Origin of the sequence: Parasphingorhabdus sp. (assembly GCF_048269865.1) — a bacterium.
Classification (GTDB): Bacteria; Pseudomonadota; Alphaproteobacteria; order Sphingomonadales; family Sphingomonadaceae; genus Parasphingorhabdus.
Window position 1 is genome coordinate 341,308 of record NZ_JBLWUA010000003.1, and the last position, 46,675, is coordinate 387,982.

A 46,675-nucleotide genomic window follows, 5' to 3' on the forward strand; every position below is an offset into this window, starting at 1 on the left:
TGCGTTTTTCGGGGTGAGGAGAGGGGATAATCCTTCTCCCTCACGGGAGAAGAAGCAACTCATCGCAGTCTTTTCACAAACAGCTGCTCGTTACCATCGCGCTTGGTCTGGAAATTGGGCACCGCCTCGAACATTTCCGACAATCGCGAAAAACCATAGTTGCGGACGTCGAAGCTGGAGCGGTTGCCGGCGATCTTGCCGACTTCGCTCAAGCTCGCATAGCCCTCGGCGTCGCGTTTGCTCGCCTGATAGGCATCGATCAGCAGATTGAGCAGTTCGTCGTCGACCTTGCCATTGCTATCGCCGTTGCTGTTGCTCGAGCTGTCGGACTTGCTCGCCGTCTTGGCGTCACTTTTGCTGTTGCCACCGCCGCGATTGCGCTGGTCCGCCTTGATCAGCGCATCGACATCGATAAAGCGGCTGCACGCCTGCCGAAAGCCTTCGGGCGTCTTGGCGCTGCCGAACCCGTAGACCGGATAGCCTTCCTGCCGGATCCGCATTGCCAGCGGCATGAAGTCGCTGTCGCTCGACATGATGCCGAAGCCGCTGACATTGCCGCGAAACAGCAGATCCATCGCATCGATCGTCATCTTCATGTCCGTGGCATTCTTGCCCTTGGTCAGGTCAAACTGCTGCTGCGGCTCAATCCCGTATTTGTGCAGGATATCCACCCAGCCTTTTAGTGACTGCTTGCGCCAGTTGCCATAGGCACGGCGGATGTTGACTGTGCCGAGCTCTGCCAGCGCCGTCAGCACCGGGTCGATCCCGTGATGGCTGGCATTGTCGGAATCGATCAGGAGGGCGATATTGTCATAATGTTGATTCATGGCCCTGTGATGGACTGCGGGGGGAGGGCGTTCAAGAGGAAAAATGCTGTCCTACAGGCCGCCCGGTCGATTATGAAGGATGCGGCTGTTTGACAGACATTCATCAGAAAAGGGGCGACTTCCGGTCGCGCGACCAGTCATATCAGGCACGATCAAGCGGGAAGGTTTTTTGAATCGATAACATTGTAAAGTTTGTCAAGATAAGCCCGCAATGGCCTCAGCATTCAGGGCACCAGCCAAGTGCTGTTCCATTCATGCGCCGCCTCGTTCCAGTCGAACCTTGCGCGCCGATGGCCAGTGTGCGCCAGATAAAGCCACTCGATCGTCTGCACATCGACCAGCAGGATCGCAAAATTCGCGCGGGCAGGGCGCACCTGTTCCGGCGTAGGCTTTACTCCCTCGATATCGGGATCCAGGCCAGATGTAGGGCTGCCTGCGGGGGTGCCAGGCCCAGGATCGGCGAGATAGCAGCGCTGGCCGTAAAGTGTCGCCTGTTGCCAGGCCGCGTCCGCGACCGGTCCTTCGGACTGCACGACAGCTGTGCCGGACAGGCGCAGCTGCACTTTGGCTTCCGGATGATAGCCCAATATCGAAACAGTGCCGTTACGGCGAATATCGGCGACCTTGGATCCGCGAACATCGGTGTTGAACCGCAATTGGCGTTTGGCTTGATCGACCGAGCGCAGCACCATGATCCGCTGACTTGCTATGCCATCACCGGTCACGGTTGCTACGGCAGGAGTGTGCAGCGGGCTATGACGGTCTCCGGCACCGCTCTGCAACAGGTGCCATGCTTCGTGAAGAGACAGACTCAAGTCATTGAGAAAAGATTCTTCTGTCATTTGGGTCATTCGACCGCGGAAAACTCGCCGCTGGCTTCATCCAGCGTGAACAGGGTCGCTTCACCGATCGCGTACCATGCGCCGTGCAGCTTGAGTTCTCCCCGTTTTTCCCGCTCCGCGATGAACGGAAAGGTACGCAGATTGCTCAGGCTGATTTTGACCGACTCCAGTTCCAGCGCGCGCTGTGGATCGTCGCAATTGCTGGCAACCACCTCGTTCCGGACATCGGTTATGATCGACATCCAGTCGTCGATAAAACTGTGACCGGAAACGCCAAGATCGCCGCCTTTAAGCGCCGCGCTGATGCCGCCGCACTGACCGTGTCCCATGACCACGACATGTTTCACGTTCAGCCCGGTAACCCCGAACTCGATTGCTGCGGATGCCCCGTGGATACCGCCGCTGCTGTCAAAAGGGGGCACGAGATTGGCAACGTTGCGCAGCGCGAACATTTGCCCCGGTCCGGTATCGAAAATGGTAGCCGGATCGACTCTGCTGTCACAGCACGAGATAACCATGACCGGCGGGTTTTGACCGTGCTGGGACAGTTCATCGAACCGTGCCTTTTGCCGCGGGTAATTATATTCACGAAATCTCTTATACCCGTCCAGCATCGCTTTGAATTCAGGCATGAAAATACTCCCTCCTCGAGACCATCCAAGAACGGCCCCGGACGCAAATACCGCGCTTTTGACGCAACTGATGCGGCTCGGCACAAGCGGTAGATGGCGCGATAGCCAAAATCATATCGAAAGGAAAGATAGTAGCGTGCGGCGTCACACGGAGCCGGAAAGCAAAGCCGGAGCTCCCGCAATGCTCACATATCATGGTTGGCAAGTCGCATGTGCATCGCTATCTGGATGACATGAACGAAATCACCAAGATCACACGACCAGAACCGCGTCCCGAACGTCTGCGCAAACCCGACTGGATTCGCGTCAAAGCGCCAATGGGCACCGAATTTGAAAAAACCCGGAATTTGATGCGGGAGCACAAGCTGAACACGGTTTGCGAGGAGGCCGCTTGTCCGAATATTGGCGAATGCTGGACGAAGAAGCACGCGACCGTGATGATATTGGGCGATGTCTGTACGCGGGCCTGTGCCTTCTGCAATGTGAAGACCGGCATGCCGATGGCGGTCGACGCGCTTGAACCGCAGCACACGGCCGACGCCGCAGCCAAGCTGGGCCTCGAACATATCGTGGTGACTTCCGTCGACCGTGACGATCTCCCGGATGGTGGGGCCAGCCAGTTTGTGAAGGTCATTGAGGCGCTGCGCCGGACGACTCCCAAAACAACCATCGAGATCCTGACGCCGGACTTCCGCAACAAGTCGGAGGCAGCGGTCGAGGCGATCGTTGCGGCGCGTCCTGATGTCTACAATCACAATCTTGAGACGGTTCCGCGCCTGTATCCCACGATCCGGCCAGGGGCGCGCTATTACGCCTCGCTGCGGTTGCTCGAGCAGGTTAAACGACTCGATCCGTCCATCTTCACCAAGTCTGGCGTCATGCTTGGTCTCGGCGAGCAGCGGCTCGAAGTGCATCAGGTGATGGATGACATGCGCAGCGCAGACATCGATTTTCTGACAATGGGCCAATATCTGCAACCCACCACCAAGCATGTAAAGGTCAGCGAATTCGTCAAACCGCAGGCGTTTGATGCCTATGCTTCGGTTGCGCGCGCCAAAGGCTTCTTGCTGGTTGCGTCCAGCCCGCTCACCCGTTCCAGCTATCATGCCGGCGAAGATTTTGCCAAAATGCGGCAAGCGCGCGAAGAAAAACTGGCGCGCTCGGGTGCATCGAATGCCGGCTCATAGAGAAACCCGGGACCTGCCTTACAGCGCGGCACAAATGTATGCTCTGGTTGCCGATGTCGGTCGCTATCAGGAATTTTTGCCCTGGGTCGTCGGCACGCGGGTCCGTTCAGACAGTGAAACGGAAATGCTGGCTGATGTGCTGGTAGGGTTCAAGGGGTTGAGGGAGCAGTTTTCATCCCGCGTTATCAAGGTCCGCAATCAATCAATCGACGTCGATTATCTCGACGGCCCGCTCAAACAACTGCACAATGAATGGCGTTTCAGGCCTCGCGACGGCGGTGGCTGTCACGTCGATTTCTACGTCGAGTTTAGCTTCAAAAACCGCATGTTTGAAAAGCTCGCGGGGCAGATGTTTGCCAAAGCGCTCCACAAAATGACCAGCGCTTTTGTCGACCGGGCCAACGAAATTTACGGAAATGGCTATTCGCTGCCGTCGGGAAGCAACAGTTCCAGCGCAACCAGCACCGCCTGATACCGGATATCGGCTCGCGTTTTGTCGTGACCAAAGTTTTTTCGATCAGCAACGACATCTTCGATGTTTTTGCCTTTCTCTGCCTTGGCAAAGACGACCGTACCCACCGGTTTTTTCTCCGAGCCGCCCCCAGGACCAGCAACACCGGTAATCGCTACGGCAACGTCGCAGCCTGAGTTTTCAAGGGCTCCTTTGGCCATTTCCCAGGCCACCGCGATCGAAACGGCTCCGAATGTCTCGAGCAAATCGACGCTAACGCCAAGCATTTCCTGCTTCGCTTCATTCGAATAAGTTGCGAAGCCACGATCGAAAACATCACTGCTGCCCGCAACTTCAGTGAGTGCCGCTGCGACCAGTCCGCCGGTGCAGCTTTCCGCCACGCTTATCCTGCGCCCCGCGGCACGGTTTTCTTCGATGACCCTGTGGGCCAATTGGACGAGCTCGCTGGGCAGCAGATTTTCCATATGGACGCAGGGTTAGCGCATCATGCCGTTGCTTTGCAAATGGCAATACCCCGTTTTTTGCCGTCTTTTGTCGAAGCCTGAACAATGGTGATCGCCAGACTGGCCAGGTTGGCGGCGGGCATTGGTTCAAGGTCGCCGTAGATTTTGTCGATCAGAGCGCAATCTTTGGGCTTGATTTCCTCTCCGATCAACTTGCTGAACATCGCATCAGCAATTGGCCGCAACAGCGCATCGTCCATATCCTGCGGGAGCTTGTCGCCTGCCAATATGGTTACGGCGCTCTTCGCTTTTGGCCAGGCACTTTCCGACGCTGCCCGGTAGTTGGTGAGCCGTTCCGAATTTTCAATCATCAGAGCTGATGAAGCCGACAGGCTCGTGGAACAGGCGGCCCGACTGGCATCTACGGCTTTCGGCAATATATAGGTTACCAATGCCTCGGCCTGATCTACGCTTAGGCATTTAGCGGGCTCGCTGGTTTGAGCGACGGCAGACTGGGCCATGCCGAGCAGTGCCAGAGCAACGGGAACGCGAATTTTCATCAGTTTTTCTCCAGAGAGATGGTAGCAATGGCCTGCGCGGCGATGCCTTCTCGTCGACCGGTAAATCCCAGTCTTTCCGTGGTCGTCGCCTTGACGCTCACCTGATCCATTTCAACCGCCAATATTTTGGCAATATTGCGCCGAATGGCCTCGCGGTGGGGTTTCATTTTCGGGGCTTCGCAAATCAGAGTCATATCCACGTTATGAATGACTCCGCCTTTCTCTGCGATGAGCGATGCCGCATATTCCACAAATCGGCTCGATGCCGCGCCGCGCCACTTGGCATCTGTTGGAGGAAAATGATCGCCAATATCACCTTCCGCGATCGCCCCGAGCAGAGCATCCGTCAACGCATGCAGCAGGACATCCGCATCGCTGTGCCCCGACAGGCCCTTGTCATGGTCGATTTTCAGGCCGCCCAGCCAGAGCTCTTCTCCCGCCACAAGCTGGTGAACATCATATCCCATTCCGGTGCGTATCTGGCGCATATTTTTGGTTATCTCCTCGCCGAAGTCGGCTGGCAAAGTATATTTTTTGAGCGCCTCATCGCCATCGACAACGGCTACCGCATGTCCCGCTGCCTTGAATATCTGGGCATCATCGCTGGCGTCCATACCGCCCGCAAAATCATCATGCGCGGCCAGCAGTTTCGCAAAATCGAAAGCCTGCGGTGTTTGGACCCGCCACAGACTGTTCCGGTCGACGGCCCGCTCGAGCTGGTCGTTCTTTAATTGAATCATGGTGTCCACACTCGGCAAAACGGGAATCGCTGCCGATTGGCTGTTTAGCCGATCGAGCAGCCGATCAATGACCTGATGCGACACAAATGGCCGGGCAGCGTCATGGACGAGAACATGTTTGGCACCGCCTGACTCCCGTATCGCTGTGAGCCCCTGGTAAACAGATTGCTGGCGGGTTGCGCCGCCGACGACAAGTTTATAGCCAGCCACAGGGCCAAGCGCCAATTTCATCTGCTCTTCTTGGCCGGCCGCAACCACAACCCATAGCTGATCAATATCCGGATGTGCTGCCAAACGCTCGGCGCTGTGCCGGACCATCGGCTTTCCGTCTACCGGCTGGAACTGTTTGGGAATATCCAACCCTGCACGCGCGCCAACGCCTGCCGCAACGATCAGTGCATGGTTTTGTTCTGAAACGTGACGCGGTGGGGCCATAGGCCGGGATCTACCCTCAGAATAGCGAGGAAGCAATTCTTGCTTCGCACCGCAATAGGCGATAAGGGCTGCTTAAATTTTAGGCAGTATATATGAAACTAGACCCGATCTTCATTGGTGACTTGAAAATCGAGAGCCCGGTCATTCTGGCTCCGATGACTGGCGTCACCGATCTGCCTTTCCGAAAACTGGTCCGGCGTTTTGGTTCCGGGCTCAATGTGACGGAAATGATTGCCAGTCAGGCAATGATCCGGGAAACCCGGCAGTCGCTGCAAAAATGCGCATGGGACGCAACCGAAGAACCGGTCTCGATGCAACTCGCCGGCTGTGATCCCGTGACAATGGCCGAGGCCGCCAAGCTGAACGAAGATCGCGGCGCACAGATTATCGACATCAACATGGGTTGCCCGGTCAAGAAAGTCGTCAATGGCGACGCCGGTTCGGCGCTTATGCGGGACCTTCCCTTGGCAGCTTCGCTGATCAAGGCGACGGTTGAGGCGGTTAATGTGCCGGTCACCGTGAAGATGCGGATGGGCTGGGATCATCAGAGCCTGAACGCTCCTGAACTGGCGCATATTGCAGAGGATCTCGGCGCGAAAATGATTGTCGTGCACGGCAGAACCCGCTGTCAGATGTATCGCGACAGCGCCGACTGGAATTTTGTCAGCAAAGTGAAACAGGCCGTTTCGTTGCCGGTGATCGTGAATGGCGACATTTGCACCATCGAAGACGGCCAGACCGCACTTGAGCAAAGCGGAGCGGACGGCGTGATGATCGGTCGGGGCGCTTACGGGAAACCTTGGCTGTTAGGGCAGTTCATGCATTGGTTCAAAACCGGAGAACGTCTGCCTGATCCGGATATCGCCACGCAATATGCGATTCTCAACGAACATTATCGGGACATGCTGAAGCTCTATGGTGAAGACGTTGGCGTGAAAGTCGCGCGGAAGCATATCGGCTGGTACACCAAGGGCCTGACCGGTTCGGCGGAATTCCGCAATCGGGCGAACAGCGAGTCCAATCCTCATATTGTGCTGGAAATGCTGGAGGAATTTTACATGCCCTGGCTGAATAAAGCTGCCGCTTGATGGACGCGATTCCTTCGGGAGAGCAAATTCTGGCAGGGCTCAGCCATGCTTTGATCATTTTGGACACAGGGCACCGCATCACCCGCGTCAATCCGTCCGGCGAAGCCCTGTTCGGGACCAGCGCCAAAAATCTGCTCGGCCGGCGGATCGACGATGTCCTGCAATTCTCGGACCCGCGACTGCATGCTGCCCTGACCGAGCCCGATATCAGCCTGACCGCCCGCAGCGTGATGGTTACCAGCGAAGATCGCAAACTGGGCATTGTCGATTTTGACATCCATCCGCTCGCCTCGGACTCCGAATGGCGTCTGATATCGCTCTCGGTACTGCCTCAGGACGGCCCGATCCTGGAAAACGAGAATCCGGAACCCTCCGATCTCGCCATCCGTGCGCCGGACATCCTCAGCCATGAGATAAAAAACCCGCTTGCCGCGATCCGGGGCGCGGCGCAATTGCTGGACCGGAAACTCGACGAATCGCAAAAACCGCTAACCCAGATGATCACGGCCGAAGTCGAACGGGTGGTCAATCTGCTGAACCGGATGCAGACGCTGTCGTCGAATCAGCCGGCCCAGATCAAGGCCGTCAACATCCACTCGCTGATCGACAGCGCCCGCCAGTCGATCGAGGCGGCGACGGGGCAGGCGGTCCGGATCAACGACAAATTCGACCCGTCCTTGCCCGACGCCCTGATTGACCCGGAGGCGATGATGCAGGTGCTCACCAATCTGCTGGCGAACGCGGTCGATGCGACCAAGCATCTGCCGAGCCCGGAAATCCGCATTGTCACCCGCTACAGTTTCGGCGCCTCCCTGTCAGCACAGGGCCAGACCGCCGCTATCCGCCTTCCGATCCAGATCATGGTCTGCGATAACGGCCCTGGCGTCCCGCCGGAACTCGAGCGCGAAATTTTCTCCCCCTTTGTTTCCACCAAAAAAGAAGGGCAGGGGCTCGGCCTCGCCCTCGTCAAAAAGCTGATGCGCGATATGAACGGCCGGATCCGCTACGATCGCGAAAATCACGAAGAGATGAGCCGCTTCACGCTGTTTCTCCCCGTTGCACCAAAAAGCTGACCGCAGGATATAATCATGGCCAATGAAAAAATCATATTAGTCGAAGACGATCTGTCGGTCAGCCATGTCATCATCACCGCGCTGCGGGCGGAGGGCTATGACGTAGAAAATTGCAAGTCGATTGCCGAACGCGACGCGTTGATGGCGAGCAGCGCCTATGATTTGCTGTTGACCGACGTCGGGCTGGGGGAGGGAGAGGGCGACGGCATTTCCTCGCTGGGTACCGTCAAGGAAACCCATCCGGACATCCCGATCATCATCATATCGGCCCAGAACACCCTCAATACCGCGGTTCGCGCGTCGGAAACCGGCGCTTTCGAATATCTGCCAAAGCCCTTTGATCTCGACGAACTGGTGAAGGTGGTCGGCCAGGCCCTGAAGCCGAAAAATAAGCAGCCTACGGAACCGTCGATGGATGAGGAAAGCCTGCCACTGGTCGGCCGAAGCCCTGCGATGCAGGACGTCTACCGGATGATCGCCCGGCTGCTCAAAAATGATCTTTCGGTTCTTGTGCTTGGCGAGTCAGGTACCGGCAAGGAACTGGTCGCAGAGGCCATCCACAGCCTCGGCCACCGCAAGGCCGGCCCGTTCGTCGCGGTCAACATGGCCGCCATTCCCTCGGAGCTGATCGAAGCGGAGTTGTTCGGCCACGAAAAAGGCGCCTTTACCGGGGCCGTTGCCAGTGCGGCCGGCAAATTTGAGCAGGCGCAGGGCGGTACCCTGTTCCTCGACGAGATTGGCGATATGCCCATGCATGCCCAAACCCGCTTGCTGCGCGCGCTCCAGTCCGGAGAGATCAGCAGGGTTGGCGGCAAGGGACTGGTCAAGCTCGACGTCCGGATCATTGCTGCGACCAACCACGACTTTCTTGAGTTGATCGAGGAGGGCAAGTTCCGCGAAGATCTCTATTACCGGATCAATGTCGTGCCGATCGAATTGCCGCCGTTGCGGGAACGCGCCAGCGACATTCCGGCGCTGACCAACCATTTTCTCAAACTGGCGGTCACCGAAGGGCTCCCGCAAAAGCAGATTTCGCCCGAGGGGATGAACCTGCTGTGCCACAATTACTGGCGCGGCAATGTCCGGGAATTGAAAAATGTTATCTACCGCCTCGTCGTGACGGGACGGGAAGATACGCTTTCGGAGGAAGCCATCCGCCAAATCCTGGCCGCAGAGCGCGGCGAGGACCGGGTTGAGTCCACGAACATGGATTTTGAGGGCCATATCAAGTCGATCGTCCTCGGACTGATGGCAGCGCCTGAAAAAGAAAATCTATACGCTCAGGCGCTCGAAAAATTTGAAAAGCCCCTGCTCATCGAAATGATGCACCACGCGCACGGCAACCAGATAAAAGCCGCCAAAATTCTTGGGATTAATCGCAACACGTTGCGCAAGAAGCTCAACGAATATCAAATTGATCCGACTCAATCCAAATAGACGGGCCGGGACGCCCTGCCGCGACGAAATGACTGACTGCATCGCCGAACCGTGATATTTTTGCAATATTAGTGCTATTGTCGCAACGAAACTGTTGTATTGAAAGCACAATGACGGCTTCGACCTCACCTTCGGAACAACGTGTCCCCAACTGGCTGCGGCGCCTTGCGCTTATGGCGGAACAGGAAGCCTTCATGAAGCGGGTTGAGTGGAGCGTCCTGGTGCTGTTCGGCGGGATCATGCTCGGCACCTATTTTCTGCTTAGCAGGCAATCCGACCAAACCGATTTTATTTCTCCTCCGCTGACTGCCGCTCTGTTGGTTGCGAACCTTGTGCCTGCAATCACTTTGCTCGTGCTCTTCGGACGCCGCATTGCAAAGGACCGGGCAGCAAAATCTGCAATCGGCAGCAAAGGCCGGCTGCATGTCCAGCTAGTCGGCCTATTTTCCCTGGTCGCCAGCATTCCAATGTTGCTGGTCGTCATTTTCGCCTCCTTGCTCTTTCAATATGGCGTCGAATTCTGGTTTTCCGACCGGGCACGGGGGATGCTGGAGAACGCCAATGACCTGGCGCGCGGCTATTACGAGCAGAACCAGCGCGAAGTCGGTGAAGAAACGATCACCATGGCCAATGATTTGCGCAATTATTTGCAACAGGCCGGCCTTGAAAGCCCGGAGTTCGCCGAAGGCTATGTCTTCCAGGTCTTGTCGCGTAAGCTCAATGAATCGGCGATTATCGAATATGGCCCCGATGGCGTCGCACGCACGGCCGCCGCAGTCGATCCGGACGACGGGGACAAACAGCCCAAGATAACGAAGGCCGTTTTGCAGCAGTTGGAAAAAGGCCAGAGTTACGTCGTCACCGCTCGGCCGGACAAGATTGAGGCCGTGACCGCACTGGATTTGAAATCGCGTATCTTCCTCTATGCGGCACGCGACTCAGACATGTTGGCCTTAAGCCAGTGGGAACGCGCGCAGTCTGTGCTCGCCGATTATGAGGATCTGTTTTCACGGTCCCGAAGTCTGCAATTGCAATTCAACATTGCCCTTTTTGTCATCTCGCTGCTGATCGTCGGCCTGGTTTTGTGGATAGCACTGCTGGTGGCGGATCGGATGGTCAGACCCGTCAGCGATCTGGTCCACGCTGCAAAGAGAGTGACTCAAGGCGATCTGGCGACGCGGGTCCCGACGACCTTCGAGAATGATGAAATTAGCACTTTGGGCCGCGCTTTTAACCGGATGACCGAGCGGCTGGAAACCCAAACCACGGCCTTGATTACCGCCAACGAACAATTGGGCAGCCGGCGCGCGTTTATCGAGGCGGTGCTGGAGTCGGTGACGGCCGGCATCATCAGCCTGGACGAAAAGGGTGAGATCAAGCTGGTCAATTCACAGGCGCAGTCGCTGCTTTCAAAACCGATCAACGACCTGCTCGATGCGGATATAAAAACGGCCGCGCCGCAATTTGACGAACTGATTCAGGAAGGCGTCGAGAATAGCATTATTGAATTCGCGTCGGATTCCGACATGCGGACCTTGGCGGTCAAAATTGTTGGCGGTCCCAATGGTCATGTCATTACCTTCGAGGATATTACCCAACAGTTGCTCGATCAGCGCCGCGCCGCTTGGTCGGATGTCGCCAGACGCATCGCCCACGAGATCAAGAATCCGCTGACGCCGATTCAGCTGGCCGCAGAACGGTTGCAGAGGCGGTTTGGCTCGCGCCTGACCGAAGATGAGACAGTGTTTGAAAGCCTGACCAACACGATCGTCCGGCAGGTTGGAGATTTGCGAAATATCGTCGATGAATTTTCGTCTTTTGCCAGAATGCCGAAACCCGTTTTCCGAACGGAGAATCTCGATGACATTCTGAAACAGGCGTTGTTCATGCAGGATGTTGGCTGGCCCACGATTACATTCACTTTTGTTTCTGACGATCAGCCGATCTCCCTCGTTTGTGATCGTCGGCAACTCGGCCAGGCGTTGACCAATATCATCAAGAATGCCGCGGAAGCGATCCAGCAGCGCGCCGAAACAAACAGCGATTTTCAAGTCAGTGACGGCGAAATAACGCTGGCACTGCGGACCGAGAATCAGCTTGTTGTTGTAGAGCTTACCGACAACGGCATTGGCCTGCCAATAGAACGGGATCGTATCGTCGAACCCTATATGACAACCCGGGCGAGCGGCACCGGCCTGGGTCTGGCCATCGTCAAAAAGATTGTCGAAGAGCATTTTGGCGAGATGAAATTCAGCGATGCGCCGAACGCAGGTACGCGGGTCACGATTCGGCTGAGCCCGTCGAAATTGGCCAGACTGGCACACGATACTGCGGAAGAGGGCGACGCGCCGCCCGATGGTTCCGATGGCCAGGGCAGCGAAATGGTAAATAGTAGTAAATGAAGGTTAGAGGTATAAAATGGCGTTAGATGTTCTCGTTGTCGACGACGAACCGGATATCCGGGATCTGATATCCGGCGTTTTGGAAGACGAGGGTTACACGACACGTGTCGCCGCTGACAGCGATGCGGCAATTGCTGCGGTCAACGAGCGGCGCCCATCGTTGGTGCTGCTCGATGTCTGGCTGCGAGGGTCCCGTCTGGACGGCCTCGAACTGCTGACGGAAATGAAGCAACTCGATGCAAAAATGCCGATCATCGTCATATCCGGCCACGGCAATATTGATACGGCCGTAGCGGCGATATCACAGGGCGCGGTCGATTTTATTGAGAAGCCTTTTGAGGCGGAACATCTGCTTCACTTGGTGGCCAGAGCGACAGAAACCGAACGACTTCGCAGGGAAAATGAAATCCTGAAAGCGCGCGTCGGCTTTGCAGATGAGTTGACGGGAAATTCGGCCGCGGTGAACAATGTCCGTGCGACCTTGAAGCGTGTAGCCGGAACCGGCAGCCGGCTTCTGATCTCCGGTCCTGCAGGGGTCGGCAAAGAAGTCGCCGCCCGGTTGCTGCACAATTGGAGCAACCGTTCCAACGCAGCCTTCGTCACCATCAGCGCGGCCCGGCTCTCGCCGGAAAGTGTGGAGGAGGAGCTGTTCGGCACCGAGCGGAACGGCAAGGTCGAAAAAACCGGGCTGATGGAAGAGGCCCACGGCGGCACGTTGTTTATCGATGAAGTCGCCGACATGCCCCTCGATACCCAAGGCAAGATATTGCGGGTGCTGACAGAACAGAGCTTCAACCGGCTTGGTGGCTCCCAGAAAGTAAACGTCGATGTGCGGGTTGTCTCTGCGACCTCTCGCGATCTCGACGTCGAGATCCGCGAAAAAAGATTCAGGGAAGATCTGTTTTATCGCCTCAATGTCGTGCCGGTGGTCCTGCCGCCGCTGAATCAACGGCGCGAGGACATACCGGTATTGGTGGATCATTATGCCGCGCGCTTTGCCGCAGAGCAGCGACTGCAACCTCCGGAAATTTCGGATGAAGCGATGGCAGCGCTTCAGGCCTGCGATTGGCCCGGCAATGTCCGGCAGCTGAGAAATGTGGTCGAACGTACGATCATTCTGGCGCCCAAGGACAATTTTACCAAAATTGAGATCGAGATGTTGCCACCAGAGGTGCTAGGCAATGACGACGATCTCGACCAGGGCGTCGCGTCGCTGATGGGGTCCCCTCTGCGAGAAGCGCGAGAAAGCTTTGAACGGGAATATCTGAAAGTCCAGATCCGCCGGTTTTCGGGAAACATCTCAAAAACGGCGAATTTCATAGGGATGGAACGATCAGCCTTGCACCGGAAGCTGAAAATCTTGGGGCTTGCATCACGGAAAAAGGGTGATGTCGAATGACCGAACCGGTTAAGCGGTTGTCGTGAACCGCCAAATCCAATATATGAGCTGTGCAAAGGCAAAATAGTACGAGCTATCGCCGCAAAACCATAAAATGCCATCGCAAAGCTGGCCAATAATAGGAGTCAAACATGACCGATAAAACAAATAACCTGCAAGATTTATTTCTCAATTCCCTGCGAAAATCAAAAACTCCCGTGACGATGTTTCTGGTAAAGGGCGTGAAGCTTCAGGGCATCGTCACCTGGTTCGACAATTTTTCCGTACTGCTTCGCCGGGACGGACAGTCTCAGCTCGTCTATAAACATGCCATTTCAACGATCATGCCTTCGGAAGCACTGGACACGCAGCCTTTTGCCGACCTGATGGACAGAGCGAAGACTAGGGCAGGAGTGCTGCAAGAGGTGTTTCTGACCGCTGTGCGGGATAGCAACGATCCTGTGACGATGTTTCTGGTCAACGGCGTGATGTTGCAGGGCGAAGTTGCGGCCTATGATCTATTCTGCATCTTGCTTGAGAGGGAAGGGCTGTCGCAGCTGGTGTACAAACATGCGATTTCCACTGTCCAGCCTGGTGGCCCCCTTAATTTGGCAGACTACAATAGCCCAGATGATGGTGCGCATTGATACCATTTGAGAAGGAAAATCTGGGCAGCGACAACAAGCGCGCGCTCATTGTCCACCCCGACATGGCTTCCCTTAGCCAGTCTGCCCTCGAACATCGGCTGGAAGAGGCCGTCGGCCTCGCTTTGGCGATCGGCTTGGTGGCGACAGATGCGCGCTATTATTCGGTTCGCAACCCCAAGCCTGCGACACTGTTTGGTTCGGGCCAGGTGGATCAGATTGCGGGCATCATGAAAGAAAATTCAGCGACGATCCTGATCGTTGATGGCAGCCTGACCGCGATCCAGCAACGAAATCTCGAAGAGAAGATCGACGTCAAGGTCATTGACCGGACAGGCCTTATTCTGGAGATTTTCGGGGCACGCGCCGCGACCGCGGAAGGCCGTTTGCAAGTCGAACTGGCGCATCTGGATTATCAGGCGGGGCGACTGGTGCGCAGCTGGACCCACTTGGAACGGCAACGCGGTGGCTTTGGCTTTCTGGGCGGACCCGGCGAAACACAAATCGAGTCCGATCGCCGGATGATTCGCGATCGCATGGCCAAATTGCGCAAGGATCTGGCTCATCTCCGCAAAACCCGTGCGCTCCATCGCGAGCGGCGTCAGCGTGCGCCTTGGCCGGTGGTTGCCTTGGTTGGCTATACCAATGCCGGCAAGTCAACTTTGTTCAACCGGCTGACCGGTGCCGATGTCTTTGCCGAGGATTTGCTCTTTGCAACGCTGGATCCGACCATGCGGGAATTTCCATTGCCCGGCTATGACAAGGCCATCTTGTCGGACACGGTCGGATTTGTGTCGGATCTGCCGACGCAACTGGTAGCCGCATTCCGCGCGACGCTGGAAGAGGTGAGTGCCGCCGATATCGTGGTCCATGTGCGCGATATTTCCCATGAAGCCACCGATGCACAGGCAATGGATGTCAGGCAGATATTGCTCGATCTCGGCGTTTCCGGCGAAGCGGGAGAGGGGCCTCCTGTCATCGAAGCCTGGAACAAGATCGACAAGATTTCTTCTGATGATCCGCAATATGCGCGAATTTCGCCGCCGTTGCCCGAAAATGTTTGCACCATTTCTGCGCAAACCGGTGCCGGTGTCGACACGCTGGTCAATCTGATCGCAAAGACATTGTCCGAAGGCTATAAGTGCGAGGAGGTGACCATAGCGGCGGCCGATGGCAAGCGGATGGCGTGGCTGCACGAAAACGGACGGGTATTGAGCAGTGAACAAAAGTCCGACGACCTAATTCTCGCGGTTGAAATGTCGCCGCGCAATTGGGGCCGCTATCACGCCCTGGATTGAGTGATCAACCGGCCTCCGGAATGGCCTTCGCCTTCTGCCATTCCGCTTCCAGTTCTTCGAGCGACATTTCCTGCATATTTTTGGTTACATTGGCCTCTACGGCATTGAATCGCTTGGTAAATTTTGCAGTCGCGTCTGATAATGCACGCTCGGCATCGACTTGATAATGGCGGGCTAGGTTGACTGCGGAAAAAAGCAAATCGCCGATTTCTTCGTGGACTTCTGAGGCGTCCCGCGCAGCTTCTACCTCGTCCAGCTCCTCGAGCAGCTTTTCCTTCACCGGTGCCTTGTCCGGCCAGTCAAAGCCGACACGCGCTGCCCGTTTCTGGATCTTCTGCGCCCGTAGCAGAGCGGGCAGGGCAATCGCCACGCCGTCCAACGCGCTTGTCTGGCCTGACTGCTCCCGTTCTTCGGCCTTGATTTGCTCCCAGCCCGGGCTCTGGTCTTCTTCGCCGAAAATATGCGGATGGCGGCGGATCATTTTCTCGCAAATTGATGTCACCACGTCATCAAACGCAAAAGCGCCGGCATCTGAAGCAATCTGGCTGTGAAAGACGACCTGCAGCAGCAGGTCGCCAAGCTCGTCTTTGAGTGACACCATATCATCCCGGTTTATGGCGTCGGCAACTTCATAGGCTTCTTCGATCGTATAGGGTGCGATCGTCCGGAACGTCTGCACTTTGTCCCACTCACAACCATCGTCAGGATCGCGCAAACGCCGCATGATTTCTAGCAGGGGATCGATTGACTGCCTGTCCATTTTAACCCGTCTTTAAGGTTGATAATATATATTATGTTAAATTAAAGATCATTCGGAAGGGCCCGTTCCCGGCGGTTCCAACACCATCTCATCCCCCTCCACGCGCCAACTTCGTAACTTTGACAAAAAATTCATCCCGATCACATTAGAATCGCCAAACTCTTCCGCCACAACAACCGGCAAATCTCGAGCGACCATCGGACCAATCGTCAGCGACCGGATCATCCCGCGTTGCGCTTCCAATGATCCATTAGCTGTTGCAAGCACGACGGGAAATGCACTCTCATTAATATCCACATTCGCGCGCCGCGCGGTGCGTAATGTCATCGCCGTTGTCGTTGCTCCGCTGTCGATCAAAAACCGGACAGGCAATTCGTTAACCTTTGCATCAACCCAAAAATGGCCATCGGCCGATTGTCTGATCCTTAACGTGTCACCGACAACGACCTGCTCATTGGCCCCGGTCATTTCGCCGGACACCCTGGTCCAAACCGCTAGCAGTTCCCGTTGGTAGGTAAATCCGAGAATAAAGACCGCGAAAATGGCGACCCAGGCCAAAGCGGATCTGATCATCTCGCCCAGTCCGATACGCCGGGAAAATAAGGCGCTGCCAACAAGCACCAAGGCGCCTATAGCAAAAACCAGATTGATATTTTGGTCTTCGGTCAACGTTCGATTTCTTTCACATATCCATCATAGGCAGGCCGAATATCATTCGGTAATGTGGCAAGAAGATGGTTGTAGTCCATCGACTTGTCCATATGGGTCAACAGACTCAATTGTGGCCTCACATGCTCAATAAGAGCCAGCGTCATGTCCAGATGCGCATGGGTCGGATGGGGTTCGGCGCGCAGCGCATCAACGACGAACAGATCGCAGCTGCGATATAGGTCGAGCATCTCGTCTGTGACTTCGCCAAAATCGGTGGCGTAGACAATCGATTGTCCCCGATGTTCGAAGCGCAGCCCGGCAGACGTTATGCTCCCATGCGGCTGGTCTACATAGCGGACGAGAATATCGCCGATTTTAATATCCCTTTCCAGAGAGATACCTTCACAGATTGACGGATAATATTTGTGACCCTTGAAAATATAGGAGAAACGTTCTTTGAGACTGGCAAGAGCAAAGGGCCGCGCATAGCCAGAGATCGGCTTACGGGTTTGCTGAAATATCGCCCTCAGATCGTCTATACCATGGCAATGATCGGCGTGATCGTGGGTCCAAATTACCGCATCAATCGTATCTGTAGCGTTATCCAGCAGCTGATTCCGCAGATCCGGAGATGTATCAACCAATATCCGGGTGGTCGGGCTTTCGACTAGAATCGACACCCGCGTTCGGCGATTTTTGGGCTCGCTTGGATCGCAATCGCCCCAGTCATTGCCGATCCGCGGGACACCAGAGGAGGTCCCGCATCCCAAAATTGTAAGCTTCAAGCCCAAATTCAGGGCCGTGCCTTGGTGAATAGCTGATAAAAGTTCCGACTGGTCGCTTCGCACAGATCCTCGTAGCTGTCACCGCGTAATCCGGCAAGAAACCGGGCGGTGTCGGCAACAAAGGCGGGCTCTCCGGTTTTCCCCCGATGCGGAACCGGAGCCAGAAATGGCGCATCGGTTTCGACGAGCAGCCGATCAAGCGGCAATTTGGCAGCGGTCTCTTGCAGATCTTTGGCGTTTTTAAAGGTCACAATCCCTGAGATTGAAATATAGAGTCCGAGAGACAGGGCTTTCCGTGCAAAATCTTCACTGGCAGTGAAGCAATGGATAACGCCAGTGTAGGCACCCTGCTCCATCTCCTCCGCCATGATGTCAGCGGTGTCCGCTTCGGCATCCCGGGTATGCACAATGATCGGCAAACCTGTTTCGCGGGCTGCGTGAATATGGGTTCGAAAACTCTGTTTCTGACGCTCACGGTCACTGTGATCATAATAATAATCCAGTCCCGTTTCACCAATAGCGACAACCCGGTCATGACCAGCTTGTTTGACCAGCTTGCCAAGATCTATATCGGGATGAGCATCAGCTTCATGCGGATGGATGCCAATACTTGCCCAGACGTCATTCTCACGGTTCGCCGTGCTGACAATATCCTGCCATTCGTTCTCGCGCGTCGATATGTTGAGCATCGCAGTGACACCGCTCTGACGGGCACGGTCCAGTACCGCACCCTGCTCTTCGACAAGGCCTTTATAGTTCAAATGACAGTGACTATCGATGAGCATGTCAGGCGCCCTCCTCCGTCAACAGCTCAAGGCGCGGAAATATGCCTTGTGGTTGCGGCAATTCAAGGCCGGCGGCTATGGGAACGGCAAGATGTTCAAAATCGCGCGCATCTGGCGACTGCGCCAGCAGATCCAGCATCCGGTCGCAGCTTTCCGGAATCGCCCAGCGCAGCATGATCGCAAGTTTCCGGATAGCTTCGGCCGTATGGTACAATACGCTGTCCGCCCGTGCAGGATCAGTCTTGCGCAAAGCCCAAGGCGCTTGATCGGCAAAATAACTATTGGTGGCGCTCAGCCGTTCGCGGATCACATCGAGAGCGTGATCAATCTTCAACGATCCGCCGGTCATCGCTGCTGTCACTTCGGCAAAACAGTCATCTAACTGCTTTAGCAATTGCTGCTCGGCTTCGGTTGCGACGCCTCGAGGCGGGACCTTGCCATCGCAATTCTTGGCGATCATCGACAGGCTACGCTGTGCGAGATTGCCAAAATTATTGGCGAGATCGGCATTTGTCTTCGTGACAATAGCATCGGCCGAATAGGTTCCGTCTTTCCCGAATACCACGTCTGCCAAGAGAAAATAGCGCAGCTGATCGACGCCAAACCGTTCCGCAAGCTCCATCGGATCGACCACATTGCCGACCGACTTGGACATTTTTTCACCGCGATTGAGAAGAAAACCGTGACCAAAAACCTGCTTGGGAAGCGGCAAGCCGGCGCTCATCAGAAAGGCGGGCCAGTAGACCGCATGGAAGCGAACAATATCTTTGCCGATCAAATGAATGTCTGCTGGCCAATATTTTGCGAACATGCCTTTTTCATCGGGATAGCCAACACCCGTCATATAGGTTGTCAGTGCATCGACCCAAACGTACATCACATGGCCTGGCGAGCCCGGTACGGGCACACCCCAGTCAAAACTTGTTCGCGATACGCTGAGATCTCTCAGACCGCTCTCTACAAAACGCAATACCTCGTTCCTGCGACTTTCCGGCGCGATAAACTCAGGATGATCCTCGTATAACTTGAGTAGCTTATCCTGATATTTTGAAAGTTTGAAAAACCAGGTTTCCTCTGCGGTCCATTCCACCGGCGTGCCTTGCGGCGAAAGCTTTTCGCCCCCCTCGCCTGTCTCGATCTCGTCTTCTGCGTAGAAGGCTTCGTCGCGCACGGAATACCAGCCTTCATAGCGGTCGAGATATAGATCGCCGTTGGCCTCCATCGCTCGCCACAGCGCCTTGCTCGCCTCGTGATGCGCGGCTTCACTGGTGCGACGAAAACCATCATGCCTGATATTAAGCTTGTGGCACATCTCTATGAAATAGGACGACATTTCGTCGGCAAGCTTGATTGTCTCTACGCCAGCGGACCGAGCTGTCTGGACCATTTTCAGTCCGTGCTCATCGGTGCCGGTGATCAACCGGACATCCCGCCCGTTTAATCGATGAAATCGTGCTATGGCATCTGCGGCAATCGCCTCGTAAGCGTGGCCAATATGCGGACGACCATTGGGATAGCTGATCGCGGTGGTAATATAAAAAGGTTCAGACATGCCGATCTCTCTTGATGGATTGGCCCCGCTTGTAAACAGCCAAAATCTCTATTTTCAATCGTTAGCCCGACCAATATCCCCCATCAGGCTCCCAAGGCGAAATATTACGGCTTGGTTGTCCAGCGATTTTGGAAGCGCCGATGTCGCTAGATCGCAGGCTTCGCGCCATTTTTCGATGGTCGTCAACGAGCATGGCGCATCGGAGCTCTTGATCTGGTCGGCTATCAAACTGGGCGCCCGCTCCAGAAATGCTCGGTATCTGGGAGTAGCGGCTTTCAGCGCCAGCTTCCGTGCGAGATCGCTTTTCAACTGATTATTTTGATCGCCGGTTTTTATGATTTCACGGGCAATCCCTTCCAATTCCGCGAGTCCGACTTCGGCATATTTCAAGGCACGGCCCGGCGACCCTTCCCCGGCTACCACAAGCGCCTCCAAATCAGCCTCCTCGAGGCGTGGTGCGGCTTGCTTGAGCACAGTACGCATATCTTCATCGCTTAACGGGTCAAAGCGCAACATCTGGCATCGCGACCGGATTGTCGGCAGCAGCCGATCAGGCATATGACTGATCAACAAGAATATGGTGTTTTTCGGCGGTTCTTCGAGGTTTTTCAAAATCGCATTGGCACCGGCCCGCTCCAGATCGTCGGCTGCATCGATAACCACTACGCGATATTCAGAAATGGAGGCCTGATTTTGAAACAGCGGCTGTAAAGCCCGGACCTGATCAACCTTTATGTTGCGCGCCAGTTCATGCTCTTCGAGCGCATCGAGGCCCTGATCACGCGCTTTCTTCTCTTCTTTTTCACTTTTGGCCCCGCGTCGCAGAAGACGAAAGTCGGGATGCGATCCAGCGGCGAGAAGATGGCCGGCTTCATCATCCTGGATGTCACTAAAACCGGTGGGGCGGTTGCGCGAATTAAGCAAAAAATGCGCGGCTTGCTGGGCAAATCCCATTTTACCCAAACCTTTATCGCCTGCGAGAATCCAAGCGTGATGCAGCATATCTCGATCAAGCGCCTGCTTAAATATTTGTCTTGGTTTGTCATGACCCAGATATGACGTCATGACAGCAAGTCGCCCAAATTCTGCAGCAGAATCTCGGTGATCGATTCTGGATTTTGCGATGCGTCCACGAGCCGAATACGGTCTGGCTCATCGGCCGCCAATTGACGAAAATTAGCCAGAACAGACTGATGGTAATCACTGTCCCGGCGTCCAATCCGGTCACTGTTGCCGCGATCCCGTGCCGCCGCCCTTTTTGATGCAACTGCTTCAGGCAGATCAAGCACGAACGTACGGTGCGGCATCAGGCCTTTGCTGCCGACCCGATGCAAATCCATGATCTCTGCGTCGCTTAAAACGCCGCTGACGCTTTGATAGGCGCGGCTGCTGTCAATGAAACGATCACAAATGACCCATTCGCCTCGCGCCAATCTCGGGCCGATCAGCTTGACGCAATGCTCTGCACGGGCAGCTGCGAACAGCAATGCTTCGGTCCGCATGTGCCACTTGTCCTCACCACCGCTAAGCAGCAATTCACGGATGGTTTCAGCGCCCGGAGTTCCCCCCGGCTCCCGAGTCAAAGTGACGACTTGCCCTCTGCTCTCCATCGCCGCAGCCAGGGCTCTCGCTTGGGTCGACTTTCCTGTTCCTTCGCCACCCTCAAGGCTGATGAAACGCCCCTCGGTCACGCCATTCCGAGCAAAGATTTCAATCCAGCCCAAACTCGATCAAAAAAGCCCGCTTCGCCAACATCTTCACCGGCGACCAGAGGCACCATCTGCCGACCGGCATCGGCAGTTGTGACAACCAACGTCGCAATCGGCTGCCCCTTGGCGATTGGGGCCTTGATCGGCCCGTTGTAGGTAACCTTCATGGAGATGTTGCCATCAGACGCTTTCGGAATTGTCGCAAAAAGGTCTTTAGGGGCCACCAAAGAAACCGTGGAACTGTCACCCAGCTGGACTTCGGCGTTCTGGATTCTGGTGCCTTTGTCAAAAAGCTTTTTAGGTTCCCATGCCTTGAAACCCCAATTCATGAATTTGACCGACTCCGCGATCCGGCCACCATAGCTATCGAGTCCAGCGAGAACCGACACGAGCCGCCTCCCCTTCTGTTCCGCAGATCCGGTAAAACCATAGCCCGCTTCTTCGGTATGGCCGGTTTTCAGTCCGTCCGCTCCAGCCACTTTGCCCATCAACGGATTCCGATTGGACTGCGTGATTCCATTCCACTCGAAAGCGTCCTGGCCGTAGAATGCTTCATATAATTTGGGGAAATTGTTGACTGTTGCCGACGCCAATTTTGCCAAATCTCTGGCTGTAACGACGGTTACCCCTTCATCTGGCCAGCCGTTGCTGTTGCCAAACCGGCTCTTGGACATGCCGAGCTCCTTGGCCCGCTTGTTCATCAATTGAACGAAGGCTGGTTCAGTCCCCGCAATACCTTCAGCAAGGACAACACAGGCGTCATTCCCGGACAGGGTAACGATGCCATGAAGCAGTTCGCGAACGCTAACCTGATCCCCGACACCCAGAAACATCGTCGATCCCTGGTTATTCCATTTCTTCCAGGTTTCCTCATTGACGCGGAATTTGTCGTCCAGCTTGAGCTTGCCCTTTTGGATAAGATCAAATGCAACATAGACGGTCATCATTTTTGCCATCGACGCCGGCGGGATTTGCTTGTCTGCGTTCTTCTCGAACAAGACAGCTCCCGATGACAGGTCAGTCATATAGGCAATCGGTGCATCCGTTTCAAAATTCGGAGCAGCAACAACCATGGATGATAAAGCGACGAACGGTAACGACGCCAGTAGATATTTTTTCATTTAGGCCAAGATTCCAATCAATATTTAGCGACTCAAAGCTAGTTGTCCGCCCGCAAAATGCGCGCTCCACTATAGCCGCGCCGCTGCGCCTGTGCCAGCCCTGCTTGCGCCTCTTCCTCACTGGGATAAGGTCCGTAGCGAACTCGCCAGATCGTTCCCGTACCATCCCGCATTACTTTCGCGCCGATTTTTCTCGCCAACGTGTCGGCACGCGATTTGTTGCTGAATGCTGCAACCTGTACGGCGTAGGATCCGGGAATTCCGCCGACATAATTATTTCCTACGCTATTTTCTGCTGCAACCGGACGCCCGGCACCCTCGACAATGAATCGCCCGTCGCGGGTCCCGCTAGCTGACGATTGCACGGGACGATTAGGCTTGACCATCGCGGGAGGAGATTTGACAGGTGCGACAGCTTGCTTAATGGGCGCCGATGGCTTCGGCAGCTTGGCAAGGTTCTTCCGCAAAATGGAAAGCAGTGAATCCGGCGTAGCAATTCGCTCCGTCGCAGCAGCGCCCATCCGGAGCACCGCCCGTTCCTGTTCATTGGGATTGACTTTGCGGACACGGACACCCGAGACGCCCTGGCCATCGATACCCAATTGCTTGGCAGCACCGTAGGAAAGGTCGATAAGACGATCGTTGGCAAACGGCCCACGATCATTCACGCGCACCAAAATCGTCCGTCCGGTATCCAGAGCAGTGACCTCGACATAAGTCGGCAAGGGCAAGGTCTTATGAGCAGCCGAAATGCCCTCGGGATTAAACAGTTCGCCATTGGCGGTAAGGTTACCTGACAGCTCCTCGCCATACCAGCTGGCGTAGCCAACTTCATCGTAGCTCTGCACATCCTCTGGCGTATATGTTGTGTTACCCACTTTATAGGGGGCACCAATTTTCTGAGGATAGTCGGAAACCGCAGCAGCCCCGGGTCGGCCCGCACCGCCGGGTGCGGGCGCGCCGTCCGGAAACTGGCCAAAATCACGCGACCCACTGCACCCTGCCAAGGCCACCACAGCCGTCGATATTACCCCAAGTCTAACTGCGTATTTCATCCGCCAACAACCCCACTGCTAGTCCGTAAAAATTCGAACAATTGTAATCCAGAATCACCCGGTAATTACCGGTCAACAGATACGCCCTATTGCCCGGTCCATCCGGCTCGAGCAAAGTAGCCATCACATTGTCATTCAGAGTATGGCCTGTTGCCGGAACAACGCCAAGAGATCGCCACTCAGCCATATTTTTCCACTGACTGTGGCGACCAAACACCCGCGGGCACCGCGTTGGGACAATCTTGCTCGCTATTGATGATCGATCGAGCGACGCCGGAACGTTGACGGCAATTCCCCACGGCTCTCCCCTTCGCCACCCTGAATTGACAAAATAATTGGCGATCGAAGCAACGGCATCATACTCGCTGCCCCATATGTCGGCATATCCATCACCGCTGCCATCTTTCGCCAATCTCAGATAGACCGAAGGCAGAAACTGTGGCTTCCCCATCGCCCCTGCCCAGCTGCCTTTCAACGCGGACTGAGGAACCCCCTGATCGATAAGCTTGAGAACAGCGAGCAATTCCGGCTCAAACAAAGCACGCCGCCTGCCCTCATAGGCCAATGTCGCCAACGATCTGGGGATGTCGAAATTTCCGGTATAGGAGCCATAGTTGGTCTCCTTCCCATAAATTGCCATGATGATCGGTCCCGGCACTCCAGTCTCCCGCTCTACATCGATCAGTTTGGCGATCAGGCGACGATAGGCAGCTTTGCCGTTTTCGATGCGCTGCGGCGTGATATGTCGCGCCTGATAGGGAGCGAACGGTGGAATTGCGCTATTCGGACTGCCACCCGGTTGCGACTGATCCAGCTCAATAACTCTCGGATTATAGGTCAGACCAGGGAGCACCTGGTCCAAAGTCTGCGGACGGACACCCTGCTGGATAGCTTTTTGGCGAACCTGCTGCAGATAGGATTCGAAACTCCCATTGGCTTGTGCATTGGCGCCTTGCATCGGTGTTGCAGTGCCCAAACCAACAAGGGCCAGAGCGCCACAGGCGATAGCGGTCATGATACGCATGAATACTTCCCTTTCGTCACCCCTTTGTCGCACAAAGCGAGTCGGAGGGGAATCCCTAAATAACCCGCGGACGCAACCGCTCGCCCCAAAAGCGGAGATGAAGCAGAAATTTGCCGCGTTATTTCATGCATTTGCAAAATGTTTTGCGCTTTGAAATCGGGAACGCTAGGACGCATGCGACCCGGCTATGAAGGCTATGCGGACAGGTGGCAGAGTGGTCGAATGCAGCGGTCTTGAAAACCGCCGAGGGTGCAAGCTCTCCGTGGGTTCGAATCCCACCCTGTCCGCCACTCCCCTGTTTCCATTCATCCCGAGCTATCCCCTGAAACCCGCAGTTTACTGCGGGTTGTCGAGTGATTCGGGTCCTCATTTGTCCTCAGGTTTCCACCGGTGTGTGATTTGGAATGTGGGAACAAATGTGGGAATATCAGGGCTATGGGAAGACTATCCGCGACCGCTGTGAAGGCAGCAACCAGACCCGGACGGCTGAGTGACGGTGACGGCCTCTACTTGGTGATAAAACCCGGCGGGGCAAAAAGCTGGGTGTGCCGGGTGCAGCGGCATGGCAATCGCCGCGACTTTGGTCTGGGCAGTGCCAAGAAGGTCAGTCTGGCTGTTGCCAGAGAAAGAGCGCGCGAAGTGCGCGCATGGATAGAGCTTGGCCTAGACCCGGTGTTCGAGCGGAGAAAGGTCTTGGGCTTCCCAACCTTCCGGGAGGCGGCTGCCAAGGTCTTGGCAGCGAGCAAGAAGAGCTGGCGCAATGCCAAGCATGAAGGCCAGTGGGTGAGTACGATGGAGGCTTATGCGTTCCCCTATATCGGTGATGTGAAGGTCGATGACATTACAGGGCCGATGATCCGCGATCTTCTGGCCCCGATCTGGCTGACCAAGCCTGAAACCGCGAGGCGGGTGCGCCAGCGGGTAGGCGCAGTGCTTGACTGGGCCTATGCATCGGGCTTTCGCGAGAGCGAGGCTCCGATGCGCGCGATCACCAAAGGTCTCCCGCGCCAGCCCAAGAAGGACAATCACTTCGCGGCCATGCCCTATGACAAGGTAGCGGCCTTCCTGAAGGAGTTGCGCAAGCGAGAATCGTTCAGCCGTCTTGCGCTTCGGTTCGCGATCCTGACCGCTGCCAGATCGGGCGAGGTACGGGGAGCCACGTGGGACGAGATTGATCTGGAATCTGGTCTCTGGACGATCGCGGCCTCTCGCATGAAGGCAAGCCGCGAACATGTCGTGCCTCTGACCGAACCGGCGCTGCGGATCATGAGGCGCTGCGCAGAGCTCAGACTGCCAAGCAGCGACCTCGTGTTTCCGGGCATGAAGCGCGGCGCGCCGCTTTCTGACATGACCCTCTCCAAGCTGATGAAGGAAATGGGCGAGCCATATACGGTCCACGGCTTCCGCTCTGCGTTCCGGGACTGGGTCTCGGAAGAGACCGCTCACCCGGGCGAGGTTGCAGAGGCAGCGCTTGCGCATTCCATCGGCAACAAGACCGAAGCTGCCTACCGGCGCGGCAATCTGCTTGAGAAGCGCCGTATCATGATGGCTGACTGGGCGAACTATATCGACGGCAGAAAGCAACAATGAACGCCGCTGCCCTAGCCATCCCCATATGTTGGTATAGACATGATCGGAATCGCCCTGCGGGCGAGCGCAGTGATGACGCGCTTTGCGGTGGCGCGTCATCGCTGCGCGTTGCTGCTTGCCAACACGGCATCAAACTTTAAGAGTGAACAGCATCATGCGCACCGACCTCGATCACCTTCCGGCAGCCAAGCAACGCGACATCGACCGCGTGAAGGCGATCATCTTCGAAGAGTTTGAAGATGCGCTGGCGCTCGCACAGCATGAGTGGAAGAAGAAAGGGAAGATCGAGAAGATCATCCTGTATGGAAGCTATGCAAGGGGCGGCTGGGTCGATGAACCGCATACTGGCAAAGGCTACCGCTCCGACTTAGATATCCTCATCATCGTCAATGACAAGCGGCTGACGGACAAAGTGGACTACTGGCTGAAGCTGGACAACCGATTGATGCGCGAGCTGGCCATCGACAAGACGCTGCGCACGCCGGTCAACTTCATCGTCCACACGCTCGGCGAAGTGAATGACGGCATGGCGCATGGCCGCTACTTTTTCATGGATGTCGCCAAGGACGGCATCGCGCTTTATGAAGCAGACGACCGCGTACTTCACGTTCCCAAGCCAAAGACGCCTGAGCAGGCTCTCGCTATGGCGAAGGAGTATTTTGAGGATTGGTTCCCTGCGTCAATGCGGAAATTCAAATTATCGAATGACGCCATAGATCAAGGTTTCGCCAAGGAAGCGGCGTTCCTGCTCCATCAAACAGCTGAAAGCCTTTACCATTGCGTGCTTCTTGTCTGCACTTTTTACACGCCCCACGTGCACAATCTCGGTTTTTTGCGTACGCAGGCCGAGCGACTGGATATGCGGCTTGTTGATTGTTGGCCGCGCGAATTTCGTGCGGACCGGGCGCGGTTCGAGAAGCTGAAAGAAGCCTATGTGAAAGCGCGATACTCAAAGCATTACCGTATTAGTGAAGAGGAGCTGGCTTGGCTGGGAGCCTGTGTTGAGGAACTTGGGCGCGTCGTTCACACAATTTGTGCGGAGCGCATCAGCAAGCTCGAAGCTAGCGTTTAGCGTCGCGCCGCGCTCCCTTTAGCGCCTCTGTCAAGCCGTAACCGGCACCATCACCGTTAGCAGCGCTGCTAGCACCACTGCTTATTTGCGGCCGCGCGCTGGCATGAAGCTGCGCACGCCAGGCGATCACGAGTTCCTCGTCGGCAATCAGATCGCACCATCTGCGCAGGCTGAACTGCGATATGCGAACGGCTTTTGCATATTCCCTGACGCTCATTCCGCTCCAGTTCAAGGCTTCCACATGCATTGCCCAGAACGCCTGTGCTGCCCGGTTGCGACGGTCGGTGGTCAGCTTCCCGCCCTTTTTGTTGCGGGCTCGCTTGCGCTCCAAAACCACGCGCTCGACACGCAATTTGGCCATTTTTGCGTCGGTCAGTACGTTCAGCCAGCGCGCGAACGTCACACGTTCCAGACCGTGGACGGTGCAATATTTGACCTGCCAAAGCCCACTGCGCTGCCACGCCTCGACATGCACAGACCACCATTCACGCTTGCCCCGATTATCATAATATCGCGATGCCACCAGAAGCCCTCCTATGTACGAAGGAACCCCATATGGAACGAAATTGCATCCCCAAAATCAGGTGTCAGGAGCGGACGGTTACGAAACCAAATAGGACGGCAAGATAAAAGCACCGCCGTCGGTTGGGGTGCAGGCTGTTGGAATTACTGAAAAATATGCGCCAGCCAATTGCCTACCCGGCTGGCATCATCGTTCGAAAACGGCGCAATTCCAGTACTTTCAGCGCCGTCGCTTACTTCTAGGCCCAATTCGCGGCAGCTTCGCGCCCTCATTACGGTCACTTGGGCACTCGTGATTAAACGCCAGAAGCTGACATTGCTTTGCGGCCCGCTTTGCGCTGAAAACCTGTATCTAGAAATGCCATCCTCGATCGTTGCCAGTTCAGATTGCGCTTGGCCCACGCGTCAACTTTTAGCATCCGTGGCAAAGCGTGCTTTGGATGGCCTTCTGTCTCGTTGGCAGAAAGCGAGGGGTCGTTGTCCTTACAAAGATCGATGGTTCGCTGTAGAGCAGCGGTATGGACAGTGAACGAAACATACGCGCTCAAAAAGACGCACCCATCGATGTTGCGATGGTGGCTTATCCCGAAGCACATATTTTGGATATCGTGGGCCCAATTGAGGTGCTCAGCGGCGTCGAGCTTTTCGCTCCCGAAAGTGATGCCCGTTATCGCACCAAGCTTCTTGCTGGCGATCGTAATCCCGTCAGGACGACGAGCGGACTTACGCTTCAGCCGGATCTTTCATTTCAGGATGCGCGCCAAAGCGAACTGCCAATAGATACGTTGATCATATCAGGCGGCCACGGCACCAGCGCGGCGTTGAAGGATGATGAACTCTTGGCGTTCGTCGTGTGGGCGGCGCAAAAGGCCAGGCGGGTCGTATCGATCTGCACCGGCGCAATGATCCTTGCAGAGACTGGATTGCTGGATGGCCGCAGGGCCACCACCCATTGGTGGTGGGCCCCGATCCTCGCCAAGCGATATCCTGCGGTGACGGTCGAACCTGACTCGATCTACGTGAATGACGGGCACATCTGGACCTCTGCGGGGGTAACATCCGGCATGGATCTGGCCCTGGCTCTGGTCGAGGCCGACTTCGGGCACGACGTGGCTCTTCAGGTCGCACGATATAACGTCATGTATATGATGCGCCCTGGCGGGCAGTCCCAGTTCAGCGCCAACCTGATTGCGCAGAACAGCGATGACCCCATCATGTCTCGCGTTCTCGCCCATGTGCAGGCCAACCCCGGTGCCGATCTTGGCGTTCCGGCGCTGGCAGAGATCGCCTTGATGTCGGACCGATCCTTTGCGCGCAAGTTCAAGGACGCAATCGGCATGACGCCCGCAAGCTATGTCGAAGTGGCACGATTGCAGGCGGCGCGCATCCAGCTGGAGCAAACGGACGCGCTGATCGACCAGATCGCCATCGATACTGGTTTCGGAAATTCGGAGCGAATGCGGCGCGTCTTCCAGCGACATCTCGGCATAGCGGCCAGCGACTATCGCGATCGGTTCCGCCCGCACGGCTCGACTACGCAGATCGACAGCTCATGATCGCCCCACTTTAGCCTGACACGGGGGCGGATCGACAGATTCGCCGCAGCCCGCCCCCGGCCAGTACCCATCACGAAAATCACATTCCACCGCGCGAGCCCTGCTCTGCGCAGCGAAGACTCACGACCAATTTGAACGACGAAAAGGAGAATATCTATGAGAACTATTGCAACCGATACATCGCGCACCGTGCTGAGCCTGATCGGAGCCTTGGCCATGACCGGGCTGCTGTTTGCCGATCCGCTCTCTGCGCATGACCGGCAGGCCCCATTCGAGGGGGTTAGCATCGGTGCCCAAGCGGGCTGGGAAAAACGCGATATCGACGAGCAGATCCCGGTCGCGCCGGCGAGCATTCGCCTCACCGATGATGCTGACTCAGCGATCTTCGGAGGCTTCGTCGGCTACGATCATCAGTTCGACACCATGGTCCTCGGAATCGAGGCAGGCGTCGCGATAAACGGCGGCACACTGAGAACGGACGTAGCCGGAGCAGGAGCGATCGAAGTCGATTCCCGCTGGGCTGCCGACCTCAGCCTGAGGGCCGGATTTACTCCTGTCGAGAACGTCCTGCTCTATGGCCGGGGTGGCTACGCGCTCAACCGCAACCGGACACGCGCATTTGCGGCGGGTCAGCCGCAGCCGGTCGCAAGCGGCTCCGCCACGGATGATGGATGGCTCTACGGGGGCGGCGTTGAGATCGCCTTGCCGCGTGGCCTGTCGATCCGCGCGGAATACCGGCGCACCGAATTCGATGGCTCACTGGCATCCGATCAGGTGCTTGGCGGCGTCGCATTGCGCTTCTGACGGCGATCGGCAGAGGGTCACGCCGCCTCGCGCGGCATCAGTGATCCTCTGCCAACGCTTCCTGCATTTTCACCAAAACAAGCGAGAGAAACCATGGCCAATTTTCGACTGATTGCCGCCCTGTGCTTTGTTGCAACCTCCGGTTGCGCCACCACCGAGCAGCGCGCTGCGTCCTACCGTCATCTGTCCTGCGAGCAACTGGTTGTAGCGCTCGATTACGAGCGACGCGCTGAACGAGAATCCCGCCGAGAAGGTGTGCTGTTGGGGGTCGCCAGTATTCTGGATGGTTCCGACGATAGCGACCTCGTCGAGCTGGATTCCGACATCAGCTTTCTTGACGCAGACAACAGCCAGGCCCGCGCGAAAGCCATCACACATGAGATGGAGCAACGCTGCGGGTATCCTCGGGACGAGGGGAAAAAACGATGACAGACAGCAAGCAGACAGTGCTTATCGCAGGGGCCACAGGCTATCTGGGCCAGTATCTGGTGACGGCATGCCACGCGGCGGGCTTCAGAGTGGTGGCCCTTGCTCGGCAGCCCGAAAAACTGATCGCGATCGACCATGCCGTTGACGAGATCGTCTTCGCCGAAGCGACCGATCCGGCAACGCTTTCGGGTCAGATGCGCGGTGTCGATCTTGTTATTTCGGCGCTCGGCATAACCAGACAGAAAGACGGACTTACCTACGCGGAAGTCGACTACCAGGCCAATCGCAACCTGCTCGACGAAGCACTGGCAGCCGGTGTGCCGCAATTTGCCTATATCCACGTGCTCAACGCCGAAAACATGCCGAACGTGGCGATGGCGCGGGCCAAATCGCGTTTCGCGAAAGAATTGGCGAAAGCGGACATCGCATCGACAATCGTGTGCCCGAGCGGTTTCTACTCTGACATCGTCGAAATTCTCGACATGGCGAAATCCGGACGCGTTTTTCTGTTCGGTGATGGAGAAGCCCGAATGAGCCCCATAGACGGAGCCGATCTGGCCGAGGCCGTGCTTTCTGCCATCGCGAGCGGCCAGTCCCGCATCGAAATCGGCGGCCCCCAGTGCTTCACCCAGAATGAAATCGCCGAACTCGCGTTCGAGGTCGTAGAACGACCCGTTCGCATCACGCGCATCCCGCTTGTCCTCGCAGATGGCGCGATCGTGCTGGCCAAACTGTTCGGAGCCAAGGCCAAGGTCAGTGCTGTCGAATTCTTCGTCGCCGCGTCGAAGCTGGACATGACCGCGCCCCCCTACGGCACGATCAGCCTGTCCCGCTTTTTCACGCAAACGCAGGCGGGCCGCACCGCAGGCCCTGCCCGGTAAGCGGAAGCGTTGATGAAGGAGAAGTGGAGATGGCGAGATCAATTGGTGGGCGAGGAGTAGTGCCATGGCGATAACAAGCGTTGGGAAGGGCCTCGACCACAGCCTGCCTGCTCATGATGCTCATGGTCTGGACGCATGGCTCGTTTTTCGAAGAACTCCTGTTCCGAGCCTCCATCATCGATCACGCCAGTCAATTTATGGGCGGCAGCTTCCGAGCATATCCGGTAGTGCTCTTTACCTCATCCGCTTTCTTCGGTTAAAGTCATGCCTATTATCAGGGATGGTATGACACACTGATCACAGGTGCCGGCGGATTTGCCTTCGTTGTCTTTTACCTGTGGTTCGGAGGCCGGAACATCCTGCCGCTGATATTTGCGCATGGCATGTTCAATAGCCTGGGCCAGACATTTCGGTTCCTGGGAATTGAGGATTGAGCGTGATCTGACGAGAAGGGAAGGGACGGAGCTATGAGCATCGCCAGATTCAGGTTCGCAGCGATCTTCCTTGCGTTCTTATCCTTTGCCGCCCCTGCACAGGCGCAAAGCGACGAAACGCTTCTCTTAAAAAATGTGCAGATCCTTCATCTGGACCGCGAAGAACCGACCGTGGACCAGGCTATGTCCATCCTCATTGAGGACGGCCGGATCACGAGCATCACTCCCGTCGAGCAAACCAACGAAGTTGGAATTGCGACAGTCATCGACGGACACGGGCGTTTCGTCATGGCTGGGCTCACCGATATGCACGTACATATCTGGGACCAATCCTCGCTGGGAGCCTACCTTGCTTCGGGCGTAACTACCGTGCGCAATGCCTCGGGTTTGCCTTTCCACTTGCGCATTGCGGATCAGATCGAACGAGGTGAGATCGTTGGACCTCGATTGATGACGACCGGCCCCATCCTCAACAGTCCAGGCCCCAACGCCCAGATCAACCATGAAATGGTGAGCACTGCAGAGGAAGCGAGGCATGCTGTCCGGCGCCAATACGAAACGGGTTTTCGCAGGCTGAAGGTCTATTCAAATCTCACCAGCGAAGCATATGAGGCAATTCTCGACGAGGCAGGCCAACTGGGAATGACCGTCATGGGACACACACCCGAAGGTATCAGGGAGCCGGGCATGCCGAACGATATCCCCTTCGAGATAGGGTTCAGCCATATACTCGAAGGCGGATTTGTGACGATCGAACATGTCGAATCCATCGTCTGGCATGGATTGCGGGATCGCTATGACGAGGATGCCGGACGAGAACTGGCGAGGCAGATTGCCGCAGCCCAGGTTCCCGTGGATCCCACGTTGCTGGCTTTCTACAACCTGCTGCGTGTGGCAGAAACGCAAGGCGGGTATCTGAATCGCGAAGGGACCGAAATGCTCAATCCACTCCTCGTTGCTCAAAGCCAGGCGGAATATGAGAGATGGTCTGGCGAAAACATACCGAGGAACCGGGCCGCGTTCGAATTCTACAAGCGCATGACGCAGATATTGTCCGAGGAGGGTGTGCTGATTGTAGCAGGTAGCGATGCGGGCATATTCACCAATGTGCCCGGTGTTTCGCTGATAGAGGAGCTGGAGCTGCTGGAACAGGCTGGGCTGAATCGCAAGCATGTTCTGCGCGCGGCGACTATCAACGCCGCCGTAGCTCTCGACGAGGAAGACACGGCAGGAAGGGTGGCGCAAGGCTACCGCGCAGATCTGATCCTCGTGGAAAATGATCCGCTGGCAGATCTCTGCGCGCTCAGGTCTGTCTCCGCGGTGGTTGCTGGCGGCAGATACCTCGACCGAGTCGAGTTGGATCGGCTTATTGAAAAAGCCGCAATGCATGACCTTCAGAGAACTGAGCGCAATCTTGTCGAGGCTTTTGAGGCACAGGGTCTGGATGCAAGCATCCTCCAGCCCTGATCGCGCTCATCGTATCGTGGGAACAGGGGGTTCTCATCCGGTGCGACGCCGTGCTCCAGCGTAGGCGAGGACCAACCGAAGCATCGCCCATGCTGGTTAAAGAATGGCGGCAGCGATCAAGTACAAGGTAAGTCGGGCTGATAAAGCTGAAGCGTTGCAATCGAGCCTCCGAAAACGGGCGGCAGCTCACTGATCAGGTTTCATAGGGGCAGCCATAGCCAATAGCGGAACCCAGAGGCTCAGCTTGCCCGGCGTGTTCTCCCGACGAGCCCTCAAGACCGATCGGCTTTTCCAAACTCGCATGCGAATGGGTCCTTTGGAAAGCTGGAAACGTCGATTTTCTGATGTTCTCTATGGCGATTAAAGAAAATGCTGCTTTGGATACTCGGTGGGGCGATCGTACATATCGTGCCAGCAATTGTCTGGACCCGCTGGAGCGGGCCGCAGACCTCTATCGACTGATAATCGAGATCGGAAGAGAGCCTTCGTGTTGCAAGGGGATTCGAATGCGCAATGGCCGCTTTCGGCCTGACAGCAACCTACAGGAGACAGTCCGGAACCGGCCCAATTCCCGCCGGTCTGAAATGCGCCCCAATCTAAGACGTCGCGATCCCAAATCTTAGCTCCTATTAGCGGAAATTCTTCTCGGCCATTCCGGCCAAGGAGAATGAAGATGACGTATTCACAGTTTGATCCTGCGGCCCAAAACTGCGTACCTTGGAATTTCGGTGCCAAGATAGGACCCAAGCGGCCGTTCAATAAGAAGCAGATTTGGGCGATCCGCTTTTTCCTCGATAGTGAAAAGCGCATCCGAGACCGCGCACTCTTCGATCTGGCAATCGACAGTAAGCTACGAGGATGTGATCTTGTAGAACTAAAGATCGGCGATCTAGTCAGCGGTCCAGATATTCGTAAGCGAGCCGCAATCATCCAGCGCAAAACGGGTCGCCCTGTTCAATTTGAAATCGCAAGCGATGCGCGAGACAGCTTGTTTGCCTGGCTGGAACGGCGAGGAGGATCTGTCGAAGAGTACGTGTTTCCTAGCCGGGTTGATCATTCAAGGCATTTGAGCACCCGCCAATATGCTAGGCTGGTGGATGAATGGGTTGAAGCAATTGGGTTAAGGCCGGAGGAGTATGGAACCCACTCGCTCCGCCGAACCAAGGCGTCGATTATCTACAAAGCTACCGGCAATCTGAGAGCGATTCAAATCTTGCTTGGCCACTCCAAGATTGAAAACACCGTTCGCTACCTTGGCGTGGATATTGAGGATGCTCTCACCCTAGCGGAGAAGACAGAAATCTGACTGTTGCTGGACGCCATTCGACACTTGGCTGGCGTCCAGCAACTCTGTGGTTTCCTGAAGCGGAGCTTTTCGTTGAGCAAAGCGATAGCGGACATCGGATCGGCAATATGATTCGACGGCCTATTGCACCCACTGTCAGTCAGAACCCTCGCCTGCCAAAAGATTGATGTCGTAGCTCCAAAGCCAAGTGTCACCGCGCTTAACGCAAACCGATTTGCCCCAAATCGGCCAGGCTTGCTTCCCAAAGCGCCATCGGAGTGGCGGTTGTAGGGGATAATGCGGGTGCCGACGCGCTGCGAATAAACCGCTTCATACCGCCAATGCCGTCATTGCGCCGCGTATAGGTGAGACCGCAGCATTCGGATGCATTTGCATCAGTTCACGCTCTGCCGTGCCGCCGCGCAGGCGGTTGAGCCAGTCACCGGGATCATATTCTGTGCCGACCGGATTTTCGACAATCGCATCGCCGTGGAAATAGGCGGTGCACTCGGCTTTTGTGGCAAACACATCGACGGTAAATTCCATCTGGTTGCCGTCCGGGTCGGCATAATAGAGCGAAGCGCTCATACCGTGATGGACGCACCAATAGGGCTTGATCCGGGCCGCTTTGAGCAACTCGTAATTTTCCAGCAGATCGCGCAGCGAAGCATATTCCCAAGCAACATGATCGACGCCGATCATGCCCCGATCATCCTTGTCGTCAGGATCGTCCGGGCGGATCACGCCAAGATCGGCGAACGCAAAGCGGTGATGCTCTTCATCGAAGGTCAGGAAGGCGAGCGCGGGGTTCTGATACTGGATGCTTGCACCGAAAACGGTCGCATACCATTGCAGCATTTCTGCAAAACGGCGGGTGCGGTAAACCACATGGACCAATGCGGAGGGTGACTTGATCATGCTAAAGCTCCTTGTCTAATCTCATTTCTCAATCACAAATGCAGCATATTCCGATAGGATAGCGGGCTCTTGGGCTTGATCGCGGTTTGCAACCAGAGCGCGGGTCATCGCTGGTCCGAACACGTAAAATAGCCCGGCGCCCACCCAACAGGCGGCGGCGTTGAGCAACCAGAACAGCGCAGGGTCCGTGGTTTCGTAAAAGCGGGAGAAATAGCCCGCGATAATCGCTCCGAAGAAAGCCACCAGATAGGCCGCCGCCATCATCCGCGCGGCGATTTGCCGCGGAGCATAGCGTGCCATGACAGCGAGCCATGTCGGCCATGACCAAGTGAAAGCGACGCCCGTGATGAAATAGGATAGCGCGGGAAAGACGATGCTGACCGATCCGGGCGTCTGGAACGCCGACCCAACGGCCATCAGCATCGTGCCCGCGCCGTACATCAGGCCGCCGACAACCATCTTAGTGTTATCGCTCTGTTCGCCCCCGCGCCTTGCCTGCCAGCGCCAAAAGCCAATCGCAGCAATCGCGCCCAAGACCGTGCCGAGGCAGTTGATAGAGACGAACCATGCAACCGGCACCCGTCCAAACGGCGTCTGCAAATCGACGGCAGTGTCGATCCAGACCATGCCCATGTTGAATTGCTGATCATATCCCGGCCCCAGAAGCACCTGAAAGACCAGAAAGATCATCAAGATACCGACACTGCGCCAGTCCGCTGCTGAGAGTTTGCGAGGCGGCGCGGACCTGCGCGTTCGCTGCGGTTCTTCGGGAAGGTGCGAAAGCCCCCTCAGATACACGCCGAGCGCGATCAGCATCATCAGCCCGGCCGCTCCGAACTCGGCGTGCCAGCCATAAATCTGTGCCAGCAATCCACAGGCCAGCGGGCCGGCGACCGCGCCGATATTGATGGCGGTGCTGAAAATGACGAATCCACGCGCCGGGCGCTCGTCGCCTGCGGAATAGAGCTGTCCTACTTGCGAGGCGATATTGCCCTTGAGTGCACCGGAGCCGAGGATCAGCAGGAGCAGTGCGACGAGGAAGCTTTGGTCGAACACCATCGCGGCATGGCCCGCCGTCATCAACAATACGCCCAGGATGACCGTGCGTTTGGAACCCAGCCAGCGATCGGCGATCCAGCCCCCGAACAGCGGTGTAAAATAGACCAACCCTGCATAAGAACCGAAGGTCTGCCCGGCAAAAGCCTGGGTTGAAAGCGGGCCCAGCAGCGTTTCGACAGCGCTGCGGTAGGCCGCCATCCCAGCGATCTTCTCCACCTGGCCCGGCAAGAACAGCGACTGGGTCATGTACAGCACGAGCAGCGACTGCATCCCGTAGAAGGAAAACCGCTCCCACGCCTCGGTGAAAGACAGATACACCAGTCCGCGCGGGTGGCCGAGGAAGGCGGTGTCGCCTCTTTCTGGCATTGTCATGCTGCAACTACCAGCGCTGCTCGGCGTCGATGAAGGACGAACCCGACCGGGATGCAGATCGCGATCAGCGCTGCCATGTAAAGTCCGCTGGCGGGATCGGCGGCAATGAACGCGATGAGCAGCGCGGTATCGATCAGCAGGAGCAGCCCGGGCAGAACGGGATAACCGATCGCGCGAACGGGGCGCGGCAGGTCGGGCCGGGTCCGGCGCAACTGGAACAGCGACACATCGTAGATCACGAAGGAGAAGATGATCAGCGCGGCCATCAGGCGGAATATGAATTCGAAACCGCCTGAAAAGATCAGCAGCACCGTGAGCAGCGCGGTAAATGCAAAGGCGACATGCGGCGTGCCGCCGGCATTGACCCGCGTTGCCGAGGGAAGAAACAGCCCCGCTCTCGCCAACCCAAACAACACGCGCGGGGCGATCATGAGGTTGGCATTGAGCGAGGTCGACGCCAGGATAATCGCAAGCACGGCTACAGCAGCCGCCCCTACGGTGCCGAAGATATTTCCCAGCACCAGGGCGATCGGCAGGTCGGAAGCGCGGATCGCCTCCAGATCGAGCGAGCGCAACATACCGATATTGAAAAGGACATAGATCAACGCGACAGCGCAAATCGAAAGTGCCATAGCACGCGGAATATTGGTTAGCGCATTTTCGTCCTCTTCGACAAAAACCATCGCGCTGTCCCATCCTGCATAGGCACCATAAATCATCTGGTAAGCCGTGATGACGGCGAATACGCCCAGCGCCGGTGCGCTGGCATCCGCCGCCGCCGATAACGCGCCGGGATCCGGCGGATCGGCCAACAGCGCGATCCCGATCACCACGCATAGCAATATCAATTTCACAGCGCTGCCGATGGTCTGGGCTACGCTGCCTTCACGCACGCCCAGCCAGTTCAGGATGATAAGCGGGATCAGGAACAGGCAGGCCACCGGGGCAGTGTGATCGGCAAGCGACGGCTGGAGAATTGCAAGGAAGTTGGCACAGACGATCGACAAAGCCGCGCACGCCGCGACGACGGACAGATACATTGCCCATCCGACGAGCAGTCCCATCGAATCGCCAAATGCTGCGCGTACCGGCACGAAAATGCCGCCCGCCCTAGGGATGGTCGTGACGAGTTCTGATGCGACATTCGCGGCCAGCAGGATATGCACGCCGCCAAGCGCCCACAGCGCGATCACCAGCCAGGGATGCGGCACTTGGTCGACCACCGCCCCGCTGGTGCGCATCAGTCCCGCTCCGACCATTGAGCCCAGCCCGATGGCTGCGGCAAAGGCGAAGCCGAGTTGTTTGAGCAATTTGCCGTTCGTCGCAGTCGCATCAGCCATAGAAAAATCTTTCTTCGACAATCTGGCCCTCGCGGACGGTGTAGGTGGCGATTTCGCTGAATGGCTGCCGTTCGCCGGTGGCGCGGCGGACGATTTCCATATCGATGAACAAGGCGAACTGGTCGCCGGTGACAAAGGGGCCGTCGATCAGCAACTCACTCATTGCATTGGTTTCCAGCCAGCGCGTCAATCTGGCGATTGCCGCGGGCTTGCCCATGGCAATGGCTGGGTCGCCGGCTTCGGATTTGGCTGGCTCAAACGCGATAATGTCGCTTGCCCAATATTTCTCCGCTGCGGCCAGGGCCTCGCCTTTTGCCAGCAAGGCCGCATAATCGCTCGCAATATCGGCAAGGCTTTGCATGGGATACTCTCCCGCATCTGGAGGGGATAGCCCGGCGGATGGTGGGTCGCAAAACCATCCGCCGGACTGGGGTTCGGCCCAAGCGGACGGTGCAAAGGGTTGCATCATCCGCCTAGACCAAGCTTCGAAATTATCGGACCGTCGCTTCCTGCAGCGTCATCGAGCCTGTGACCCTGCGGAATTTTGCCCGGTTGCCGGATTCGGCATCGAGCTGCGCGTTGGTTCTTTTGTCAAAGGCTTCCCATTCCTTGCTGCGTTTCTCCATTTCGGCGCCGCTGGGCCAGGAGGCGAAAGTCTGCGTCAGATACATGGTGGGTTCGCCGTCGCGGGGATCCACAACGTAATAGATCTTGTAGTCGCTGATCCAGCCCTTGGACTTGGCGAAATCCTGGTTTTTCTTCCATTCGCCGGCAAGATAGTTGGCATAAGAAGTCCATCCGGCATCCTCAAGAAAGATGCCGGTCATGGTTGTGTATTCACCGGCGACCAGCGGAAATTCGTCCGCCATTGCAGGCGTGGACAAGGCCATTGGCGCAGCCACAATCATGGCGCTTGCCATCATCATTTTTTTCATCAGTTTCATTCGTCTTCTCCTTCAATTTAGTCCCGCCTCACCCCGAGCCGGGTTCTGTAGTGATGATTGAATATCTGTTGCTAGCCCGCCGCTTTGGCAGGCGGCGTATCGGAGATAATCTCACGATAAATTTTCATCGATCCATCGGCCTGTCGCCGGAAAATCATCACCCAGTTGCCCAGTTCGGTAACGGGTTCGTTGCTTAGGGGATCGGTAAAATCATAGACGTAGCTGGATGTATAAACCGCCATGTCGCCATCCTCAGAGACTTCGACCTTTCCATCCGAAACAGCGAGTTTTGCTGCCGGATCGGCCAGCTGGCTGCGGGCGTTTTCCAGATTGGCCGCATTGTCGGCATTGGCCTGTCCGTGAAACATCTGGATAAAATCAGGAGCATTGAAACCGACCGCTTTCTCCGCATCGCCAGCGTTAAAGGCCGCGACAACATCTTTCGCTATTTCTTTGATATGATTGGCGATGGCGGTCTTATCAGCGGCTGAATCGGCTTCATGCGCCGTCTGATCGGAAGGTGATCCGCATGCCGCCAAAGGAGTCAGCATCAATGCCGCCGCAATGCATCTGTGAACGATCGGATAGTTCATTCTGCCCCCCAGTGTGATGCAGACAAAGTTCTCCCGATAGCGGCAACGCGGTGTTCCGGGCCGTCTCAAATGGACTAGGTTTCTCTGCAATTTCCGTGCACTATTGATGCGCGCGAATGTAACGTCCCGTCAACAGCGCTACCGTCAATAAAGCGTCAATAAAGCGTCAATTCGCTGGAGACGGTTCCGGCATGACATCCGGCCAACCATATTTTTCCCATGCCGCAACCAATCCGATGTGCTTGGCAAAGTCCATGAAGCCCGGGTGCAAGCGAGTCTGGCGAATCGGTTCGACATCGGCCCAGAGCGACATCAGGCCAACCATATTGGGCGGCGTAATCTGTTTTCCCAAAGTCTTGAACACCATCGGAGCATAGCCCATCCAGATGGCAGGCCATACAATCGTGGGATCACAAGGGTCGGGAAACGTGGCATGCAACATTTCCAGCATTTGGCAATATTGCTGGCGGTCTTCCTCCTGGCCACTATGAATACCCTTGGCGGCGAGGAGCCAGTATGCGTCCATGGCTTCCGGCGACATCGGCGTGGTTCCCGCCGGCGCAAAGATCACGCTATTCATCAACAACCGGGTTTTTTGATATTGCTCCACGGCAAGATCATGGTTGCCAGAAGCTGCCGTCGCCGCCGCCAGATGCAGCGAAGGCTGACCCAGATCCGCCATCCGCTGGCCGGCACGTATTGCAGCATCAATATTGCCAAGATTGAGATGCGCCACACATAGCATGCCATAATTGCGGCCATCGACAGGATCCTGATCGACCGCCGCTTCTATATAGGGCAGCGCTTCTGCCGTCCGTCCGCAATATAACAGGAAAGACCCCAGGCGCATGACAACAGCGGGATTTTCAGGCTCCAGTTGATGGGCCTTGAATGCGAGATCAAGGGCGCCGACAGCATCATTCTTGGTCCATTGATAGAGGCCAAGCATGGCATAGGCGTGGCCCTGCTCCGGCGAGAGTTGGATGGCCTTTTTCGCACATTCGGCCATGCGCTCGGCTTGCCCCAATTTGTCCAGGCACGGTGTATAAACGGCCGTGTAGACATGCGCCTCTGCCAATGCCGTCCAGCATTCGGCAAATTCCGGCTCCAGTTCCAACGCTTGTTCCAGCAATGCAATTGCGGTGTCCAGCACACCGTCGCCAATCGCACGGCGGGTCAGGGAGCGGCCCTGCAAATAGAGGCCATATGCGGCTTTATTGTCTGTCATTCGGCGGATAGCGGGGTCTGCGATGTCCAGCTGGAGCGCAGCACATAGTTCCCGTGCTACCGTTCGCGCCACCTGCTCACGCGAGGAAAGGATATCGTCCTCTGTTCCCTTGTAGCGATAGCTCCAACTTTCGAAGCCGGTTTGGCCGTCAATCAGGCGCACATTGATCCGAACATCTTGACCATGTCGCTGCACCGATCCCTCGACCAGATGCGCTACATGAAGCAGATCGGCAATTTCCGGCAACGAGCGGCTGGAATCCTTGAACTGAAAGGATGAGGTGCGCCCAGCGACCAGAAGCTGCGGAACCCGACCCAGCGTCGTAATCAGTTCATCTACGATTCCATCGGCAAAATATCCCTGATCATTCTTACTATCCAAGGACGCAAAAGGGAGTACCGCAATCCGCGTCCTGCCGCTTTGCCGGTCCGCCATAACGGCTCGGGATGCGGTCGGGTGGCGAAGCATCCAGGCATCCAGCAACCTCTCATGATCCGCGAGATTGTCGGATGCTTTCAATTGGGTCAGAGCATCACTGATTTTCATTTGCAATCGCTGCTCAACCGCCTGCCTGCGCTCGGCCAGCCATGTTTCGAAATCCTCTCCAAAACTCAAGTGATTGAGAAGTTGTTTACCGCCAATGGTCAGGAGCGATTCTGCTGCTTGCGCCCACCTGCCAGCGGCAAGCGCTGTTTCCAGATCAACGAGATCTGACTGCACGCTAGAGGCATTGAGGCCAATCCGGCTTCGCGAGACTTCCAACAGATGGCAATCAGCCGCAGCCAGCAATTTGCCCAGATCCAGCAAACATTGCCGCAAGCTTCCTCGCGCCTGTGCTTCAAATCGGCCAGGCCACAAGAGCTTGCTGAGATGATCGCGGTCAATCGGTTCGTCAGGCGCAAGACAGAGTATTGCGAGCAAAGCGCGTGCGCGCCGATTGGAAATGACGATTTCCGCGCCGTCTGTTGCCACTAACTGGAAGCTGCCAAAGAGCGACGCGCGTACCGATGCCACGGGCATTGCGGTAACGTCCTGCTTCTTTGCGAAATCCAAGTTGTGACACCCCCAGTATCATTGCAACATAACGCGAAATTGGTTCGGTGCAATTATTGAATCAGCGGCTGGGTGTCGCTCGTTCACGAGATGTGGAAGTGGTGAAATTGAACGACCGGCAGCTAGTGGGGCTTGCAGGTTTACGCAATTATGTCTGTTTCTGGGTTGTTAACTGATCGGCCGCTTTCGTCCCTTTCTCGGCTAATACCAGACAGTCCGCAATCGGCCCAATTTAAGCCATTGGGTTCGCAAAACGAAATCCGTGACTGTACGGAAAGCTATCAGCGAAGTATTTCAACCGATCAAACGACCGAAAAGTTCGCGAAACGCGTTGAACAACTATGTGCGGAGCATCAAACTTTCCGTGCAGAGCCCCCCTTGCAGCTTGGGTTCGTTTGTAGCAAATTGCCGCAATGCACACCCAAATCCACGCCATGAAACGCTGTCAGCTGCTTCCCCCATGCTTCCCCGACGCAGAATGCCAGGCGAGGAAGCAGATTTCGCGCCGTCGCGACCTACATAATCTATTGAATTTATTGAGAGAAACTGGAGCGGGCGAAGAGATTCGAACTCTCGACCCCAACCTTGGCAACGGGTCTGAACCCCGGAACTAGGACGAGCAATCTATCGGTTTGCTGCAGCGGCGCGAACCAGTCCGACATAAACGTCTTTCTGCCCCGCCCACTCCCGCCGAGATATGACCGCATCGCTGCGCCGTTCTTTTATCCGGAGTGCAATGCCGTCCGCAGCTGCTTGATAGTAAGAAAGGGCGGATGGATAATCTCCTCCATTAAATGCAAAATCACCCAGGTCACGCTGCCAGGCAATAAGCCGCAATTCAGTAGGAGGGACTTTTTTACGAAAAGCCTCATAGCCGTTTTTCAATATCTCATAGCCTTCAGATTTACGATTCAATGAAATCAAGTTTAATCCTCGCTGACGCTCAGTAAAAATATGGACAACATGATCAGGCGGCAATCGTTCATCCATTATTGCAGCCATCAAGTCGAGTTGCTCCTGCGCGTCTTTAAACTTTCCCAGATCGCGCAGCTCATCTGCCAAATTATGACGATAGATAGCTTCGTTTATAGCGGCCTGAACCTCATTATCCGGTCCCTTTTGTACCTCGACAGCGATCATCACAGCCTTTCGGGCCATTTCTACGCTCTCTTCTTGCAATCCTATCTTGCTTAATGCGCCAGCAAATGCAGAATATAATTTCCCCTGCGCCAACGTTGTCCGACTAGTTCGCTTTTCATAGGTGGCAATCGCCCGCCTCAACAAAGCTACAACCTGTTGCGAGCGACCGTGCTGGTAGAGCAGTTTCAAAGCTAGCTCAGATGTTAGGTCAGCGATGATTCCCGCTTCGATATCCGGACTATCTATTGCCAATGAGAGCGCTTCCCGAAAGAGTTCTTCCGATTCGCGTTCCCGAAAAAGCCGACCCTCAACACCTCCATGTTGCGAGATGGCGGCAATCAAAGTAGTGACGGCGATAGCGGTAGATGATCGCGCACGCGTCAGGGCTGCTGACGAATCCTGATGCGCTTTTTCCAGTTCCATCAGCCCTACATATGCCGATGATCTTTGTATCAGACTATCAACGATATATGCGTCCGGTGTATTTGCAGTTCGATTAAACACATCTAACGCCCGCGAAAATCCAACTAAGGCCTCACGGTCAGCATCAGCCAACAAGAACAGCTTGCTACGTTCGTGCAAAACTCTGGCAACAGCGATCGACTCCGCGCCATCCCGCAAGCTCCAGAATGTTTCGAGCCGATCCAATTCACGTTCGGCCGCCTCGATCCCCCCCTGCTTGTGAGCATCTTTGACCGACTGCAGTGATTTTTCGACTGCTTTCATGTCAAACGAGAAGGTCGAAGGTTGCGCATGAACCTCCGTCAGTTGAGTGGGAAGCATGTAAATTGCAAAAATGACCGGTAGCAAAAACTTGATCATTTTCCGACACCGCCACTGGTCAAAAACGCGGCTTGATTAGGTCCCGAACCAGATTCTTTCGACGGCTTTACGGAATCCAGTGTTCGCCCACCGCGAACTGGGAGAAATGCAGCCCAGTGCTTTGGGTGCGACCAACGCCCACCATCTACACGGCGTAGTTGTAACTGAGCACTGCGCACCGCTCCATCAAGATCGTCCGGTGATGCGACCAGATGCCGAAGCAGCACTTGAGACCAAAGAGCTGCTGAGCTGTCCGAAATCGGCCAGTGGGTGACAATCAAATTCTGGCTCCCCGCTCGGAAAAATGCAAGCGACAGACCTGTCAAAGCTTCATCATTGGCACCATTTTCGCCGGACCAGCTGTTGCAGGCAGATAAAATTACCAGTTCCCCATTCAATGGCAATCCGGCTATCTCGTGCAAAGTCAGCAAGCCATCATCCTCCGGGTCCGAAGGCGACGGTGTTAGAAGGAGCCCGGTTGTCGGAAAGTCGCCTTTCTCGTCGGCAAAAATGGCGTGGGTTGCAAAAAGTAATACTTCATCTTCGGAGTCAATCAGTTGTCGCACTAGCTGTTCTTTGGTCGCATCACCTGATCGCAGGATTTTCGCTCTCCCGCCAAAGTTCTTATCGATTGCTTTAAGCTCACGCTTAGCACCGGGTAAGTCTTGTAATACACTGAACTTTGAGTTGGTGGTAAGTTCCGGAGCGCCTATTGCGAGGATTGAGAGTTCATTTGCGACCCGTTGTTCGCCCGCATCTATTGCAAGCGCTCTCAAGCTCGGCAGTAGCGCGTAAGACCGTCTCTCAACCTCATATTGACCGTTATCAGGATTTATCAAAGCAGCAAATGGCAATGCCAGAAAAGTTCCGTTGCCATGAACCATAAGCCTTCTGACATTTGCCAGTGCGCCAATAATTGGGGTAAGCACCCGTTGGTAGGCTTGTTCCAATAAGTTTTCCATGGAGTTAATGGACGATCCGACATTTGCGACTTGCCGACCGCGAATACCAATTTGCGGTGTAATTGCGGCACGTATAGCATTCGAGAGAGATTGTGCCTCCTCTCTCCCCATTCCTTGCATTTCATACCAAGTGAAGCATTCGGTTGTAATCAACCAACCAAAACTCGACTTCTCATCTTCGAGGAAAACCAGTAATCCTTCATCTTGCTTCAGATTTTTTTGGAGTTTCTCTACTGAATAGGGCTCAGGAAGCATGAGTTCGAGCAATCCCGGGGCCATTTTTTCTATTTTCTGTTCGGTCTTGTCGATCTGATTCTCCCTGATAAGAGCTTCTTTTTCCATATTCTCGACGGATGTGTCACTCACACTCACGCTGTCGGTTCTTAGTTGATCGCGCTCGCGCAACAGCGCACGAACTTCTGCCGCTTCTACCCCTGCTGTATATAATGATCGCTCGACTGCGATTCCTGGACGCGAACTCAGAGCCATCTGCGCCGCCTTTAATGCAAATTCAGCATTTTCAAACTCAGCGCTATTCGGCAGCAAACAACTGTCTTTTGCCATCAAACTGTGAGGCGACAACATCGCTAGCAGAAAGAAAACAAGCATTGCTCTCGCTTTTGAACGGCGACCTTCTAGGTGCAAGAAATTGCTAAAAATCATCAATATACAAAAGCACAAACAATGCATGCGAAGCAAGGGGCTGCAAAAAGAGCGGCAATATTAGAAATATGCCTGATACACAGAAGTCGAGCTGTGTGGTCCATCTAAATAATGGACTACCACGTCGGAAACTCCCAAGGTCAATTCAACTTTGGTTCTCGCTTTTTTGAGTCTTTCACCTACCATAGCGCTGAGGGTCAATAGTCCGGTAACAGCGTTCCGCCCGCTTGATGAACAATTCTTTAGGCGGAGGAGAAAACATATTACGTAAATTATTCAATGGATTGCCTCGATATTTCCGTTGCAAGCTGTCATAATCTCGTTCGTCAGTCTCAACACTTTCATCAATATACTGCCCTCCCCTCCCAAACCAACCTATTCGAACAAGCTTGAGACGCATGCCGAATTCTGACGGCACAATCCCACGATTGACGATTTCCTGTTTGGCTATTCCCGCTTGTGCGAATGCATTTGTCACACAGCCACATGCACTGTTTATTCCGCCAGAGGAGTAAGCGTGGCGCGGAGGCCGCCTTGCATGATGGCTTTGGCATAGGCTGATTGCCGTTCTTTTTGGAGCGGTGATAATGGACGATTTCGACGATCAGGATACAAGTAGTCATACGAGTGGTCATATGAGT

General features: G+C 55.8%; 43 protein-coding genes and 1 tRNA gene. 18 read left to right on the forward strand and 26 right to left on the reverse strand.

The window, feature by feature from the left end; genetic code table 11:
* Positions 1-59 precede the first annotated feature (59 nt).
* From ACN0WW_RS05995 to ACN0WW_RS06005, 3 genes are all read right to left on the reverse strand, one after another.
* On the reverse strand, positions 60-827 hold the full coding sequence (locus ACN0WW_RS05995; RefSeq protein WP_417610402.1) for an NYN domain-containing protein: 768 nt from the start codon (positions 825-827) through the stop codon (positions 60-62).
* Positions 828-1,051: 224 nt separating this feature from the next.
* Positions 1,052-1,669 carry a pyridoxamine 5'-phosphate oxidase family protein gene (locus tag ACN0WW_RS06000; protein WP_417610404.1) on the reverse strand — a complete coding sequence of 206 codons (618 nt, stop codon included), beginning with the start codon at positions 1,667-1,669 and terminating at the stop codon, positions 1,052-1,054.
* 5 nt (positions 1,670-1,674) lie between these two features.
* Complete coding sequence (locus ACN0WW_RS06005; RefSeq protein WP_417610406.1) at positions 1,675-2,301, reverse strand: carbonic anhydrase; 627 nt, start codon at positions 2,299-2,301, stop codon at positions 1,675-1,677.
* A 194-nt stretch (positions 2,302-2,495) separates the two neighbouring features.
* On the opposite strand from ACN0WW_RS06005, the gene lipA reads away from it, so the two are divergent.
* Both lipA and ACN0WW_RS06015 read left to right on the forward strand, forming a co-directional pair.
* Entirely contained in the window at positions 2,496-3,488 is a 993-nt protein-coding gene (lipA, locus tag ACN0WW_RS06010) for a lipoyl synthase (protein WP_417610408.1), read from the forward strand.
* Positions 3,475-3,960, forward strand: a complete 486-nt coding sequence (locus ACN0WW_RS06015; protein WP_417610410.1) for a type II toxin-antitoxin system RatA family toxin — start codon at positions 3,475-3,477, stop codon at positions 3,958-3,960. Before lipA ends, ACN0WW_RS06015 begins: the two co-directional genes overlap by 14 nt.
* On the opposite strand, the gene ACN0WW_RS06020 is transcribed toward ACN0WW_RS06015, so the two are convergent.
* The 3 genes from ACN0WW_RS06020 to ACN0WW_RS06030 are packed head-to-tail and all read right to left on the reverse strand — an operon-like array spanning position 3,909 to position 6,138.
* Positions 3,909-4,424, reverse strand: a complete 516-nt coding sequence (locus ACN0WW_RS06020) for a CinA family protein (protein WP_417610412.1) — start codon at positions 4,422-4,424, stop codon at positions 3,909-3,911. The genes ACN0WW_RS06015 and ACN0WW_RS06020 overlap by 52 nt on opposite strands.
* Positions 4,425-4,444: 20 nt before the next feature.
* The gene (locus tag ACN0WW_RS06025) at positions 4,445-4,963 is read right to left on the reverse strand and encodes a hypothetical protein (RefSeq protein ID WP_417610414.1); all 519 of its coding nucleotides are present in this window, start codon (positions 4,961-4,963) and stop codon (positions 4,445-4,447) included.
* Positions 4,963-6,138, reverse strand: coding sequence for a bifunctional 2-C-methyl-D-erythritol 4-phosphate cytidylyltransferase/2-C-methyl-D-erythritol 2,4-cyclodiphosphate synthase (locus ACN0WW_RS06030; protein ID WP_417610416.1), 1,176 nt, complete (start codon positions 6,136-6,138; stop codon positions 4,963-4,965). The genes ACN0WW_RS06025 and ACN0WW_RS06030 overlap by 1 nt, the downstream gene beginning before the upstream one ends.
* 92 nt (positions 6,139-6,230) lie before the next feature.
* On the opposite strand from ACN0WW_RS06030, the gene dusB reads away from it, so the two are divergent.
* The 7 genes from dusB to hflX all read left to right on the forward strand — a co-directional run bounded on the left by dusB (position 6,231) and on the right by hflX (position 15,458).
* The gene (dusB, locus tag ACN0WW_RS06035) at positions 6,231-7,226 is read left to right on the forward strand and encodes a tRNA dihydrouridine synthase DusB (RefSeq protein WP_417610418.1); all 996 of its coding nucleotides are present in this window, start codon (positions 6,231-6,233) and stop codon (positions 7,224-7,226) included.
* Complete coding sequence (locus tag ACN0WW_RS06040) at positions 7,226-8,299, forward strand: two-component system sensor histidine kinase NtrB (protein ID WP_417610420.1); 1,074 nt, start codon at positions 7,226-7,228, stop codon at positions 8,297-8,299. Before dusB ends, ACN0WW_RS06040 begins: the two co-directional genes overlap by 1 nt.
* Positions 8,300-8,314: 15 nt before the next feature.
* Positions 8,315-9,736: a sigma 54-interacting transcriptional regulator gene (locus tag ACN0WW_RS06045; protein WP_417610422.1), complete on the forward strand. Its 1,422-nt coding sequence runs from the start codon at positions 8,315-8,317 to the stop codon at positions 9,734-9,736.
* Between the two features lie 110 nt (positions 9,737-9,846).
* Positions 9,847-12,138 carry an ATP-binding protein gene (locus tag ACN0WW_RS06050; RefSeq protein ID WP_417610424.1) on the forward strand — a complete coding sequence of 764 codons (2,292 nt, stop codon included), beginning with the start codon at positions 9,847-9,849 and terminating at the stop codon, positions 12,136-12,138.
* A 16-nt stretch (positions 12,139-12,154) separates the two neighbouring features.
* The gene (locus tag ACN0WW_RS06055; RefSeq protein ID WP_417610426.1) at positions 12,155-13,537 is read left to right on the forward strand and encodes a sigma-54-dependent transcriptional regulator; all 1,383 of its coding nucleotides are present in this window, start codon (positions 12,155-12,157) and stop codon (positions 13,535-13,537) included.
* A gap of 131 nt (positions 13,538-13,668) precedes the next feature.
* Positions 13,669-14,163 (forward strand): RNA chaperone Hfq, encoded by a 495-nt coding sequence (gene hfq, locus ACN0WW_RS06060; protein ID WP_417610428.1) that lies wholly within the window; start codon positions 13,669-13,671, stop codon positions 14,161-14,163.
* Complete coding sequence (gene hflX / locus ACN0WW_RS06065; protein ID WP_417610430.1) at positions 14,160-15,458, forward strand: GTPase HflX; 1,299 nt, start codon at positions 14,160-14,162, stop codon at positions 15,456-15,458. Before hfq ends, hflX begins: the two co-directional genes overlap by 4 nt.
* Positions 15,459-15,462: 4 nt before the next feature.
* Here hflX and mazG read toward each other — a convergent pair whose 3' ends face one another.
* Genes mazG through ACN0WW_RS06115 form a run of 10 tightly spaced genes read right to left on the reverse strand, consistent with a single transcriptional unit; the run spans position 15,463 to position 24,900 of the window.
* Entirely contained in the window at positions 15,463-16,218 is a 756-nt protein-coding gene (gene mazG, locus ACN0WW_RS06070; protein ID WP_417610432.1) for a nucleoside triphosphate pyrophosphohydrolase, read from the reverse strand.
* Between the two features lie 48 nt (positions 16,219-16,266).
* Entirely contained in the window at positions 16,267-16,887 is a 621-nt protein-coding gene (locus ACN0WW_RS06075; protein WP_417610434.1) for a retropepsin-like aspartic protease family protein, read from the reverse strand.
* Positions 16,884-17,660, reverse strand: coding sequence for an MBL fold metallo-hydrolase (locus tag ACN0WW_RS06080; protein WP_417610436.1), 777 nt, complete (start codon positions 17,658-17,660; stop codon positions 16,884-16,886). Before ACN0WW_RS06080 ends, ACN0WW_RS06075 begins: the two co-directional genes overlap by 4 nt.
* A 2-nt stretch (positions 17,661-17,662) precedes the next feature.
* Positions 17,663-18,439, reverse strand: a complete 777-nt coding sequence (locus tag ACN0WW_RS06085; RefSeq protein ID WP_417610438.1) for a TatD family hydrolase — start codon at positions 18,437-18,439, stop codon at positions 17,663-17,665.
* 1 nt (position 18,440) lies between these two features.
* Positions 18,441-19,991 carry a methionine--tRNA ligase gene (gene metG, locus ACN0WW_RS06090; protein WP_417610440.1) on the reverse strand — a complete coding sequence of 517 codons (1,551 nt, stop codon included), beginning with the start codon at positions 19,989-19,991 and terminating at the stop codon, positions 18,441-18,443.
* A gap of 54 nt (positions 19,992-20,045) precedes the next feature.
* Positions 20,046-21,056, reverse strand: a complete 1,011-nt coding sequence (locus ACN0WW_RS06095) for a DNA polymerase III subunit delta' (protein ID WP_417610442.1) — start codon at positions 21,054-21,056, stop codon at positions 20,046-20,048.
* On the reverse strand, positions 21,053-21,682 hold the full coding sequence (tmk, locus tag ACN0WW_RS06100; protein ID WP_417610444.1) for a dTMP kinase: 630 nt from the start codon (positions 21,680-21,682) through the stop codon (positions 21,053-21,055). The genes ACN0WW_RS06095 and tmk overlap by 4 nt, the downstream gene beginning before the upstream one ends.
* On the reverse strand, positions 21,679-22,821 hold the full coding sequence (locus ACN0WW_RS06105) for a D-alanyl-D-alanine carboxypeptidase family protein (protein ID WP_417610446.1): 1,143 nt from the start codon (positions 22,819-22,821) through the stop codon (positions 21,679-21,681). Before ACN0WW_RS06105 ends, tmk begins: the two co-directional genes overlap by 4 nt.
* A 38-nt stretch (positions 22,822-22,859) precedes the next feature.
* On the reverse strand, positions 22,860-23,876 hold the full coding sequence (locus tag ACN0WW_RS06110) for a septal ring lytic transglycosylase RlpA family protein (protein WP_417610448.1): 1,017 nt from the start codon (positions 23,874-23,876) through the stop codon (positions 22,860-22,862).
* Positions 23,860-24,900, reverse strand: coding sequence for a lytic murein transglycosylase (locus ACN0WW_RS06115; protein WP_417610450.1), 1,041 nt, complete (start codon positions 24,898-24,900; stop codon positions 23,860-23,862). The genes ACN0WW_RS06110 and ACN0WW_RS06115 overlap by 17 nt, the downstream gene beginning before the upstream one ends.
* Positions 24,901-25,100: 200 nt before the next feature.
* Between ACN0WW_RS06115 and ACN0WW_RS06120 the strand changes: the two genes are divergently transcribed.
* The 3 genes from ACN0WW_RS06120 (at position 25,101) to ACN0WW_RS06130 (ending at position 27,562) form a co-directional block, all read left to right on the forward strand.
* Positions 25,101-25,190 (forward strand) — tRNA-Ser (locus ACN0WW_RS06120).
* 145 nt (positions 25,191-25,335) lie between these two features.
* Positions 25,336-26,490 (forward strand): tyrosine-type recombinase/integrase, encoded by a 1,155-nt coding sequence (locus ACN0WW_RS06125; protein WP_417610452.1) that lies wholly within the window; start codon positions 25,336-25,338, stop codon positions 26,488-26,490.
* 154 nt (positions 26,491-26,644) lie between these two features.
* Positions 26,645-27,562, forward strand: a complete 918-nt coding sequence (locus ACN0WW_RS06130; protein ID WP_417610454.1) for a HEPN domain-containing protein — start codon at positions 26,645-26,647, stop codon at positions 27,560-27,562.
* On the opposite strand, the gene tnpA is transcribed toward ACN0WW_RS06130, so the two are convergent.
* Entirely contained in the window at positions 27,552-28,085 is a 534-nt protein-coding gene (gene tnpA, locus ACN0WW_RS06135; protein ID WP_417610456.1) for an IS66 family insertion sequence element accessory protein TnpA, read from the reverse strand. The genes ACN0WW_RS06130 and tnpA overlap by 11 nt on opposite strands.
* Before the next feature lie 517 nt (positions 28,086-28,602).
* Here tnpA and ACN0WW_RS06140 point away from each other — a divergent pair.
* The 6 genes from ACN0WW_RS06140 (at position 28,603) to ACN0WW_RS06165 (ending at position 34,961) form a co-directional block, all read left to right on the forward strand.
* Positions 28,603-29,640 (forward strand): GlxA family transcriptional regulator, encoded by a 1,038-nt coding sequence (locus ACN0WW_RS06140; protein WP_417610458.1) that lies wholly within the window; start codon positions 28,603-28,605, stop codon positions 29,638-29,640.
* Positions 29,641-29,796: 156 nt separating this feature from the next.
* Positions 29,797-30,444, forward strand: a complete 648-nt coding sequence (locus ACN0WW_RS06145) for an outer membrane protein (protein ID WP_417610460.1) — start codon at positions 29,797-29,799, stop codon at positions 30,442-30,444.
* A 93-nt stretch (positions 30,445-30,537) separates the two neighbouring features.
* Positions 30,538-30,873, forward strand: coding sequence for a hypothetical protein (locus ACN0WW_RS06150; RefSeq protein WP_417610462.1), 336 nt, complete (start codon positions 30,538-30,540; stop codon positions 30,871-30,873).
* Positions 30,870-31,754 carry an SDR family oxidoreductase gene (locus tag ACN0WW_RS06155; protein ID WP_417610464.1) on the forward strand — a complete coding sequence of 295 codons (885 nt, stop codon included), beginning with the start codon at positions 30,870-30,872 and terminating at the stop codon, positions 31,752-31,754. Before ACN0WW_RS06150 ends, ACN0WW_RS06155 begins: the two co-directional genes overlap by 4 nt.
* Before the next feature lie 467 nt (positions 31,755-32,221).
* Entirely contained in the window at positions 32,222-33,655 is a 1,434-nt protein-coding gene (locus tag ACN0WW_RS06160; protein WP_417610466.1) for an amidohydrolase family protein, read from the forward strand.
* 673 nt (positions 33,656-34,328) lie between these two features.
* On the forward strand, positions 34,329-34,961 hold the full coding sequence (locus ACN0WW_RS06165; protein ID WP_417610468.1) for a tyrosine-type recombinase/integrase: 633 nt from the start codon (positions 34,329-34,331) through the stop codon (positions 34,959-34,961).
* Between the two features lie 309 nt (positions 34,962-35,270).
* Here the strand turns inward: ACN0WW_RS06165 and ACN0WW_RS06170 are convergent, their stop codons facing one another.
* The 9 genes from ACN0WW_RS06170 to ACN0WW_RS06210 form a co-directional block, all read right to left on the reverse strand.
* Positions 35,271-35,858, reverse strand: coding sequence for a VOC family protein (locus ACN0WW_RS06170; RefSeq protein ID WP_417610470.1), 588 nt, complete (start codon positions 35,856-35,858; stop codon positions 35,271-35,273).
* A gap of 21 nt (positions 35,859-35,879) precedes the next feature.
* Complete coding sequence (locus tag ACN0WW_RS06175; protein WP_417610472.1) at positions 35,880-37,289, reverse strand: peptide MFS transporter; 1,410 nt, start codon at positions 37,287-37,289, stop codon at positions 35,880-35,882.
* The gene (locus ACN0WW_RS06180) at positions 37,286-38,629 is read right to left on the reverse strand and encodes an APC family permease (protein WP_417610474.1); all 1,344 of its coding nucleotides are present in this window, start codon (positions 38,627-38,629) and stop codon (positions 37,286-37,288) included. The genes ACN0WW_RS06175 and ACN0WW_RS06180 overlap by 4 nt, the downstream gene beginning before the upstream one ends.
* Positions 38,622-38,990: a SnoaL-like domain-containing protein gene (locus tag ACN0WW_RS06185; RefSeq protein WP_417610476.1), complete on the reverse strand. Its 369-nt coding sequence runs from the start codon at positions 38,988-38,990 to the stop codon at positions 38,622-38,624. Before ACN0WW_RS06185 ends, ACN0WW_RS06180 begins: the two co-directional genes overlap by 8 nt.
* 130 nt (positions 38,991-39,120) lie before the next feature.
* A complete protein-coding gene (locus ACN0WW_RS06190; protein WP_417610478.1) occupies positions 39,121-39,573 on the reverse strand; it encodes a hypothetical protein in 453 nt (150 codons plus the stop codon).
* A gap of 71 nt (positions 39,574-39,644) precedes the next feature.
* Positions 39,645-40,166, reverse strand: coding sequence for a YybH family protein (locus ACN0WW_RS06195; protein WP_417610480.1), 522 nt, complete (start codon positions 40,164-40,166; stop codon positions 39,645-39,647).
* A 166-nt stretch (positions 40,167-40,332) separates the two neighbouring features.
* Complete coding sequence (locus ACN0WW_RS06200) at positions 40,333-42,447, reverse strand: hypothetical protein (RefSeq protein ID WP_417610482.1); 2,115 nt, start codon at positions 42,445-42,447, stop codon at positions 40,333-40,335.
* Positions 42,448-43,071: 624 nt separating this feature from the next.
* Complete coding sequence (locus ACN0WW_RS06205) at positions 43,072-44,409, reverse strand: hypothetical protein (RefSeq protein ID WP_417610484.1); 1,338 nt, start codon at positions 44,407-44,409, stop codon at positions 43,072-43,074.
* Positions 44,406-46,034, reverse strand: a complete 1,629-nt coding sequence (locus ACN0WW_RS06210; RefSeq protein WP_417610512.1) for a CHAT domain-containing protein — start codon at positions 46,032-46,034, stop codon at positions 44,406-44,408. The genes ACN0WW_RS06205 and ACN0WW_RS06210 overlap by 4 nt, the downstream gene beginning before the upstream one ends.
* Positions 46,035-46,675 lie beyond the last annotated feature (641 nt).

Bases quoted from the DNA above. Each gene is read 5' to 3' on its own strand.
- ACN0WW_RS06000 (WP_417610404.1), bottom strand. From the start codon at position 1,669: ATGACAGAAGAATCTTTTCTCAATGACTTGAGTCTGTCTCTTCACGAA.
- ACN0WW_RS06020 (WP_417610412.1), bottom strand. From the start codon at position 4,424: ATGGAAAATCTGCTGCCCAGCGAGCTCGTCCAATTGGCCCACAGGGTC.
- ACN0WW_RS06155 (WP_417610464.1), top strand. From the start codon at position 30,870: ATGACAGACAGCAAGCAGACAGTGCTTATCGCAGGGGCCACAGGCTAT.
- ACN0WW_RS05995 (WP_417610402.1), bottom strand. From the start codon at position 827: ATGAATCAACATTATGACAATATCGCCCTCCTGATCGATTCCGACAAT.
- ACN0WW_RS06205 (WP_417610484.1), bottom strand. From the start codon at position 44,409: ATGATCAAGTTTTTGCTACCGGTCATTTTTGCAATTTACATGCTTCCC.
- ACN0WW_RS06180 (WP_417610474.1), bottom strand. From the start codon at position 38,629: ATGGCTGATGCGACTGCGACGAACGGCAAATTGCTCAAACAACTCGGC.
- ACN0WW_RS06045 (WP_417610422.1), top strand. From the start codon at position 8,315: ATGGCCAATGAAAAAATCATATTAGTCGAAGACGATCTGTCGGTCAGC.
- ACN0WW_RS06185 (WP_417610476.1), bottom strand. From the start codon at position 38,990: ATGCAAAGCCTTGCCGATATTGCGAGCGATTATGCGGCCTTGCTGGCA.
- ACN0WW_RS06140 (WP_417610458.1), top strand. From the start codon at position 28,603: ATGGACAGTGAACGAAACATACGCGCTCAAAAAGACGCACCCATCGAT.
- ACN0WW_RS06195 (WP_417610480.1), bottom strand. From the start codon at position 40,166: ATGAACTATCCGATCGTTCACAGATGCATTGCGGCGGCATTGATGCTG.
- ACN0WW_RS06160 (WP_417610466.1), top strand. From the start codon at position 32,222: ATGAGCATCGCCAGATTCAGGTTCGCAGCGATCTTCCTTGCGTTCTTA.
- ACN0WW_RS06125 (WP_417610452.1), top strand. From the start codon at position 25,336: ATGGGAAGACTATCCGCGACCGCTGTGAAGGCAGCAACCAGACCCGGA.
- ACN0WW_RS06115 (WP_417610450.1), bottom strand. From the start codon at position 24,900: ATGCGTATCATGACCGCTATCGCCTGTGGCGCTCTGGCCCTTGTTGGT.
- ACN0WW_RS06130 (WP_417610454.1), top strand. From the start codon at position 26,645: ATGCGCACCGACCTCGATCACCTTCCGGCAGCCAAGCAACGCGACATC.
- ACN0WW_RS06210 (WP_417610512.1), bottom strand. From the start codon at position 46,034: ATGATTTTTAGCAATTTCTTGCACCTAGAAGGTCGCCGTTCAAAAGCG.
- ACN0WW_RS06030 (WP_417610416.1), bottom strand. From the start codon at position 6,138: ATGGCCCCACCGCGTCACGTTTCAGAACAAAACCATGCACTGATCGTT.
- ACN0WW_RS06055 (WP_417610426.1), top strand. From the start codon at position 12,155: ATGGCGTTAGATGTTCTCGTTGTCGACGACGAACCGGATATCCGGGAT.
- ACN0WW_RS06095 (WP_417610442.1), bottom strand. From the start codon at position 21,056: ATGACGTCATATCTGGGTCATGACAAACCAAGACAAATATTTAAGCAG.
- ACN0WW_RS06015 (WP_417610410.1), top strand. From the start codon at position 3,475: ATGCCGGCTCATAGAGAAACCCGGGACCTGCCTTACAGCGCGGCACAA.
- ACN0WW_RS06170 (WP_417610470.1), bottom strand. From the start codon at position 35,858: ATGATCAAGTCACCCTCCGCATTGGTCCATGTGGTTTACCGCACCCGC.
- lipA (WP_417610408.1), top strand. From the start codon at position 2,496: ATGGTTGGCAAGTCGCATGTGCATCGCTATCTGGATGACATGAACGAA.
- ACN0WW_RS06150 (WP_417610462.1), top strand. From the start codon at position 30,538: ATGGCCAATTTTCGACTGATTGCCGCCCTGTGCTTTGTTGCAACCTCC.
- metG (WP_417610440.1), bottom strand. From the start codon at position 19,991: ATGTCTGAACCTTTTTATATTACCACCGCGATCAGCTATCCCAATGGT.
- ACN0WW_RS06165 (WP_417610468.1), top strand. From the start codon at position 34,329: ATGACGTATTCACAGTTTGATCCTGCGGCCCAAAACTGCGTACCTTGG.
- ACN0WW_RS06005 (WP_417610406.1), bottom strand. From the start codon at position 2,301: ATGCCTGAATTCAAAGCGATGCTGGACGGGTATAAGAGATTTCGTGAA.
- ACN0WW_RS06050 (WP_417610424.1), top strand. From the start codon at position 9,847: ATGACGGCTTCGACCTCACCTTCGGAACAACGTGTCCCCAACTGGCTG.
- ACN0WW_RS06110 (WP_417610448.1), bottom strand. From the start codon at position 23,876: ATGAAATACGCAGTTAGACTTGGGGTAATATCGACGGCTGTGGTGGCC.
- ACN0WW_RS06025 (WP_417610414.1), bottom strand. From the start codon at position 4,963: ATGAAAATTCGCGTTCCCGTTGCTCTGGCACTGCTCGGCATGGCCCAG.
- ACN0WW_RS06105 (WP_417610446.1), bottom strand. From the start codon at position 22,821: ATGAAAAAATATCTACTGGCGTCGTTACCGTTCGTCGCTTTATCATCC.
- hfq (WP_417610428.1), top strand. From the start codon at position 13,669: ATGACCGATAAAACAAATAACCTGCAAGATTTATTTCTCAATTCCCTG.
- dusB (WP_417610418.1), top strand. From the start codon at position 6,231: ATGAAACTAGACCCGATCTTCATTGGTGACTTGAAAATCGAGAGCCCG.
- ACN0WW_RS06040 (WP_417610420.1), top strand. From the start codon at position 7,226: ATGGACGCGATTCCTTCGGGAGAGCAAATTCTGGCAGGGCTCAGCCAT.
- ACN0WW_RS06175 (WP_417610472.1), bottom strand. From the start codon at position 37,289: ATGACAATGCCAGAAAGAGGCGACACCGCCTTCCTCGGCCACCCGCGC.
- ACN0WW_RS06145 (WP_417610460.1), top strand. From the start codon at position 29,797: ATGAGAACTATTGCAACCGATACATCGCGCACCGTGCTGAGCCTGATC.
- mazG (WP_417610432.1), bottom strand. From the start codon at position 16,218: ATGGACAGGCAGTCAATCGATCCCCTGCTAGAAATCATGCGGCGTTTG.
- ACN0WW_RS06190 (WP_417610478.1), bottom strand. From the start codon at position 39,573: ATGAAACTGATGAAAAAAATGATGATGGCAAGCGCCATGATTGTGGCT.
- ACN0WW_RS06085 (WP_417610438.1), bottom strand. From the start codon at position 18,439: ATGCTCATCGATAGTCACTGTCATTTGAACTATAAAGGCCTTGTCGAA.